The sequence below is a fragment of the Lacticaseibacillus porcinae genome, from assembly GCF_003946305.1.
In the GTDB taxonomy this organism is placed as follows: domain Bacteria; phylum Bacillota; class Bacilli; order Lactobacillales; family Lactobacillaceae; genus Lacticaseibacillus; species Lacticaseibacillus porcinae.
Genome location: NZ_RHNS01000003.1, coordinates 115,344 through 173,014 on the forward strand (window position 1 = coordinate 115,344; position 57,671 = coordinate 173,014).

Sequence of the window (57,671 nt, forward strand, 5' to 3'; positions counted from 1 at the left end):
CATCAAAGCTGCGCCGCCACACGGCCACTTGTTTGGCGCCGAACAACTTACGGGTCAAATCTTTGTTGATGCCGCGCAATGCGCCGTAGTGTCGTTCGTTCAACCGCCAAGATTTGGTGATCGGCAACCAATTGGCGTCGAGTTCGTCTTGAACGATATATGCGGTTTTGATCGCGCGTTGCAACAAACTGGTATGGACATGATCGACTAAGATGCCAGTTTCCGCCAATGCGCGGCCAGCTGCTTGTGCTTGTTGCACCCCAAAGTCAGTCAGCGGTACATCTGACCAGCCAGTGTAAGTATTTGAGAAATTCGCAGCACTTTGACCATGCCGCAATAAAATAAGTTTGACCATATCGTCCTCCTGAACCTTATAATTGTACCATTTTTCAGTAAAATGAAAAAACGTCTGGAAAATGAGATTATTATTAGATATACTATGTGTAATTTCATTTTAGTTAACGCGTGACGATCACGCGTTTACGAAAGGAGGACGACTTATGCGGATTCACGTGCCAGGCGTGATCACGTCCCGCTCACCATTGGGACAAAATCTTGCCACTGCCATTACTGCAGGATTAACTATTGATATTCAAGAAGAAGCGCTTGATTGGCAAATCGATCACAACGAGGCAGCGTTAGCTCACGACGAAAGCAATATGATCGTATCAGTTGCTGACAGCGTCGCCCCAGGTTTATTGCCTCATCGCTTGGTGTTGACCACTGATCTTCCGGTTGGCGTCGGCTTAGGCGGCTCCAATGCTGCGACCATCGCTGGGATCTTGTTAGCCGATCAATTAGCAGATTTGCATTTGAGTCAAGCCGCAATCATCGAAACTGCTTTGGGTTATGAACCTTTTCCTGCTGCTTTACATGCTGCGTTACATGGCGGCATGCAAACTTACGATCCGCGCACTGAGCGCCTTGAGCGCCAGGCAGTCCAAGCGTTGCAATGGGTGATCTACACACCTGATCGATTTGTCGAGGCAAGCGTGCCAAGTCATTACACCGGCCAAAATATCAACGCGGCAGACTATGCGCGCTTTACTAAGGCTTTAGCCAAAGCCGATGATAACTACTTACGCAGTCATTTGCCGTTAGAGCCTTTGCAAACGCAAGTGACCCCAGAATACTTCCCACAAGCGGAAATGGTCAATCGTGCCGTCATGCAATGCGGAGGTTATGGTTGCTTTGTTGCCGGCAACGGCCCTGCTCTTGTATGTTTAGCACCGTTGAAAGCCACGCGCTTTGTCGACCTTTTGCATCACAGCTTAACCGCTGGTCAATTACTGGTCACTGATGTCGATACCACTGGCGCAACCATCAGTTGATCACCGAATGATCCCCTACCTGTTCATTATGGTGGGGGATTTTTTGTGAGCAGGATAGTTATGCACAAGAAACTCCTATTTTCATCATCTGGACACAAGTTTTTGCCACTATTATGCTTGTAAGGTTGTGGTTTTGAAAAAAAGTAGGAGGATCCATGCACAAACGGTTGATCATTTGGGGATATGGCTTGTTGATGAGTCTACTGATCGGTAGCGGCTTAGGTGGCTTTTATTTGTTGCAAGGCGCACTAATCGAATTGATCGGCATCGGCCACGTGGTACGGCCTGTGTTTAATGCCTTGTGGATCTTCTTGATCGGGGTGCTGATTTTTTGGATCCAACGCCGCTTCACGCAACTCCCAAAGCCCTTGGGACAAATTCGTGCCGACCTTAAAGCCACTGGTACCAGTGATTACCGCTTCTTACCATTACAATTTCTATTGCCGGCGTTGATCTTAACTTCTGGCACTAGCCTCGGTCCTGAAGCCACGTTAGTATCCACCACTTGTTTAGGTGGGATCTGGTTGTTAGATAAATTGCGCTATTTGGAAGTGAATTGGAATCACTTATCCACCAGTGCACGGCTACATGCGATGCTGGAAGTTAATCACAAGTTATTAAGTCGTTCAAAAACGCAACGTTTGAACAGTTTATGGACACCACTAACCCTCTGCTTCTTTGCTGCCGGCGTCTTAAGCTTTTATCTCACCTGCAAATTCGGTGGTGAACCGTCAGTGATCGTTTATCTCGGTCGCTCCGCGTGGCAATGGCGTGAATTGCTGTGGCTAGTCCCCATTTTTATTGGTGGGCGTTTGCTTGGTCGCCTTGAATTGTCACTGATGATCGCGCTGAGGAAAATCTTACTGGGACGCATTCACCGTGATTGGTCACTGTTGCTGATCGGTGGCATCGCCATTTATGCCGCCAGCATTTGGCTACCAGCAATTAATTGCTCTGGCATGGCCAACTTTCATTTGTTAGCCGGTAGTTGGCAACATCATTCGACTGGTGCTTTATTATTAGCCTCTGGATTGAAGTTGGGACTCCTGACGATTTGTTTGAATACTGGTTGGATCGGTGGGGATATTTTTCCGGTATTGTTTTGTACGACAGCGCAAGCGATCGCTTTGAGTTTTTGGTTGCCACTTGATCCGATGTTTGTGATCGCTGTGTTTGCCATCGCTGCCGGTGGCACCATTCTTGAATCTCCTTTAGTCGCCGGTGGCGTGATGGGGATCATGTTTTTGCCGCCGAATTTATTGCCGATTTGTGTGGTGGTCATTGCCTTGCTGATGCTTTGCGATCATTTCACGCAACCACATTGGGTCCGCTTCAGCGATGCGGTGCATCACATGCTGACTGCATAAAAAAAATCCTGCCATCGCTGGTAGGATTTTTTTGATTACTTCTTTTCTTCTGGCTTTGGTGGAATAACGGCTTTGCCACCTTTTAAAATGTGCTTGTAGTTGATGACGGTTTTGCCTTTGAGGTCTTCGACCAACATGGCATCGGCATCATCAAAGCTGTCGATGGTCAACATTGCAGAGTTGACATACAACTTTTGCACTGTGCCTTTAAAGCTCAGCGGAACATTAGCGCTTTTGCGCACGGTGACCAAATCACCCACGGCGATTTCTTCTGCCATAACTGTGTATCCCCCTAAAAATGATTTAGTCTATTATAACACACTTAGCCCACTGCTTCGTCAACTGCAATATCGATTGCTGCCGGCTGCATTGCGTCAAGGCTGATCACCATGCGAAACAACAATTCGGACGGATCACGACGATCGCTGAGTGGGCATCAAGCTTAGTCATTTGGCCGGTAAAATCAAACAACAAATTGCCATTGGCGGGACAACGCACCAACAGCCTGGTGTGAGTTCATTCATTGTGGTGCCTGCGAGTGGTTTACCTTAACTGTCACCACTTGTAGGCACCACAAGCCAATCAGATGCTTGTGAAATTCTACGCGCGAACTTGCCCATCACCGAGAATTTGATATTTGATCGTTGTCAACTGCGCCAAACCCATAGGACCACGGGCGTGGAGCTTTTGCGTCGAAATCCCGATTTCCGCTCCGAAGCCAAATTCAAAGCCGTCTGTGAATCGCGTGGACGCGTTCACATAGACACAAGCCGCATCAATTTGCCGTAAGAATTGTTGGCTCGCAGCATAATCTTCGGTGATGATGGCTTCAGAATGCTTGGTATTATGCGCATTGATGTGTTGGATCGCTTCAGTTTCGGAATCGACTACTTTCACTGCCATGATCAAATCGTTATATTCCGTATCCCAATCAGCGTCAGTTGCTGGGATCATATCGGAAACGATCGCACAAGCACGCGCATCCCCGCGCAACTGCACGCCATGGCTTTGCAGCGCTTTGGCGATAGCTGGTAAAAAGGCTTCCGCCACGTCTTGATGAATCAGTAATTTTTCCGCAGCGTTGCAGACACTCGGCCGTTGGACTTTGGCATTGACCGTAATATCGATCGCCATTTGCAAGTCAGCCGCTTTGTCGACGTAGATATGACAGTTGCCGGCACCAGTTTCGATCACCGGCACAGTGGCGTTTTTCACGACTGCTTGAATCAAGCCGGCGCCGCCGCGTGGGATCAGCACATCGATATATTGATTAAGATGCATCATTTGATTGGCAATTTCATGACTTGGGTCTTCCACTAACTGCACGGCAAGCGCTGGCAAGTCCACTGACTTCAATGCTGCCTGCAAAACTTTGACCACTGCCATATTAGAACGCAAGGCTTCTTTGCCGCCGCGTAAGATCACCGCATTGCCTGACTTCAATGTCAAACCTGCAGCATCAGCAGTGACATTGGGACGCGCTTCATAAATAATACCGACCACACCTAATGGGACGCGTTGTTGAATGATCAACAATCCAGCTTCATTGCGCCAAGCTTGATCAGCTTTGGCTGTCGGGTCTTGTAAACTTGCGAGTTGTCGCAAACCAGTCGCCATGTCTTGAATGCGTGCTTCAGTCAACGTTAAGCGATCTAAGAACTTGCTGTTTGCTGCAGCCTGCACGTCTTGGGCATTAGCGGCTAAAATTTCCGGCGTCCGGGTGATCAAAGCATCTGCCATCGCCATCAACCCACGGTTTTTGGCGGCATTATCCAATTGCGCCAAAACGCTTGCGGCATCTTGGGCTTGTTGTCCTAAAGTAATCAAATCAGCTGCTTGCATGAGTTTCCCTCCTATGCGTTCACTGCGGTATTCTTACCAAACCAAGTGCCAACATCTTCGCCAGCTAACACTCGCAAAATCACCCGGGGATCGGCACCACTACATAACACCATCGCTTTGCCAGCTTGCATCATCGTTTGCGCGGCTTTGAGTTTGGTGACCATCCCACCAGTGCCAAAGCGCGTAGAACTACCACCGGCTGCTTGCAAAATATCTTGACTGAGGTGAGTGACAGCTTCAAGTTTGCGGGCATTTTGAAATTTATGCGGATCCGCATCATACAAGCCATCAATATCTGACAACACCAACAATAAGTCAGCACCGATACGACTCGCCACTAACGCTGACAACTGATCATTATCACCAAAGGTCGTGCGATGATCCATTTCATCAACCGCCACCGTGTCGTTTTCATTGATGATCGGCACCACTGAACGTTGTAGCAACGTTTCCAAGGTGTCGAGCACATGCTGACGACTCACCGGATAGTCAAAGGTATCATGCGTCAACAACATCTGTCCGACTTGGGTATCATAGTCGGAAAAACGTTGAATATACAACCGCAACAATTCCCCTTGACCAACTGCCGCGATTGCTTGTTGTTCGGCAATGGCAGCCGGTCGTTCGGCAAGATGGAGTTTATCCAGTCCGACCCCAATGGCACCGCTAGACACCAATACCACTTCATAATCTTGATTATTCAACGCCGCTAGCGTGTAGGCCAAGCGGTCGATGGTTTGCAAGTTGACCTTGCCATTTTTGTGGATCAAACTACTGGTCCCGATTTTCACCACGATCCGGTGACAATGTTGCAGACTGCGAATCATACGTTCCTCCTGAGCCAAAAAGCGTGCCTTCGATCGAGGCACCCAAATTTGGGCGGTACCATCCTCGTTCGAAGCCACGCTTCACACTTTTACAAACAATATTGAATTCAAAATCACTGCGGCTTGGATTCGGGCGCGTTGATGAACTTTCAGTCGTTGTTCACCTTCCTGTGAGTCCCTACTATGACCACTTAAGTGCATCATACCCGCACTACTTACAAAAGTCAAGCGTCATATGCGAGTTTGATCACTTGTTTGGCAATCGTATTAATGCGAGAAAAATCTAACGTCGCTTGGTTGTGACCATGCGTCATAATCACTAAGATAAACCGCGCACCATTGGGCATGGTCACGATCGCTGCATCATTGTTGACATCATCTAAAAAACCAACTTTATCTTGAACCGTCGCCCCAGTACCGGCTGCTGCAGGGATCCCATCGCGATAAACTTGTTGACTCATATCACTGAGCAACCAGTTTTGGAGACTTCTATCACTAAACGCACCAGTACCGGCTTGTAAGCTGGTCAAAACAGACGCTAAGTTATTACTTGTGGTTTCAGCTGCGCGGTCATCGTCAAAGACGTTATTCCAACCTTGACTAGTCAAATACTGATTGATCGTGGCCGCACCATATTCCGAAAGGATGCTTTCTGAGAAATCATTGGCCGAGTTCACCACCATATTGTTGAAGCCAGTGGTAGTGGCATCAGTCCAAGTGTAATTGTGACTGAATAAATAAGCCGCAATAAATAACTTATAGGTGCTGGCAGATGTTTCCAGCGTGTCGCCATTCACTGACGCAGATAAACTGCCTGAATTATACACAGCATTTTGTGCAGCTGTTGATCCAGCTTTCGGCGTCAGATTCTTAAAGGTGACGCTGACGGTTTTGTCGGCGCCGACTTGATTCAAATAGGTTTGAATTTTCGTTTGAATCGCTGTGCGCTTCGCATCTGTGGTGCTCGAATTGCTTGAGCTTGTGGTAGTGCCGGTCGCATTAACGGTGGTATTGGTCGTTTGTCGGTCATGGCCGCTGACGACATGATGCACACCCCACACACCACTGGTCACTGCCAATAAGCCAACGCCCACTGCTAGCGTTCGTCGGATCAAATGTCTCATCAAAATTCCTGCTTTCACACTTCACTTACTCATTTAGTTTACGAAAATGATTGTAAAAACCCAAGCACAAATATTGAATATCTTGTGAACAAATCCAGAATTATACATGAATGACCGCGATCAACCAACAAACTTTCTGCAATTGAACAGTTGACAAGCTGTTGAAAAAGAATTAGGATATCGTTAAATTTAAATGAGTAAACAGCGATGACGAGCAAGAGTAAATCAATGCGAGCATTTCAGAGACGTTCTGGTTGGTGTAAAGAACGATGCCGCATGATTGAAAGTAAGCTTTAAGTGTCTGGTGCGATGAGTGCCAGTTGGATGCCACCATTATCAGGCCAACGGATAAGCCTCGCACTGTCTGCAAAGGCTACAATTGTAGCAAAATCAAGGTGGTACCGCGCACAAGCGCCCTTCGTTTCTCAACGAATGGCGCTTTTTGTTTACTCAAAAACTTTAGGAGGCAATCTCATGACTCACTTTTATCCCGCATTTGGCTCAGGCTTGACGTTACATCAATTACACGATTCATCAGCAACGGGTTTATTTCTCAGTGGTAGCTTAACTGCTGAAACCTTACTCGGCATTCGCGATGCTGGGCTGTTGGCGGCTAGTGAATATGCAGCGCACTTACGCCGCATGCGATTGCAAACCAATTTGCCTTTAATTGCCGACTTACAATCAGGTTTTGGCAATCCCATGAACACCTATTACACGGCACAAGAATTCGAACGCTCTGGGGCCAATATTTTATTGATCTCTGATCAAAAATCCCCGGCACATACCCAAGGGGCACCGGCGATTACCTCGGATGCTGACTTTTTAGGAAAAATCCATGCCGCCTTAGACGCCCGTGATAACCCGGACACCCAGATCTGGGGCTTGATGGAAAGCTTGCCAACCCAAGGCATCGAATCGGCTTGCGACAAGTTAAATTGGTTGGATCGATTGCCAATTTCAGCGATTGCAATTGCCCATTGGACCTTGCCACAATTACAGGCATTAGCCAACACGCCACATCACAAACCACTGATTGCAACTTGGCGCTTTGACACGCCATTGATTGATGGCATCGACGGTTGGCTAGATACCGGTTATTTGGAAGATCATGCCGCGTTAAATATCCGCGAGACGTTGAACACAATGCCGTTGACGGCAACTTCTAAGGAGGCTTTCTAATGACTAAAGCAGACTTGATGCGTCAAACTTTTAAAAACATGGTATTTTCTGATCAAATTATTCGCATGCTGGTTGCACCAGATGCCTTAGGCGCAAAAGTCGCGCAACACGCTGGTGCAGATGCGATTTTTGCTGCAGGTTATGCGACTTCTGCTGCAAACTTAGCAATGCCTGATCGCGGCTTGGCAGACTTTGGCGAAATGTTAGAAAAATGTCGTCAAATCGTCAATGCGACTACCGTTCCGGTATTTGCTGATGCCGACACCGGATATGGCGACCTTGCTAATGTTCGCCGAACGGTGCAATCTTATGAACAAATCGGCGCTGCTGGCTTATTTTTAGAAGATCAAACCTGGCCCAAGCGTTGTGGCCACATGGATAACAAATCTGTTGAACCAACGGAAGTCTTGGAAGCGAAGATTCGCACTGCCAAAGCCGCACGCAACCATGATGATTTCTTGATCATGTCTCGCACTGATGCCCGAGCAGTCTACGATCTTGACGAAGCCATCGCTCGTTCCAAGCGTTATCAAGCGGCTGGCGCTGATATGGTTTTCATCGAAGCACCACGTAATCTTGATGAACTGACTAAGATCCACGAAGCCTTCCCTGATACCCCACTGATGGCCAACATGATTGAAGGCGGCAAAACGCCGCTAACCGACACTGAAAAACTTCGCGATCTTGGTTTCCGCATTGTGGTTTATCCGACGGCGATGACTTATGCTCGCGCCTTCACCGACGAACAATTAGTTGAAACCTTAATTCAAACCGGTTCAACAAAATCTTATGAAGATCGCATGATTACCTTCGACAAATTCAATCGCTTCGTTGGTTTGGATCAAGTAAATGCACGTGAAGCCCAGTATGATGCGAAAAATATGCAAGCAGAACTGGCAACATTAAAAAGCTAAAAAGTTGACGAAAACGTTTGCACTTTTATCAAGGGTATGGTAACATGACATTCCAATTAAAAGTCCGTTGAACCCTTTTGATTGGGATATGGTCAAGGTTCTAATCCAAGCAAGGTAGTCGCGTAAGGTACACGCCTACGCCTTGTGGCAACAAAGCCGTCGTGGGGTCGTGGCGCGATGGTATGATTTCCGTGGGCCTAAGGACGGTGGCGTGCCGAAGAAAATTGTCACCCTTTAACTCCGACAACTTAAGTCACATGTTGTTGAGGCATCGACATTGGTATGTTGCGTTAAGTTGAAAGAAATGACCCAAGGCGGGCTCCAATTCTTTAACAAAGCGTACATCCATTATCCTGATCAACAACATGTGCAAAAACCCGGTCTCCACCCTGCGCCACCGTTTTACCCACAGTGAACTTGTGCTGTGGCAGTCAGAGAGCCCACGGGCTTAACAATGGTTGACTTTCGAGCAAACGAGCGCCAGCCTTCACAGACAACTCAAACACTTGATACAAGGGCATTTTAGGCACATTTTTAGCATTCTTGCTAAAGATGTGCCTTTTATGCGCAGTGGCTAAAAAGGGCTATTTTTTCCTTCTCGTGTTACGCTCAAGAAAAATGGAGGTGAAACAATTTGAAATTTCACGAATTTGCAAAAATGCCTTTTCCGGACACCGTATTGGCAGAGTTCTTACACATTGGCTTACCAACACTAAAGAAACTGCGTGATGACGTCCCTTTGAGTGCCAACACCTTGAAAAATATTGGGCATCGTTTGCAACTTAGCGATCCGGAGATCTTGACGCAACTCACAGCATTGGACGCCATTAAACGTGAGCCCCCAACGACACTTGATGTCACGAAACTCACAGTCCGTCCAAATCACCGCATGATTGATTTCGGCCCAGTCGCAGGCGACTTGTGCTGCAGTTGTCGCCTAGTTAAATCACATCAATTGATCGTGACACCAATCGTTGCCTCATCGCAACTTGAAAAGCGTGTCAACCACGCGTTATATCAGGATCACTGGCAAAAATACTCACCTTGCCCGTTAGCATCATTAACAGCTGACGATTTAGATCACTTGTTACGCTCGATTTTCCACAAACAACAACCACTCACCGTCATGATCGACCGTGAGTACTTTACGCATAATTTCGTTCCCTTTGTGAGTGCATTGCTCCCTTATTTACAAACTGGTTCGGTTGATCAAACTATGTCCGTTTTTTTCGATCGGGATGCCTTGCCAGGGGATTTTACAAGAGAATATCTTTTGAATCAGCGGGTAAATTTACAAAGATTTACGCAAGCTAGACAGTTCCCCTATTTACAAATGCACACGATTCTTCGCGACCAAAGCCTGACGATTCAAGCCGCACAGTTGGTTGCATTGGCAGTTCAGAAACTACCGCTTGAACGACTCAAGACGGACCATATTCGATTACTTTCAATTAATGAGGCACGCAAATCGCTTATCGTTAAACAGTATCTGGCATTTGAAAAACGCAGACATTAAAAAATCCCGACGAGTCGTCGGGATGGGGCAATTCGAACCGGGGGGAACGCTTTGCCAATGAGTGAGCAGAAATAAGGAAAGTGCATCACTCACCACATTCATTATACAAGTTCAGATGCCCTTTTGCACGATTAAAATGAATTCGCTGCCAACGCTGGTAACATCGCCTTCAGATAGTCAATAAATTGCAGATAATCAGCAACTGTCACATTTTCGTTGGGACCATGCGCTGCCGAATTGGCGTTGCTGATTCCAATAGAAATAATTGGGGCATGATTGACGGCATAAAAGTATGGCATTGGGCCAGAACCCGCAGAATTTAACACAACGCTGACACCTTCTGGGTAGTATTTGCGCGCCGCTGCCAGTGCAGCTTGAACCAGTGGATGATCGGGGTCACTACGAAAAGCGGGTTCGCCTAATAATCCTGAAATCTCAATATCTTCAAAGCCGTTGGCATCCAATGTTTGGCGCACCAATTTAATGGTATGTTCAACTGTTTGCCCAGGGACAATTCGAAAATCAAGTTTGGCCTCAGCGACATGCGGGAGGATCATTTTGCCAGTGCCTGCGCCTTCAAAACCACTGGACAAACCATTGATTGTGAAACTTGGCGTTGCCACTAGGGCAGCGGCCGGATCATTGGTGATTGCTGGCCGAGTCAAACCAGCATTTTTCGCATAGGCGGCATAATCAAATTCTGAATCAGCAACGATTTGCTGTTGGGTTGCAGTTAAAGGAATAATGTCATCATAAAAGCCTGGAATCGTGATGTCACCATCACGATTTTTCAATGTGGCCAAGGCTTGGACCAAATGCCATGCAGGGTTTTCGGTGATAGCGCCAAGGCTTGAATGTAAATCATGATCAGCGTTGCGCGCCGTCAACTGAAACGCGACGCCACCTTTGACGCCTAACGAGAACTTCAATTGGCCTTGTTCATCTTTACCGCCTGATTCCCACAAGCAAAAGTCGGCACTGAGCAAGTCGGCATATTTGTTCAGCAACACTTCCAAATGAGGACTGCCTTGTTCTTCGGCGCCTTCAACTAAAAACTTCACATTCACGGGCAACTCACCAGCTTGGCGCAAGTCTTCGATGGCAGCCAGTCGAGCCGCTAACTCCCCTTTGTCATCATTGATACCGCGCGCAAACAATTTACCATCGTGTTCTGTCAAAGTGAACGGATCACTGTTCCAAAGATTCAGCGGTTCAGCTGGTTGCACATCGTAATGGTTGTAGAACAACACCGTCACATCGCTCGGAAGTTGCGCCGGAATTTCGGCATACACTGCAGGATTCGTCACGTCAGTGGTCAAAATCTGAACGTTTTGCGCGCCAATTGACGCAAAGTGATCACGTAAAAATTCTGCGGTTGCTTGAATATCATTGTGTTCATGTAAGGATACTGATTGAAAACTGAGATACTGCTTCAAAAATTCAACTTGTGGTAACATGTCAGACTCCTTTGGTTAGTTCTTGTAATAAGCATTCTTGTAATAGGTATCAGCAAACAAGGTGTAATGGATGCCGCCGACTTTGCGATTGATCAAGCGATCATTCGCACTTTGGAAAACGGGAATGTAGCCGGCAACATTGACAACCCGAGCATTGGCAGCTTGTTCTTGAGTCAAACGTTGCGCCGCTGTTTGGTTGGTGGTGGTATCCACGGTCTTCATTAATGCTGTATATTTCGCATCTTTGAACTTAGAGAAATTTGAAATATTGGTTTCAGTAGCGGTATCCAAGTAGTCAGAGGCATCTTGGATATTGGAGTTCCAGCTCATCAATACGGCATCGAAATCACCATCGAGTGAACGTTGGATCCGAGTTTGCTTAGGCACGCTGGTCACGGTGACAGTAAGCTGTGGCAATACTTTTGCTAATTGGCCTTGGACATATTCACCGACTTGTTTGTCGACTTCGTTATCCGCAGTTAACAAGGTGAAGTCGATTTTAGACTTACCAATTTCTTTCAAGGCTTTTTTGAGGTAAACCTTGGCTTTGGCTGGGTCATAAGTGATGGCTTGGGTGGTTTCAGCAGTGAAGTCTTTGCCAGTCGCAGGATCTGTGACTAACCCTTTAGGGGCAAAGGCTTTGGCAGGTTGAGAACCATCTTGAAGCACTTTTTTGGTGAGTTGTTGGCGATTCAACGCATAAGAGACAGCACGGCGCAGATCAACATTGTTAAGGTCTTTGCGTTTGGTGTTGAATTGCAAATAGTTCATATTTGCGGCTGGCGTCTTTTCCAGGGCTTTGTTGTGCAAATTCTTAACAATCATCGCACCAGAGATCGGTGCATCATCGAGTTTACCTGATGCAAACAAGTTATTAGCTGTTGCTGCATCTTTTACCACGCGGACATGGACATCATCAATTTTGACATGTTTGGCGTCAAAGTAATGCGGATCTTTGACATAATCCCATTCGTCCCCAGTACCGTCGTAGTTCTTCAAACGATAGGCGCCGTTTGATACCGTGGTTTTGGCGGTAGTACCAAATTTGTCGCCGTACTTTTCAACCGCACGCTTAGACGTTGGATAGTATTCTGTCAGTTGAGAATCGTAGTAAGGTACGGGTTGTGATAATTCGATCTTTAACGTGTATTTATCCGGTGCTGAGATACCTAGTTTGGTGCTGTCCATCTTGCCATCCAAAATGGCTTGATAGTTTTTGATATTTTCAAATTTATACGCAAATTCAGTTTTCGTTTTCGGATCAACAATCCGTTGAATCGAATACACAAAATCCTGAGCCGTGACATGATCACCGTTAGAGAAATAGTTATCATGACGTAGCGGAATCGTGTAAGTTAACCCACCGTTAGTTGGCTTAACCACTTTAGTTGCCATCGCGGGAATGATTTTCCCAGATGCGGACCGCGTGTAAATGGCCGTCATGATCTGAGACATCATGTTGCCAGACACATTATCAACTGAGTGTGCCGGATCAAGTGAGCTTGGTTCTGTCGAAACGGCAACGTTTAAGACGCGACTTTTGGAAGCCGCTTGTGGCTTTTGAACATAATGGTGAATGGCGAGCCCGCCGCCGATTACTGCTACGATTCCGATCGCTAATACTGACTTTTTCATATGGTGATACCCCTTTTTCGTGATACGAAAAAACCGCCCATAACAAACAATGTTGTTAAGGACGGTTTCCCGCGGTGCCACCTTAATTCGACCTCAAAGAAAAAACATGCCTAGCAGAATAAACTCCTGCTAGGCGCTTTGCTTTTTCAGTGAAATCACTCTTAGCCAAGCGCCAACACGCTTGCGACAACTGACGTATGCCAACACGTTTCCCCGTACTCAAATTTCGGAGGAACCCTCGGTGGTCCATTTAACTGCCTGCGTTCGACGACACTCCCAGCACCGGTCGCTCTCTGTGCGCGCACAACAATCTTGATCTCCACCTCATCGGTTTGTATGAACGGTTATTCGATTGACTATTATGCTATAACGAAAATTTGCTGACGTCAACCCTCACCGATCGCAAAATAATGGCCATCAGGATCTGGAAAGCCAAAAGCTCGCGTTCCAGCGTCGTCAACGATTGGCGTGGCGCCTTTGATGCGAGCATGCGCGGCCTCAAGATCTGAGACAAAAAACATTAACGACGGTTGATTATCCGCGACTTCTGGAGAGAATTCCTGCACAAAGGCATTGCTGAATAATGCTAGCTCAGTAGTATCGTCAACGGACAATACATTTGCAAAATTATTCTTAGGAAGTTGAATCGTGTTCACTAACGTCGCATTCAACGTTTGTTCCCAAAATTTGGTTAACTTTTCAACATCCGACACATATAACATGATCCGAGTTTTCATTTACGCCCTCCTAAAACATGCTTTTGTGGAATCGCCTGCAACACTGTCGTCAACAAAATCAATACCCCACCGATCACTTCCGGCAGCGATAAATGCGTGCCTAACACCCCAACTGCCACCACCGTTGCAGTCAGCGGTTCAAAAGCGCTGAGCATACCAGTAGCGCTAGGATCGATATACGCTAACGACTTTAAATATAACAAATACGCAATCGCGGTACCACCCACGATGATAAAAATAATGCCAAACCAATTGTTCAACGTTAAGTGCGCCGGTGTCGCCAAAACTACCCGCGGTAAAAAGACTAACGAACCAATGATCATCGCCCAACCGACAACCAACCGTTCGTCAAATTGTTTCAATAACGGCCGTGGTAATAAGGTATAACTGGCTTGACTAACGCCTGCCAACACTCCCCAAATCACAGCAGGAAATGACAAAGCCAGGCTGGTAAGTCGACCTTGTGTCACCAATAAAAAGGTCCCTAATAAGGCTAAGGCAATCGAAAACATGTCCACTCGTCGTGGCAACTGACGATTTGCGGCGGCCAAATAAACGATAATAAATAACGGTCCGAGAAATTGAAGAACTGTCGCAGTTGCGGCATTACCATAACTGATGGCCATAAAATAAGTCGCTTGTGATGGCATCATCCCCAACAAGCCAAATATGACTAGCCGCCAGCCACGACCAGCTTTAAAAATTGACCATAGCGATTGATGCGTGTCAAAAGCAAACCATCCTAACAGCAAAACTCCGGCAGACAATAAGCGCACCCCGACCAACCAAGTGGGCGAAACATGCGCGGAAGCAAATAAATACTGGGCGACGGATCCAGAAATCCCCCAAAGCATTGTCCCAAAGATGGCATAACAAATACCGCGAGGCTTTTGTGATCGCGTCACAGACTCTGAAAGTTGCATAACGATTATCTCTTTCTATCTTTTATCACAATAGTTATTCATTATAAGCGCCGTTTTCCCCAAACTCAATTTAATTGTTGCCTTAAAGTCTACTCCAAGGTTTATCATGATCATGAGGTGATTTTGATGAATATTAAAGAAGTTTCCACCAAACTCGACATTCCTGCAGATACCTTACGTTATTGGGAGCGCGTCGGTGTGATCCCGCCGGTAACTCGCGCGACATCTGGGTATCGTGATTACCAACCTGAAGACTTAAACGCCTGCAACTTTGCCAAGTGTATGCGCGAAGCTGGGGTTTCAATTGAAACCTTGATCGAGTACATCGATTTATTGCAGCAGGGTGACGACACCACTGAAACTCGAAAAGCCTTGTTACAAGAACAGTTAAAAACGATCGCTGCCAAACGTGATGCAGTGCAAGCTACTTATGATAAACTCCAACAAAAAATTGCTCACTATGGCACTCACACTGTGACCCCTTTTGCATACAAGGAGGAGAAGTAATGTTTGATTTTACGACTGTGCCCAACCGTCGAGGTGGCGATTCGATCAAATGGTCTGGTCCTGCTGATCAATTACCGATGTGGATCGCAGACATGGATTTTCAAACTGCTCCCGCAGTTATCGAAGCCTTACAACAAAAAGTCGCCACTGGTATTTTCGGCTACGAAGAACCTCCTCGCGAATATTTCCAAGCCGTCAGCGACTGGTATGAAACGCGTCACCACGTTGCTATTCCTTTGGACTGGCAATTATTTGCAACTGGCGTGATCCCAGCGTTGAGTGCCTCTATTCGTCGTGTGACCAATGCCGGTGACAATGTTGTGGTGCAGACGCCGGTATACAACATGTTCTTCAATTCTATCGAAAATGCTGGCCGCCATGTCTTGCCCGCTGAGCTCGCCTATGATCACGCCACGCAGACTTACCACATCGATTGGGCTGTGTTGGAAACTGCGTTAGCAAAACCTTTGACCACTGCCATGGTGCTATGCAATCCGCACAACCCGATCGGTCAAATTTGGACGTTAGAAGAACTTACACACATCGCAGAACTGTGCAATCAATACGGGGTAACGTTAATTGCTGATGAAATTCATGGGGATTTAACCTTGGATCATCATGAATACACCCCGACGTTTACGTTGCCTGCTGACTTACGCCAACACCTCATCACCTTAGTTTCCCCAAGCAAAGCCTTCAACCTCGCGGCGATCCACGCAGCCACTGTGATAGTCTCAAATTCAACGTTACGCGCAAATATCGCCCGAGGCCTTGGTGTTTATGAAGTCAATGAGCCCAACTTAACAGCAATTCCCGCTAGCATCGCAGCATACACCAAAGGCGCTGAGTGGTTTGATGCCTTGCGCCAACAACTCAATGCGAATCTGGAAACTGTTCAACAATTTGATTTAGGCGATGCTATCGTGACGCCTGCCACTGCCACTTATCTATTATGGATAGACATTTCTGCCTACACCCATGACAGTACCAAACTCGCTACTTTTCTGGAAACTCACATCGGTTTGAAACTCAACGCAGGTTCAGATTATCGCGGGAATGGTCATGATTTTCTCAGATTGAATATCGCTTGTCCCCCAACTTTATTGCAGGAAGGTTTAAATCGCCTGCAACAAGGCCTCAATTTATACCGAAAGGAATTTAATGACTAACTACGATCAACAATATTTCACCGGTGAACGCGCATTATTTCAAGCACATGATGCGCAAATCGCCAACTCGACTTTTGCAGCTGGGGAATCGCCTTTAAAAGAAGCTCGAAACATTACCCTTAACAACAGTATTTTTAAATATAAGTATCCTTTGTGGTACGCCAAACACGTTACTGTGAACGATTCAATTTTAGAAACCATGAGCCGTAGCGGCATTTGGTACACTGACGATATTTCACTGACTGACACCACTGTGCAAGCACCGAAAGAATTTCGCCGGAGCCATCACATTAAACTCGATCATGTGCATTTTGCCGATGCGGAAGAAACCCTTTGGCAATGCGATGATATTCACATCGATCACGTCGACGCCACTGGCGATTACTTTGGGATGAACAGCTCAAACATCTCCATCGATCACCTTAACTTAGTCGGCAACTATGCCTTTGATGGTGGCAAAAACATTGAAGTCCACAATTCTACTTTCGTCACCAAAGACGCCTTTTGGAACTGCGAAAATGTCACCATTTATGATTCCACGATCAATGGCGAATACTTAGCTTGGAACACCAAAAATCTCACCTTGATCAACTGCACCATCGAATCAGATCAAGGATTGTGTTACATTGACGGCTTGAAAATGATCAATTGTAAACTCTTGCGGACCGACCTCGCCTTCGAGTATTGCAAAAACATCGATGCAGATATTCACAGTCACATCGATTCTGTCAAAAACCCGATTTCAGGGCAGATCACTGCTGATTCGATTGGTGAAGTGATTCAAGATGATGATCAAATCGACACCACAAAAGTCGCCGTTCATACTCGTTTGCAGGCCCAAGCATCATAGCTTGTCCTTGACAAGATTAGAAAACCGTTGTAAGTTAATGGCAATTACAAGTTAAGGAAGTTATCTTATGACACATAGTTTGACCACATCACCACGATTTTTCTCCCGGTATTTCGGATAGTCATCCGATACGCCCGGGAAATTTTGTGGCGCGCGGATGACTGAAGCATCCGCGAGTCAGGCTGATATCACTTTTTTGAAAGTGAACCCGACACCGGATGCAAATGCGTCTGGTGTCTTTTTTAACGGTAAAAGAAAGAAGGAAGCTTCAATGCCCAAAACCAAACCAGGTTTACTGAAAGATCTCAAACATACATATGACGGCCTCGGTGCCAACCCAATTCGGGTGTTTGATGCCGAAGCTAGCAAAATTGAAGGCGTCGTCAAGTTATCTCTCGGTGAACCTGACTTCAACGTCCCAGAACATATCAAACAAGCAGCGATTGATTCAATTAACAACGACGAATCCCACTATGCACCAACACCAGGATGGCCTGCCTTTCGACAAGCTGTTGTCCATTTTCTCAAAGATCGCTACGACTTAGATTATGATGCTAACACAGAAGTGACAGTGACCGTCGGCGCGACTGAAGCCTTACATTCTTGTTTGGATATTGCATTGAACCCTGGTGACAAGATCTTGATGCCGAGTCCAACCTTCTCCTTATATGATCAACTCGTTCGCATCAACGGCGCAGAACCCGTGTACATGAACACTGAAAGTACCGGTTTTGTGCTGACGCCTGAACAATTGCAACAAGCCATTGATGAGGTCCACCCAAAGGCGATTTTGTTGAACTTCCCTTCTAATCCGACTGGTGTCACTTACAGCAAAGCACAAGTTGAAGCGTTAGCTGCGGTGATCGCCAAAACCGACTTGATCGTGATTTCTGATGAAATTTACTCTGAACTCACTTACGGTTCAACGCATTATTCTTTTGCTAAAGCCTTGCCAGAACAAACGTTGCTGATCAATGGTGTTTCCAAGTCACACGCGATGACTGGCTGGCGGATCGGCTTTGTCGCTGGTCCTGCTGACTTGATGAAAAAAGTGATTTTGGCTCATGCCTTTAACGTCACTTGCCCATCAAATCCAGCTATGGCCGGTGCGATTGAAGCCTTATCCACTGAAGCTGGTCGTGAAGATTCATTGGCGATGAAAGCCGAATACATCAAGCGGCGTGACTTTGTGGTGAATGCCATGACTAAAATGGGCTTCGGGGTACCAAATCCTAACGGTGCATTCTACGTCTTTGCCAAGATTCCTGCAGGCTACATTCAAGATGGCAATGATTTTTGTTATGACTTGCTTCACAAAAACAAACTGGCACTGATTGCTGGTAACGGCTTCGGCCCTGGTGGTGAACATTATGTTCGCTTGAGCTATGCCGCTTCAATGGCTGACTTACAAGAAGCAATGAAACGCCTGCAAGCTTACATTGACGAAAACAAACCGGCTTAGTACAAAAAATTCCTGACTACGCGTCAGGAATTTTTTTGTATTCAAGTTAGTGTTTTTGCACAGGGATCCACATTTCACCAGTCACATCGCCATCAACGTCACTGAGCACTACGGCAGCATTAGGACCACCAACATAAGCATAATCTCCGATCTCGCCGAGGGCTTTGCCGAATGCTTCTCCTTCTAACATCCCAAACAATTGACCAGCCGTTGCCGCAGAGCCTGTGACCACCAGATATTGAGACTCTGGGAAACTAATTGCACGGGCATTTGCCGGCGCTTCAGCATCAGACGCCACCCCAGCGTAATACCACATTTCGTTTTGGTAGGCTTCATTCACTGCAAACAAATGCGAATCTGGTGCCATATCCGTCAATTGCTTTAAGCGACCGTCAGCGGTCACTGCTTCCCACAAAGCTTGTTTTTGACGGGTAATTTGAGCAAATTTATCGGCGCCTTCACCATATTGCACGGTGCGGCCAAAGCCTAAGATCGTAAAAGCAGTTTTGTGTTCGATTGAATAAGTCATGTTTTAGTTCTCCTTCTTGGTTGATGAGCCTATAATAAAAGCCAAATGTATCAAAAGTTGACACCTTTGGGAGAAATCATGCAAAAAAGTTTGCGGATCCAAACTGAGATGCGCTACATCAATAATCGCGAGCGGTTCAACATTAAAGACTTACAAATGGAATTTGAAATTTCTCGTGCTACCGCCATCCGTGATCTCGATGAAATTCAAACCTTAGGCCTGCCACTGACCAGTCAACCAGGACACAACGGCGGCTATGCTGTCTTACGTAATCAAACGTTGATACAAGTGCAATTCAATCAAACAGAGCTCGCGGCATTGTTTACGGCATTTTTAGCGACGACCAACGCCCAACTCCCATTTCTCAAAAGCCGCCAAGCCATCGTTGAGAAGCTTTTGGCGATTGTCTCACCTGAACAAAAACAACAATTACTCGCGCTGCGGCAGATCTTAGTATTTGAAAATACCAATCCTGACGATCCTGACTTACTCGAACTCACTGATCATGCGCCTGATCAACTTGGCCCACTGATTGCCTTGGCGACGCAAACCAAAGCCTTACAATTCACTTACACCAAAGTCAACGGTGAACAAACCACTCGAAAAGTCTGGCTCAATCACATTTATCAACGGATGGCGACGTGGTACTTCGACGGCATGGATATCGACAAACACGCCACCCGGCTATTTCGCGTCGATCGCATCGCCGAGCTGTCAGCAGGGGATTTCAAGGCCCTGACGGAAGCGACGATCAAAGCTTGGCAATCACAGGCAACACCCCCGAATGTCGATTTACAACTCGATGCAGAAGCGATTTCTCGCTTTCGGCGTTATCATCAACCAGGACGCAGTTTACAATTTTTGGATCCGTTTCAACAATCGGCGCGGTTGATCGATCATTTGAATGATCAAGACCCCAAAGCTTGTGCCATGTATGCAGATTGGCTGTTAAGTTTAGGCACTGGGGTACAAGTTAAGCAGTTACCACAAGCGGTCACTGACCAAATCAAAGTGCGACTACAAGCGTGGCAATAAATTTTTCTTATGATGCCGCCCAAGATTTTGGCATTGCGCTATCATGGATTGAGGAGGAGACCTCATGCAAAAGACCTTATTATTAGTCGAAGATGAACCAGGTTTGGCAGATTCCTTACAAACTGAATTTCAATTAGAAGATTTCAACGTGATTTGGGCCGCAGACGGTGAAGCCGCTTTGCAACAATTCACTGACCATCAAGACCAAATCAATGTAATCATTTTAGATTGGATGTTGCCCAAACTCGATGGCTTTTCCGTCTTACGCCGTATCAGAAAACACAGCCAAGTGCCGATCATTATGCTAACGGCGCGTGATTATATCGGCGATAAAGTCGCCGGGCTGACCGGTGGTGCTGATGATTACATGACCAAGCCATTTGAAATGGAAGAATTGATTGCCCGCGTTGAAGTTGCCTTACGTCACAGTCAACCACTGACGCAAGCAGCATCGAGTTTACAAGTCGCGGACTTACAAGTCGATTTGGATACCAAACGCGTCACCCGCAACGGTCAAATCATCACCTTAACGCAGCGCGAATTTGAATTGTTAGTCGCCTTGCTTCAAAACCAAGACCAACCTTGTTCGCGCGATGATTTGCTCAACACAGTGTGGGGCGTGGATTTTGACGGCCAGCCGAATATTTTAGATGTTTACATTAAAAACCTCCGCACCAAAGTCGATCAAGGGACGCCAAAGCTGATCCATACTGTCCGCGGTGTGGGTTACATGTTATCTGATGCGGTGGCCAGTCGATGAAAAAAAATCAATCCAGCGCTGCCATCATGTGGCGGCAGTTGATGACAATGATCACAGTGCTGACGTTAGCATTGACCGCAGTGATTTTGATCGCTGTGTCCCACCAGATCCTCAAGCAAACACAAAGCGAATCTGATCATGTCATTGCCAGCTTAAAAAATGCCATCATTGACGATGACGACGATTGGGAAAATTGGCGGAAAAATTCGACTTTGGATACGTCGACTAGCTATGTGTATGTCCGCAATGCCCGCGCAGACGCCAAAGTCAAACATTACTATTCCCCGAATGCAGATGATTTGTTGTCGATCGACCCGGTGGCCATTCCGATCAACAAGCATCTCTATTATCGCCCACACTTCGGCCTCCTGTTTCGTCGCACCGGCCATGCACGTGGCATCTATTACACGTTATGGTTGAGCATGGATAGTTCGGTGAAAATCTTACTGCGCGTTGTCGAAGCCACGGTGATGTTGTTGGTGATCACCTTGTTTATCGCGCCGTTTTACATTCGCCGGCTCACGCAACGGTTGACTGATCCGCTGACGACGCTTTCTAACAGCACTAAAAAATTAGCCTCTGGCACTGGCGAAGATTTATTGCCGGTACCCAAAACCCCTACGGAAGTCGGCGAGCTAGCGACTGATTTCAATCACCTGCTGACGGAATTGCATGATCGCCAGGAACAGCAAAAAACCTTCATCCTCAATGCTGCTCATGAATTACGCACCCCGATCGCCACCATTCGCAGTCACTCGCAACTGATCGAACGCCGCGGTAAGGACCATCCTGAAGTGATCCCCAAATCTGTCGCCTACATCACGCAAGAATCTCGGCAAATGGAACAACTAGTTGAAGAGTTGCTGGCGTTGACCCGAGCTGATCGATTGACGGTTGACCTCCATGCGGTTGACTTGACGAAACTAATGCACGACCTGACGCAAAAACTCCAAAACACGATCCCGCAAAGCTTAGCTGTAACTATTGCAGACGACGTTCAAATCAATGCCGATGAATCAGCTTTGGAGCAAATTATCGACAACCTCGTTGCTAACGCTTCTAAATATTCACCAAAAGATTCACCGATTGCCGTCACTTTAGGCGTTGCTGACGATCAAGCACTGATCACCGTCGCTGATGGCGGCAGTGGTATCAGCGCTGCTGACAAGCCGCATGTCTTTGAACGCTTTTATCGCTCAGCTGACGTCCGCGGTACTGTTACTGGCACTGGGTTAGGGTTAGCGATCGCCGCCCAGCTCGCCGAACGGTTCCATGGCCGCTTTGAAATTGCCGATAACGAACCCACTGGCACCATCATGCGTTTGTATTTACCAATATTATCTTGACCGACTAAGCGCCTCAGCAAATGCTGAGGCGCTTTTTTGGTGCAAATAAATATTTTTTTGAACCGATTAATCACGACTTTCTGAAAAAAATTCAGAATTGGGCCCCACCACCATCGCAACGACTGACGGTTTCTGAAAATTACTCAGTTCCTGTTTAGATGACATTAGTGTTACAAAGATTGGCGCCATCATATACTAACGATGTTGATGAAGGAGGTCTGCTCATGCGCCTACGAACCCATCCGATATTTGGATTACAACTGCTGGTCGTGGCGATGATCGGCACTTTCGCTTCTGAACTGCTAGCCAATGATATTAGTGCTTTAGCCGTCACAATTTTCACATTGCCATTGTTGCTCGGCGTCCCTGCTGGCGGCAGCCATCATGCTAACGGTGCTGCGTTGATCACCATGGTCATCGGCGTGATCACCAGTTTATGGTTGGTGGGTCACGTGGTCGCTATGGGCCTCATGCTACTTGCCACCATATTAGCTTTTGTCGCCTTTCGCCGTAGCAATGCGACCACTGCTTTAGTTGTGGCGATCGGTGTGGCACTGGGCACAACATTATTTCCCCATTTGGTGATGAACACTTGGCTGGTGCTACTGATTTACTGCCTGTTCATCATCGGTTGTCATTTGATCGCGAAAACATCCAATTAAGGAGTCGCTTATGTCTATCTTATTACTCACGACCTTGATCCCCAATCTCTCGCAATTATTACCAGCTTTGATCAGTCAATGGGGCGCTTTGATCTACATCGGTTTGTTTTTGGTGATCTTCATCGAAACTGGTGTCGTGATCTTACCGTTTCTGCCAGGGGATTCTTTATTATTCCTCTGCGGGTCACTTGCAGCTCTTGCAAACGGCGGCCTCAACATTTGGATCTTGTGGGGTTTGCTGATCGTCGCGGCTTTCGTCGGCGATTCGCTGAATTTTGAAATTGGTGAACACTTCGGCGGTTGGCTGACGCAAAATCAAAAACTCCAACGCTTCATTAAACCTGAATATCTCGATCGTTCCGCCAAATTTTTTGAAAAACATGGCAAAGCCGCGATTTTCTTAGGTCGGTTCATGCCGATTATTCGCACCTTCATCCCCTTCACTGCTGGGATTTCCAAAATGCATTACCGCAGCTTCGTCTTTTACAACTTATTAGGCGGCATCGCTTGGGTGACCATCGCTTTAGGGGCAGGCTTTTTCTTCGGGAATGTCGCCATTGTCAAAGCGCATTTTGAACTGATCATGATCGCCATTATCATCATTTCCTTGTTCCCTGCTGCCATTATGGCATTACGCAACAAAAAAGGAGGCCGCGTCGATGTCGACTAAAACTTCACGGTTGCTAGGGACCTTCAGCTTAGCCGGCTTTGCCACGTTAATGATCGGCGTGATGACGCATGCCGCTTGGCTGAGTCAACTCGATCGCCAACTGTTTAAGCTCACGGCTGCAAAAACGCCGATCAATACCGCGTTTTACAAACTGATCGCCCAACTCGGCAGTCCCTTGATCGCAATTTTACTAACTTGTGCGTTAGGTCTTTGGGTATTTTTCAAAGTCAATCCCACCACCGGCGTCTTCATTGTGTTCAGTCAATTTCTCGGCTCTGCCATTGCAGAAGGCTTCAAGTTGATCGTCCAACGCGCAAGGCCGACGCAACAGTTAGTCGCAGACACTGGTTATTCATTTCCCAGTGGGCACACCTTTTGTACCGCGATATTAGTCGCCTCTGTATTGTTAGTCCTGCTACCTCACCTGCATGATCCTGAACAACAGCTAGTCGCTGTGATCATCGGTTTGTTGTGGATCGCATTGGTTGCGATCTCCCGCGTTTACTTGCGCGACCACTTCGGCACTGACGTCATCGCCTCTGCCACATTAGCAGGTGGTTTCTGGGGTTGGTTGATCCCACTGCGCCGCAAACTTGAAAATATGCTGGAACCTTTAATTCCCCAATCCTTGAAAGGAAGTCATTAACATGCAAAAACTTACCATTGTTGTGCCGGCTTTTAATGAAGAAGAAGTGTTGACGAGCTCAATCGAGCGGCTGCTTGCCATTGAAAATCGCGTGATCGCAAAGCACGTCTTAGATCAAGCTTCTGATATTTTGATCGTCGATGACGGCTCCAAAGACAAAACTTGGGCTGAAATCGAACAACTTCATCAAAAACACACTCGCGTTTGCGGCTTGAAGTTCTCCCGCAACTTCGGTCATCAAAATGCCCTGATCGCCGGCCTCACTGAAGCAGTGCGGACTGCTGACATGATGATCACCATTGATGCCGACTTACAAGATGATCCTGACAAAATCGAAGACATGGTCGCCCAATACCTCGCTGGTGCTGACATTGTGTATGGCGTCCGCAACAATCGCGAAACTGACACTTGGTTTAAGCGGACGACGGCACAAGGCTACTACAAGTTCTTAGGGATGCTGGGCGTGAACTTGATCCCCAACCACGCAGACTTTCGCTTAATGTCAAAGCGTGCCGTGAACACCTTCTTAGAATATAAAGAACGCAATGTCTTTATTCGTGGCTTAGTGCCAAAGCTCGGTTATCCAAGTGCTGAAGTTTACTACAAGCGTACGCCACGGATGGCTGGTGAATCCAAATATCCGCTGAAGAAAATGTTGGCTTTTGCTTGGGATGGCATTACCAGTTTAACGATTGCCCCAGTGCGGTTGATCTTGATTTTAGGGGCGCTATCGATGGTGGTTGCCGCTGGGATGTCAGTATACACGCTGGCGGTGCACTTGTTGGGCCTGACTGTTCGCGGTTGGTCGAGTTTGATGATCTCCTTGTGGTTCATGGGTGGTTTGCAAATGGTATCGCTAGGTGTGATTGGCGAATATATCGGGAAAATGACCAATGAAGTCAAGCACCGTCCGCGCTACACCGTGCAATCTCGCATCGGTGAATACAACGCCAACACCTACTCCTTCAAAACCAAAATGGACCAAGCCTCATAATTTAAGTAGAAAGAAGTCCTGACCATGACGCGATTACGCCGACCACAATTTTTACCAGGATTTTTGGCAGTGTGTTTAACTGTCGGCGTGATTGCCAATCTCTGGACGCAAAATGCATCACTCACTGGGATCATCGTCCTAGTCGGCAGTGCTATCTTGCTGACGATTTGCAAATTACTCGCGCCGAAGCTTGATGCCTTAAGCCCTAAAATCGTGACGCGGGGGTTGTTAGCAGCAGGCGGTTTGATGACGATCGCCCAACTAGCGATTCTCAAATGGTTGCCAGTGACGGTATATCACGATCCTTACCGCGTATTATCGCAAGCCGATCAAATGGCTGCTGGCCACAACGTTTGGGCGATCACTTATTTTTGGCGCTACCCGAACAATGTGCCGTTAGCTTACTTGTTGTCGCTGTGGTTGAAATTCACGAATTTGTTTGGCTTGACGACCAACACCAGCATTCACTTGTTGTCACTGATTGTTTTAGACAGTTTCATCGTGTTGATGCTGGGGATGGTTCGGCGTTTATCTAAACGCAACAGTGTCGTGATCGGCGCGGCCAGCTTCCTTTTACTGACGCCTTTTGCTTACACGTATTACCTGCAAGTCTTTTATTCTGACTTGCCGGCGATGTTGATTTTGTTGGCGCTGTTTAGTTTGCTGTATGCTTGGCCGCATGGTAACTCGGTATCGCGGTGGTTTATGGGTTTTGGTTTCGTGGCCATCGCGATGCTTGGGCAACTTCTGAAGCCGAACCTTATCGTCTTATTGCCTGCCATGGCGATCGTCTTAGCACTGCTAGTTTTTCACAAAAAAGGCCACTGGCGGAAATTACTCCCGATCGCGTTGATCATCGTTGGCTTTGGCCTCAGCGTACCGGCGAAGTCCATGATTTATCAAGCAAGTAATTTCCATGCTGATCAACAATTTCAACTCCCTGCTGCTAACTGGATGGTCATGGGGTTGAATCAGCATTCAAATGGGATGTATTCTGGCAAAGATGTCGGCACCGCCATTAAAATCGGTAACCAGAAACGCGTTCAAGCTGCTGATGTGAAAACTATTAGCACCCGCGTCAAAACGCTCGGTCCCGTCGGCTTGTTGAAGCTTTGGGTCGTGAAGCTGGGGATCTTACAACGCGTTGGCGGCATTAAAAACTGGTATAACGGTGGCTTCCGCGCCGCCCCTGCATGGGTGCAAAATCACGCGAACTTCTGGTCTTATCTCACACAGATCAGCTATTTGATCGCCAGTGTCACCTTGTTGCTGACGTTGATCGCACGGTTGTGGACTTGGCGCATCGATTATTCCAATCCCACTGACTTATTAGTGTTGCTTGCGATCACCACCACGCTTGGATTGTTCGCTTTTCACACCTTGTTATGGGAAGTGGAAGAACGATACGGACAAATCGTTTTGCCGATGTTGTGGTTGAGCCTTGCAGGCATCAAATCATCGCGCCGTGAGCGCAAAGCGCACAAGGCACTGCTGCCTGCTTTACTGACGGGACTTGCGATTGTCGGATTCGCCGGCTCAAGTTTCATGGCACAACAGTATCCCCAACATCAAGTCGTCGCCGCACAACGCTCCCAACTTTCAGTACAATATCACGCCAAGCCACATTTGACGCAACCTGGTACCACGATGACTGAAGCGATCACCTTACGCGGTCACGCCAACTACTTGTCCGTTCAAGTTCATGCTGGCTCGACTGTTGAAGCCACTCTCACTGACAGCCAAGGTCACGTCTATTCAATGTATGATGCCGGATCAGTTTATCGCCTACATCATCAACTCAAGCCTGGCACTTACACCATCACCATCAAAAACACCACCCACTCGGCGCAAAATGTCGATGTGGTCAAAACGAATAATTATCAACTTGCTGAACATCCGTTGATCATCAACGGCGTCAAACATCCGCATGCTAGCTTCGTTTTCACGTGCATGGAAAAATAAAAGAGGTCATATCATGGAAAAACCAATCACTTCAATTTACAGCAAATATGGCGAAGCGTTGCGCTATTTGATCGTCGGTGGCATGACCACTGGAATCAACGTCGTCTTGTTCTTTGTTTTGACGCATGTCGGCATGGCGTGGTTTGGCGCAAATTTAATTGCTTGGGCTGCGAGTGTTGCCTTTGCTTTTGTCGCCAATAAACTGGCTGTCTTTCACTCTAAAACCACTGACACATGGGGCGTGATCAAAGAAGCAGTGGGCTTTACCGCTTTGCGCGGCGCAAGCCTTGGTGCTGATACGGTGATCTTGTTCATCGGCCTCACCTTGTTGCACGGCAACACCTTAGTTGTGAAGTTGATCGATCAAGTGATCGTCATCGCCTTGAACTATTTGTTTTCTAAAAAGCTGTTCACCGCTGGAGGTGAGGCCGCTTAACACCACCGCACTGACCCGCCCACTTCACTTACAATTTTATATCACACAAAACGCACTGTAATGCGGTTTTGGTGCGGCGCATCCCCATTTATCGACTCGCGCTCGACTTGCCTCAGTTCGGCCCCCCGAACTGAGGCTTTTTTCTGAGAAAATCTCAGCAAATGCTCTTGAAACCTGAATAGTGCCGCTTTCGAAAATTCCCTACACTTTAAATAGAAAGGAAGGGATCACGTGAAGCGACTTGCGATTTTATTACTGATGTTGATCGGCTTGGTGGCAACCACTAGCCGCCCAGTGCACGCGGCATCAACTGCCAGCCTGCCGGTCACTTTATATCTGCACGGCGCGCATGGCAATCAGCGCTCGATGAGCCACCTTGTTAAAGCTGCACAATGGGACGCTGACGCTAGCGTGATCACTGCTAAAGTTGATCGACAAGGCCGAGTCAAATTCTCCGGTCACTGGCACGCGCACGCGAAACAACGTTTGGTGAAAGTCGTGTTTGCCGACAACAAAACGCGCAATTACGATACCCTTGCCACATGGCTACATACAGTATTGCTAGGCTTACAACAACAGTACAACGTGCAACAATTTAACGTCGTCGCCCACAGCCTCGGCAACGCTGGCCTGCTATTCTACGAATTAAAATATGGGCAAGACCAGCAACTCCCGCAACTGAAAAAATATGTCGCCATTGCCGGCAACTTTGACGGCATTCCAGGCAAACACCGCGGCCAACACACCAACTGGTTGACGCCTTCTGGCAAACCTGCCTGGCTAGCACCAGATTATCAATTTGCCTTGCAACATCGCGACGCTTTCCCTCGCGGCGTGAAAGTCCTGAATTTGTTTGGCGATCACCACGATCATCAAGATGGCAAAGTCCTTAACGCCTCGTCGCAATCGTTAGGTTATTTACTCCGCGGCCGCCTCGCGAGTTATCAAACGCATACTTTCTACGGTAGTCATGCAACACATTCTGGTTTGCGTAAAAGTTGGCGCGTCGCTGACATGGTGGATCACTACTTGTTCAACAGTTAAAAATAGGCGGCTCAGAATTTTCTGAGTCGCCTTATTTCGCCACGCAAAAAGGACACCTTTCACAGATGTCCTTTTTCCACGAAACTAGTCGCGAGGCGTTAGCCCAGCACATAAGAATTCCACCGCATCATTGGTCACTTTTTCGCAATCCACTGGCTGATCATCCATGATGACATTCGGGATCAAATACCCGATCATCACGCTGGTGCAATAGCGCATGATCCGCATTGACTCCCAACGGACGAGTTCGCCGTTATCTTGGTAGACTTTGAAAATATCATCAAAGCTTTCACGCAAGAGATCCGCTAACATGTTGGTCATTTTCACCAAGAGTTCAGGATTTTTCCCGATTTCTTGAATGAAGATCTTCATTTCCGCACGGTTTTCCATCACAAAGCGAATGCGATCTTGGATCCCGTAAGTCAACAGGTCTTTGAAATGCGGGAAACGTTGCGCCGCCAAGTCTGAGACGAAGGCCCCTGCTGCTTGCGGCATCACGCGATTGAGAAAAGGCCCCAAAATCGCTTGCAACAACCCTTCTTTGGTGCGGAAGCGTTTGAAGATGGTCCCTTCTGACACGCCGGCGTGATGGGCGATGTCCGCTGTGGACGTGGCGTCATACCCTTTTTGTGCGAATAATTCTAAGCTGGCTGCTAACACCGCTTGTTGTTTTGGTGATAAGTTCTCGTCTTGTTTGGTCGCTTGACCGAAAATTGTCTGTAGTGCGTCTGTCATACCCATTCATCCTTACACTGTCTTTAATTAGAATATAGCACTTTCATGAGCGCCGTGGCTCAGGATGATAAAAACTTAACCATTATGCATGCACAGCGACTTTTTCGTCGAGGTGCTTGTTGGCAGTGGCTAACATTAAGCGGATCCGGTTAAGTTGGTTGACCACAGAAGTCCCGGGATCATAGTCGATCGGCGCAATGTTGGCGCCTGGGAATTGCCGGCGGAGTTCTTTGACCATGCCTTTGCCGACAATGTGGTTTGGCAAGCAACCAAATGGCTGCATGCAAATGATATTTGGGACACCAGACTTCAACAATTCGATCATTTCACCAGTTAAGAACCAACCTTCACCAGTTTGATTGCCAAGGCTCAAGATCTTAGAGGCATCGTCTGCGACTTCTTTGATTGCTTCGATCCCTTCAAAACGCTTCGACGCCGTCAACGCCTTTTGCATCGGTTGTTCACACCATTTGATCAAGCCCATGGCAAATTCGGCAAAATACTTCGCTGAGGCTTTGGCGCCAAGGTGATCGTATTTATAAAGTTGGTTGTACAACGAGTAATTCATGAAGCCGACGATGTCAGGGACAACAGCTTGAGCGCCTTCTTTTTCAAGCAAACGCACCACATTGTTGTTGGCAATTGGGGAGTACTTGACTAAGATTTCACCAACGACCCCGACTTTTGGTTTGACGATGGATTCGTCTAATGGCACCGTGTCGAAATCTTTAACAATTTGGGCGACATTTTTCTTGAATTCGCGGAAACTGCCTTTTTCCACTGATGGGCGGACGAGTTCCAACCATTGGTCATGCATTTTGTCGATCATGCCTGGTTCGGTTTCATAAGGCCGGGTGCGATAAACGACCCGTTCGAACAAGTCGCCATATAAGAAGGCGATCGCCACACGCTTGAGCAGCGGCAAGGTGAAGGTGAAGCCTGGGGTTTCTTCAACACCTTGGTTGCCAAGCGATAGTGAAACCACTGGTACTTGGGCAAAGCCGGCATCTTTGAGGGCTTTGCGGATCAATGGAATGTAGTTCGTTGCCCGACAGCCACCACCAGTTTGCGTCATCATCACCGCAGTTTTGTTCAAGTCGTATTTGCCAGATTGCAAGGCTTCAAGCATTTGGCCGATGGAAATGATCGCGGGGTAACAAGCATCGTTGTTGACGAACTTCTGGCCGACATCGATGGACTTGCGGTCATCCATTGGTAAGTTGACCACGTTGTATCCAGAAGCGCGCAAGGCAACGTCGACTAAGCCATGTTGATGGATCGGTGACATCATTGGCAGCAGTAAGGTATAACCTTCCTTCTTCATGTCTTTAGTAAAGCCCACTGGTTTTGGATCTTCAGTGAGTTTTTCAGGCATGATCTTGCGCTTCGTGCGTTCAGCAACAGCGGCTTTCAATGAGCGTAAACGAATACGGATGGCGCCCATGTTAGTGCCTTCGTCGATTTTAAGCGAAGTGTACAGGCGGTTGTATTGGTTCATGATCTCTTCGATTTGATCAGTATCGATCGCATCGATCCCGCAACCAAAAGAATTCAATTGCACAAATTCAAGTTGTGGGGTTTTAGCGGCGATGCGAGCCGCAGCGTACAACCGTGAGTGGTAAGTCCACTGGTTGACGACGCGCAGCCCTTTGACATCCCCGAGATGGGCGATTGAATCTTCCGTTAACACATGAAAACCTTCTGCAGTCATTAACTGAGAAATGCCGTGGTTAACTTCAGGGTCCAAGTGATATGGACGGCCGGCTAACACAATGCCGTGTTCGCCAGTGTGCATCAACATTTTCATCGTGTCTTCGCCGCGGTTGCGGATCTTGAGTTTGAAGGCTTCCAGTTCATCATAGCCGGCGTCTAAGGCGTCGACGATTTCAGATTTGGAGACTCCGAGATCTTTAAAGCATTCGTACAGCGATTCGGCACAAGCTTTTTTGTCGGCGAGGTTCAAATAAGGGGAGCGATAATCCACTAACCCTTGGGTAATTTCATCGACGTTGTTTTTAATGACAGCGGGATAAGATTGGACGATCGGGCAGTTAAAGTGGTTGGCTTGCGCCTTATCTTCTTCGACTTCGTAAACCACTGCTGGGTAGAAAATGCGTTTGTAGCCTTTGTCGATCAATGCTTGGATATGGCCATGAACTTGCTTGGCAGGGTAACAAACCGTATCAGAAGGAATAGTTTCCATCCCTTTTTCATATTGGTCTTTGTTGCCTTTAGGGGATAATTCTGCGCGGAAGCCAAGCTTGGTGAAGAAAGTCTGCCACAATGGGTAGTTTTCATACATGTTGAGAACGCGGGGAATGCCGATGACACCGCGAGTGGCCAGCTTTTTGCGCAATGGCTTGTAGCTAAACAGCAACTTGTATTTTTCTTCGACTAAGTTGATCTTGCCGTTTTCTTTTTTGAGGTGTTGGCGCAACCCGCGGGCTTCGCCTTTTTCACAACGGTTACCAGTGACAAAACGCCGACCGTCGTTGAACACGGTGATAGTCAAAGCACAGTTGTTTTCGCAGCCGCCGCAGTGCATGTATTCTTTGGTGAACGACAGTTTGTCGAATTGATCCACTGACAACAGTGTGGTTTCGTCGCCTTCGTTGTAGGCATCTTCGGCAATCAAGGCGGCACCATAAGCGCCCATTAACCCGGCAATGTTAGGGCGGATGACTTCAACGCCAGCGATTTTTTCAAAGGCACGCAACACGGCTTCGTTATAAAAAGTCCCGCCTTGGCAGACAATGTGTTTGCCCATATCTTCAGGCTTGCGCATTTTGATGACTTTGAATAAGGCATTTTTAATGATGGAAACCGACAGTCCGGCGGCGATATCACCGATGCTGGCGCCTTCTTTTTGCACTTGTTTGACTTTGGAGTTCATAAACACGGTGCACCGCGACCCTAAATCAGAAGGATGCTTAGCTAACAAGGCCGCTTGAGCGAAATCTTTGATATCGTAGTTCAAGCCAGTGGCGAAAGTTTCCAAGAATGACCCGCAACCACTGGAACAAGCTTCATTCAATTTAATAGTGGATAAAGCATCGTTTTTAATGGTCATGGCTTTCATGTCTTGGCCACCAATATCTAAAATGAAATCGACATCTGGTTGGAAGTAATGGGCAGCGCGATAGTGAGCGACAGTTTCCACTTCACCGATATCTACCATTAAGGCGTTTTTGATCAAATGTTCGCCGTAGCCAGTGACCGCAGTTTTGCCGATGGTGACGCCTTTTGGCATATGGGCGTGCATGTCGCGCAAGATCTGCTTGGTTTTCTCCAGCGGATCGCCGTCATTAGAATCGTAATAAGTATATAAAAGCTTATTGTCATCAGACATCAAGGCGACTTTGGTGGTGGTAGAACCAGCATCGATGCCTAAGAAGGCAACGCCTTGATAACTCGCTAAGTCGCGAGATTCAACGCGCGCTTCAGCATGACGTTTGCGGAATTCTTGAAGTTCATCGTCGTCTTTAAACAATGGGTCCAGTGAATGGGCTGGGTGCATCCCAGAGTCGTCGCCATGTTCCAGTTTGTCTTCTAAGGCAACCAAGGTGGTGACAGGTTGGTCAGTGGCATACAAACAAGCGCCTTTTGCGACGAATAATTGGGGATCTTCTGGGAAGATCACTTGTTCAGGTTCCAGATGCAAGGTGTCGATAAAATGCGCCCGCAGTTGATCCATAAAGTATAATGGGCCGCCTAAGAAAGCGACATTACCGCGGATCTTGTGGCCTGCAGCGAGACCTGAGATGGTTTGATTAACCACCGCTTGGAAAATCGACGCCGCGATATCTTCTTTATGCGCCCCATCATTGATCAACGGTTGCACATCAGTTTTGGCAAAGACGCCACAACGCGATGCGATCGGGTACATGGTTTTCGCATTTTTTGCTAATTCATTCAACCCATCAGCGTCAGTTTTTAACAACGTGGCCATTTGATCGATGAACGCCCCAGTCCCGCCGGCACAAGAGCCGTTCATCCGTTGTTCCAACGAGTCACCAAAAAAGGTGATTTTCGCATCTTCGCCGCCAAGTTCGATGGCAACGTCAGTTTGTGGGATCAGTTCTTCAACCGTTTTAGTGCAGGCAATCACTTCTTGCACAAATTTGAGTTGGAGTAAATTAGCGAGGCCCATGCCGCCAGAACCAGTGATGGTGCAAGCTAATTTCGTGTTAGGACCGAGTTCTGCGATCGCCTCGTCTAACACACGCTTGCTTGCAGCCTTCACATCGGAAAAATGCCGTTCGTAACGGGCGAACTTCGTGTTGTGATCTTGGTCCATCACCACTAACTTCACCGTTGTTGAACCAACATCGATGCCACCGTATAGGATTTCTTCTTGCATGCTTTCACCTCAAAATTTGGATAGTAACTACTCACTTAACTGGTAGTGTACACCCAATTTGATAATTTCGCATAGGAATATGGTCATATTGTCACAAGTTTGCGAGTTTTTGACGCTATGCAGGTAAGATTTAAACAAGGCGAAACTTTTATCGTAAATAAAAACAGCTTCGCTTGTGCGAAACTGTTGCTTACTGCATGTCTTCAAATTTTTCGATCAATTGTCCAGAGTCACTTTCCAATACCACAATATTGCCAGACAAGTTGTCGGCCCCGCCGTGATTGCCACCATCGATAAACAATCGCGCAAATTCTCCGGGATATTGCACAGAATAAACTGGATGTTGACCAAAGTTCATCATTTTGGCGGGATGGACATCCCCATCATAACGGCCTTCGATGTAACCTGTTGGCGTGTGGCCAGAGATGATTGTTGCTGGCAGTGGGTTATGGGCAAAGACCCCATCTTGTTTGCCATACCAATAATCTTCGCGGGCCCAAAGCTTCTGGTCTTCTGGCGTCAACGACACGGGATTAGACAATGAGAGATCATAGCCGGCATGCACAAACCGCAATTTACCAATGGCATATTCAAGCGGCAAGGTATCCACCCAGGTCAACAAACCGGCATAGCTCGCTAACAACCGCTGACGATTTAACGCATCGTCTTCGGCATGACCGAACTTTTGGTCGATGGCATAGCGCATCGTGTCGCTGCCGCCGTTGAATAACCAGGTTTTGGCTTCAGGGTCATTCAAATAATCCAACATGATCTGTTCGTGATTGCCGCGCAGCACCACGGTCCGATCTGGTTCAGCTAAACTTTCAGCGCGTACCGCGTGCAACACATCAAAGCCTTGGGCATGACCATCGATGTAATCGCCGATAAATACGGTGATGGCATCTGGATACGCTTGTTGCAATTGATGTAGACGGTCGAACACCGCCATTTGCCCGTGAATGTCCCCTAATGCGATCACCCGTGTCATCTCGCACCTCCATTAAGCTGATTATAAGAAAAAAACGGTACCAACAGATTGCATGGAGGTTACAATTTGTGGACAATGTCGCGGCGCTAAAATTTGGCAACTCGTTCATCATCAGGTATGATGACGTCAACAATAACTTGAACAGGAGGATCAGCATGACTGAACCGACATTAGTTTATCCGGTGATCATCACCGAGTCCAATGACGATGGTCACTACTTCACAGTAACCTGTCCCAACATTTCTGGCATGGTCACACAAGGCGACACCCTTGTTGAAGCGAAAAAAGCAGCCCTCGACGCCATTGCCACGATGATAGATGGTACTGATTACCCACAACCTCAAGATCCCACGAACTGGCGACTCGAAGCAAATGAGTGCGTTGTCTATATCACAGTCGACATGGCGCAGTGGTATCGAGAAAAGCAAGATTGGTTGACTGGTCAACCAATCCACTGATCGTTAACCTCACGCGCCTAGCAAAAAATGGTGCCTTTGCGTTCATCGCAAAGACACCATTTTATTTGCGTCCGCGGACGCCAAGCGCAGTAAACTGCGGCGTTTTAAACCCAGCTTCACGTTCATGCGCCACCGCCATCCCCGCAGCTTGATTCAAATAATTATTCGGTTCATTGAAATGTGGGGAAAACAACATATCCACCACCGCTAAATCGTCGATGGTGTTGTTATTTTGAATCGCGATCGACAAGGCATTGGCACTTTGGGCAACTTCATGCGTCGACAACAACTGCGCCCCTAGCAACCGCCGCGACAAACGATCATACACCAAAGTGATGGTCAACTTGCTAGTGTCTGGCATAAACGCCGGCCGCCATGTCCCGACCCAAGTGATCGTATGTGGCCGCAACCCAACCACGCGACTAGCTGCGGCTTGAGTCAAGCCGGTGCTCGCGACACATAAATTAAACAACATCATCGCACTAGTCGCTTGCGTACCATAATCGATGCGTTCTTCACCGCAAGCATTCAATCCCGCCATGGCCCCTTGACGCAAAGCACTGGAAGCTAGAGGAATATAAGCAGGTTGGCCGGTGGGATTAAACAAGCTGGTGCGGCAATCCCCTGCGGCAAACACATCAGGATCGCTGGTTTGACCGAATTCATTGACCACCAAGGCACCATGGCGATCACAAGTTAATTGCTCGGCGACAAGCGTTGTCGATGGAGTAAAGCCAGTGGTGGCAACTGCCAAGTCAAAAGTGAACTCCCCAGCACGCGTCCGCAAACCAACATGATCAGGCACATCGACAAAAGACCGCACTGGCGTATTCAAATGCACGACGACGCCGTTTTCAGATAAGCGCTTGGTCACTGTCGCGGCATTGTCTGCGTCCAAATAGTTTCGCAACAATTGACTGCCAGATTCAAAAATAGTGACTTTATGCCCAGTGTGCGCATAGGCTTCAGCAAGTTCAACGCCGACATAACCGCCGCCGATCAAGGCAATGTCCACTGCATCTGAGGCAGTATTTTTCACCGCTTGGGCTTCTTTGGCGTCTTTGCACAACAAGACGCGCTTGGCGTCAGCACCAGTCAACGGCGGCAGTGCATGCCGGGCACCAGTGGCCATGATCAACTTGTCATAATGCACAGTGCGCTCTTGTTGGGTTTGGATGTCGCGGGCAACCACCGTATGGCCGGCGACATCTACTTTTAACACATTGTGATGTAAATAAACTTTTGCCCCAAGCTCCCGCAACGCTTGTGGGGTTTGGTAATGGAGTTGGGTCAACGCATCAACGGTGCCACCTAAATAAAGCGCCACGCCGCAAGCTAAAAAGCTGATATCATCATGGCGTTCAAAAATCGTCACCGTATGTTCTGGATGACTTTGCATGATTGCTTGGGCCGCTGCCGTCCCTGCATGGGTACAACCGATGATCACAATTTCCATATGCATTACCCCTTTAACCACAATACCACTAGTTTGGACCAGACAACCTCAAGCGTCAAGAGCTACGGCTAAACCGTTTACATTCTGCAATTTTAAAAAAACGGCCGCAGCCGCTTATGGTAACGTTTTGAAATCTTCAGCGATCGGCAAAGTATGTGGTCGCCCGAAATAAAACCCTTGCACTAGATCTGGAGAAAAGGCTTGGATCAACCGCACATCTTCAGGATCTTCAAATCCTTCCAAGGCAAAACGTTTATGCAATCGATCGGCGCGCTTGCGCCACACTGCCACTTCTGCCGCAATTTCTGCGATCGACATTTGATCGCGGACGTTTTGTAAAGCAAATTTATATTCACTGACGAAAGGATCCAACGCCTCAACTAACGGCAATTGATTCTCACCAGTGCCAACATCATCAAGGCACACCCGCAACCCAGCTTCTTGAAAACGTTGTGCCGCCGCCACCAGATCTGATAATGCAATCGTCGCGCTACCATGCCCGCGGCGTTCAGTCAATTCGATCACCAATGCATAATCGAGTTGCGCTTGCACTGCCACTAATAAATCGATGTATTTGGTATCGATGAATTGTGCTTGATCTAAGTTAAATGACACCAATTGAAAATCTTGCGGTAAGGTTTTTAACGTTGCCCCGATCAAATTCGCCATGGTGTTTGGTGAGAATTGACTAAAGTCTGCCGGCAATTCCCACTCACCATCAGTGGTTTGTTTTTCCCGTAAAAATAATTCATAACCAGCCAGTTTACCTGTGGCTGCGACATATTTCGGTTGTCCCCAAAGTCTTAACATACATTTTCTCCCAAGTTCAGTACGCTCATCGTATCATATAAAAATATTTGTTGAAACTAGTCCGGACACGTTGTATACAATTTAACGTTTTCATTGACAATTTTTTTCATAAAAAAATCGGCACTAGGCCGATTAACGATTTATCCAATATGTCGCCATGAACGATCGGTTAAGATCCGCGCTGCGGCTAATCCTAATGGTAATGCCACCACCATCAACAACGCTTTGACCATCCAGCTGGCCCCAACGCCTAAGCTGTCGAGGCCTAAGTTAAACATCGCGCGATACATATAGAGCCCAGGCACCATGATCACGATCGATGGGACCGTCAAGGAAATCCGCGGATAACCGAGGCGCCGGTTTAATGGACTCGCTAGCAACCCTGCGAGCAATGCCCCTAAGAAAGCAGCAACTGCTGCAGGCATCCCAAAACCTGCTAGCTCCAATCGCAACGTGTTGGCAAGGGCTCCGATGATGCCTGCGATCGCAGACATCTTCACTGGGGAGTTGAACATGATCGAAAAGCCGAACACCCCACACCAAGACGCCAACAACCGCAATAAACACAACGCGATCGGACCTAACCCCAATTCAATGAAGTTTTGCGGTTGCAAGTGGACGATCATCGCCACCACCCAACCAGTCAACGTTGCCACAGTGATCACCATGATCGCGAAAGTCCCGCGTTCAAGGCCTGAGCGCATGTCTTGTTTGGCAATGTCTAAGCCGCTGGTAATGAAGGGAAATCCAGGAATCACGAACAACATGGCACCGATGTACCCGGCTTCATGGGCTTGCGATACCCCAAAAGCTAATTTTAATAATCGAAAAACGATCAAGTACACCACGCATGCCGCCGCTACTGACACTGCAGTCGACGCGATGACCGTCATTTTGTGTCCGCCCATGATCCGTCGCAACCAGTTGCCGACACCAGCACCGAAGAAACAACAAAACATTTCAATCGGCCCGCCACCTAGTAAGAAAACAAAGGCCGCACAAGCAAGCGCAGACGCTAAGCCGACTTGCAGTGCCGAAAAGTTTCCGGGCTTGCCAGCAATGGCATCTAAGCGATCATGAATTTCTTTATCCGTCATGGTCAAGCAGTTGCCAGCAAAGTTATCGACAAAGTCTTCCATCGCCGTCAACTTGTCGGTGTTGACCCCACTAGCTGGCAGCGACAAGGTCTGAGAATAATGATGGCCATGTTCAAAACAGGTATAACTTAAGCTCGTCAACCCAACATCTGCGGCACAAGTTAACCCTAAGTTGCGAGCAATGGTGTCCATCGCCGCACGCACCCGCCAGGCCCCAGTCCCACAGCTGAGCATTAACAAGCCGACGCGGCCAACTAAAGCGGCGCGTTCACTTAAGCTAGCTTCAGTGATCGGGCGATCTTCTTGAGCGAAGGTGTGCCAGCGAATATTCATATGATGGTGATGCGATGGGACGATACGGGTCTGGTTTTCTGGACTAGAACTCATGGTTAAACTGCTCCTTCATCCCCGATGACCTCGGGTAAACTAACTTATAGCCTACCACTTGCTGGTGTTTTCTGAAAGTTGTCGGACCAAATTCTGCAATTTGTTGCGTGATCGATCATGGCGAGATGAAAGGGGCACTCCAGCTGACCAAGGGTTGCGTGGAGAGGGTCCTCAGGAAAGCTAGCCGAGATGTGTCGCTGCGCTCCCCACTCGCCGGATCTTTCCTTGCGGAATCCTGTAAGCAAAACCCGCTAACAGGATTCTCACCACGCAACCCCGGTCAGCTTCCATGCCCCTTTCATCTCGCTTCGGCCAGTCACACATATTGCAATTGATTGGCCGTCACACGAATTGCACCTCAACGTGCGTGGAAACGACACATTCGTTCGTCGACGGCCACAATCCTATTGATACACAGTGTTGCGACGTAGACACGGCGGTGAGTGGTGATCGGGACGGAAGCTGGCCGCCGGTGCATAGTGGAAACGCAGTTGGCGGGTTTCGCCTACTGCGTTCCGCAGGTCGAGATCCACTTTGCTCATGAGCGTAGCGAATGAACAAAGTTAGCTCGGCCGAGGACCTCCATTATGCACCGGGGGCCAGCTGGAGTCCCGATCACAACTCACCGCCCCCACATCTTAGTGCGTCCGCACATATTCGTAATTGATCGCACCACTTGGCATCATTGGAAATTGTTTGATGCCATCATCAAGCAAGTAGGCGGACCCCCCTTGGAAAAAGCCTGCAGAAGGGACTTGTTCCGTCATCAAGTAACGCTCAGCTTGTTGCACCAAAGCTAACCGTTGCGCCGGATGGGCACCAGCTTTTTCAATTTGTTTGGCCATCGCATCAAACTTCTCATCGGTGTAGCCGGTGATGTTCAAGCGACTGCCAGTTTGATAAAACGCCAATAAATTCATGGGATCAGCATCCCCTGGCGTCCACGTGGAGAATACCAATTCGAACTTCCCAGCAGTTTCTAACGCGACGCGCTTTTCCAACGAAACTTTTTTGATCGTGATGCTCAATCCTGGCAAGTTATGTTCCAATTGACCCGCTAAGTATGTCGCTGCAAGGTTTGCGGTATCGTTGTCAGCGATGGTCAAGGTCAAATTCAAATGGTTGGCGCCCATTTGCTTTTTGGCGCGATTCCATGCAGCAGTGGCTTTGCTTAAATTGTAAGGCAGCAGTTCACCAGTTGCTGCGCGGTAATCTTGACCGTTCGTCATCGCCGTGAGTCCTGCAGGTACCAACCCATCTAGTGGTTGCGCACCATCACGTAATCGCGATTGCGTGAAACTGTGTTTATCAAAAGCTTGGGCGATGGCTTTTCGCAAATCGGTGTTCGTCGTCGGTCCGGTGGTGGTATTAAAGAAAATGAAGGCTTCAGTACTGATCCGCTTAGTGTTGAGTTGCCGCGACCCTTTAAAACTTGGAACTTGTTGCGGCGAGAGTGCCGCATAATCAAACTTCCCTGCTTCAAACTGCTTAGCGCCTTTGGTGGTGTTAGCTTCTGAGGTGAAGTCGATACTTTTGACTTGGACCCGTTTGGCGTGATAATAAGTTGGGTTTTTCACATAACGCCAAGTGGTGTCATTGGCCCCTGACCAATCAGTGATCCGATATGGCCCGTTAGCAAGTACCCGCGTGGCATTGGCGCCATAATCTTTGCCCCATTTTTCAGCAAATTCTTGATTGATCGGCAACATTGGGGTATCTGATAAGATCTCAGTTAAATAAGGATTGGCTTGTTGCAAGTCCACTTCCAAGCGATTTTTGGATAAGGCGCGCACCCCTAAACTTGAAACTGGCTTTTTGCCAGTGCGGACAGCGGCCCCATTTTTCAAAAAGTCGATCCGTGAGGCATTGCGGGCATTGGTCTGGGGATTGGCGAGCTTCTCCCAAGCGTACACGAAATCTTGGGCGGTGACGCGAGCACCATTACTCCAATGATATGGCCGCAAATAAAAAATATAGGTTTTCATATCAGCAGACACATCAGGTTTGCCGTCAGAAATCGCGTCAACGATTTGCCCTTTGGCGTCGCGCGCGTACAACCCGACCACAGTGGCGCCAATGGTGGTACTGGCGGTCAGCGACGAATAAGTGGTTGAATCTAGCGTCTCCACTCGACCACTTGTCGCCACCCGCAACGTGTTAGCCGTGGTATCGACTTTCGTATTTTGTTGATGTAAAAACACCCCAGTGCTAGCCAAGGCCACGATCCCCACGCCGACCACCAATTCGAGTAGATGATGCTGCTCCATTTTTCCCGCGCTCCTCTTAAAATATGTCTATGAATAGGTTAATCCATGGACTATGATATTCATAGAAGTATTTTTCTAAAGATGGAGGTTGTCTATGTTTGATTGGGGCAATTGGGTGATCGAGACGATCATTGCCGCCTTCTTCATTTCCGGATTTGTGGTGTTCTACAATTCGCGCCTGATCACGTTATGGGATCTCGCACGATCACAAAAGTTAAACGAGCATGTCGCTTCGACAGTTTTCATCTATTTAATGGTGGCCTTTTGTTTGTTTGCCACTTGGGCCAATCCTAACAATTCAACCGCGTATCTCAACTGGGCGCTGTACATTTTATTCATTCCCTTAATGGATGACGACATCGTCCCCCTTGAATTTCTCGCCAGGTCCGCTGGGATCATCGGCTTTTGGTATTACACCAACACGGTGCACGCCGGCACCTTTTATGTGTCGTTGGTGGCAGTCTTGGTGATCCTCGGGTTGATGTTCAAATTCCATGCCCAGATCCACAGCCACTTGTTGTTAAATATCGAAGTCACCGCTTGGATTGCGATTGCCTTTTGGATCACGCAAACGCAATTGACGCTGACCGCTAACTTAATGGGCTCGGTGATGTTTGTGTTGATGAACTGGTTCACCAGCTTGTATTGGTCGTCAGAACGATTAGCGAACTTGGAGCGCAACCGCTTGGAAAAACAAGTCAATTCTGACACGTTGACGAAAGTGGGATCGTTTTTCGCCTTTAAGTCAGATTCCGCATCAGCGTTAGCACAAGCGCAGCGCAACAACACGCCACTGACCTTGGTGATGTTTGATATCGACCGCTTCAAAAAAGTGAACGATACTTATGGCCACGCTGCTGGCAACGCCGTGTTGATCGGAGTCGCCGAGCTGGTCCAAAACGCTGTTGACACCACGCTTTATCGCACTGGCGGCGAAGAATTCAACTTGGTGTTCAACGCCCCAAAAGCGCAGATCTTACCGTTGATGCAACAGATCCACCGCCAAGTGAAAAATGCCGACTTCGTCTATGAAGGCCAACATATCTCAGTCACCTTATCGATGGGCATCACCGTGTTAAACAAAGGCGATTTAAGCTTTGAAGATGTTTATGAACGCGCCGACGCGAATTTGTATCTCTCCAAACGCTCAGGACGTGACTGCATCACTGTCGACGGCCAACAACTGGCGTTAGCGTAACGCGAAACCCCTTCAGTATTTGTTGAAGGGGTTTTTGCTTGCTCAGAATTTTAAATGATAATTGTCGAGTTGTTTCGGGTCCCAAATCGGTTGATTGCGTTATCGTTGTGTCGTCAACCAATTGGGATCATAAAACGGAATGCCCTCCCGTTCAAACTGTGCTTTTTGTTGGTTGACCCGCAGAAACGTCACTTGCCATAAGTCTTCGGCTTTGCGGTGTTCCGCATCTTCTTTGTCGGTGTTGAATTTGAGATCGCGGGCGTCACCGTAGCTATAATGTTCGACATGATTGACATTCATGATGAAGATGGCGATAGGCAAGCGAGCGTTGCGTTCATCAGTATAATGTTTGTGAATCGCATCTGCTTAATCTGTGAGGGTTTTGGTCCGTTCAGCTTGATGCTGACTGCCTTGATCAAAACGACTGATAAAGGCTTGCAAGAGTTGATAATAAGTTAATGTGTGATTGGCAAAAGCCTTAATACTTTGTTCCAATTGCCTCATTTGTGCTGGCCAATCCGCACAACGTGGATGGCCACGAGTCTTCAACCAATGGCGAAAGAAATTGATTTCAGCGCCAATTTCTCGCTGTTGTAGCCGTACCGCAAGTTTATGATCAGCGCTGGAAGTAATCAGGTTGACTGATACCAGATGACCTCTCGAACTTAATGGTTTCTCATACGCCAAACTCCCCGTTTTTTGCGCGAACACCGGACCGTACTCAGCAAATACAGTTTGTGGCGGCCAACCAAGTTGTTCATGTTTGCCTCCGCGAGCAACGCGATTGGCCCCTAAGATCACAACATCGCGCCACCAGATATGGCCATCAGGCATCAGCATCATCATGCGGATCGCACCTGCAGTGACAGCACGAATTTGAAATTGTTTGCGACTGTGCATCAACATCTTGTCACCCCCTCTATTTTCATTGTGAGGGCAACTGACTGAATTGAAAAATTTTAAGCCTTTAAAACGGGCAAAAAACTTTTCCGGCACTCAACATCACCGATACAAAACATTTACAAAAAGTTTCTGGTCTTAAGGGTTGACTATCGGTCTTGTCGGCAGTATCATGTCAGTGAATTCTATGAGGAGTGGGTGGCTGAGCGCAGGTCACTCGTATCACTTCGCGACGGGTGGAAGTGCCCGCTAAACTCTCGGAGACTATCCCGTAGCATCTGGGCTTAACTGTCGAGCGCTGCTAGATCTCCAGTTCCAAAGTGCCGGTACTGAAGGGTCCCAGTCGTGGACTCAAACCAGTTACAGCCGGGAGTAGTGCCCTCACGGTGACGTGAGACGCAAGGCGACGTCTGTTTGCGAAAGGCAGTGCAAAGCCGATTAGCAACGAACGCGGTTGAGGTCTAATAAGCCAAGGCCCGCAGCAACGTCCTTGATATTGTTGAGAACCGCATGAACGTAATTAAATGGCATACAGCCTGAAGTCCACGAAATAGGCATCTGTTTCGTGGACTTTGTATGCGTTGCGTTAAATTTAGGGATGGTCCTAACATCGTACTTTAACAACGGCACAAAAATACCACCGCACGCGGCGGTGGTAAAAGTATATCGATTAAGCTTCTGGATCTTCAGGTTTGTCTTCTGTTTCAGCTTCTGGCGCTGCTTCTTCAGCTGGTGCCTCAGGTTCAGCAGGAGCTTCAGCGTCTTTGGCTTGAGCAAAAGCGGACTTGCCGTCTAAGACGATATCGTCGAATTCATCAGAATCGGCAACTTCTGGTGCGTCAGTTAATTCGTCTTTCAACGCTTGGGTCTTGGCATCGTAATCTGCCAAATCACCGTCGTCATGTTGGGTGCGGGCTTTGAGGTTATCCACTAGGTCTGCCGCAGATTCGCGCCAGTCAGCAGTCGCATCTTTAGCATAGTCATAATAATCTGCCGCGCGATCTGCTAAGTCGTCTTTTTTCTGGTTGAACTTGTGCTTTAATTCATCGGAAGTTTGTGGGGTGAGCAAGTATGTTGTGGCCAACGCGCTGGCTGCCCCTAAGATAAAGCCAAATAAAAAGTGTGATTTCTTTGCCATAGTACACAATGCCTCCTATTTTTCGCTATCTGATTTCTTCAATAAATTCAATGCTGCTTTACCAACTTTGGCGGCAACAGTGACTTTGCCTGCATTGGCAGCCCCTGCCGTCACTTTCGACGCGAGATTGCGCGTGCTTGCGTTGAGATCTGACACTGACTCGCCGAGTTCGCCGATCGCGTCAAACACCGGATCGATGGCGGCAACTTTGCCGTTGACATCTTCAAGCAAGGTGTTGGACTTGGTCAACAAGGCTTCGACTTCATGGGTCAACGCCCCGAGTTCGCCATTCACCACGTTCAGCGTCGTATTCACTTCTGACACGGTGCCGCGCACCTCTTTGGTCACCCCAGCAATTTTGATGCCGATCACCAAAACTGCTAATGCGATGATCAAAAATGCGATTGCCGCAATAATGCCAGCAATTCCTCCTAACGTCATACACAACCTCCTTCTCAGCCGCTTCTAAACCGCATACACGACCTTCTCCCATAAGAATATCATCATTGGCTTAACCGTTCAAATCATTGTGGAATTTTGGTACTATAGGGTCAGAATCTTTTTTCAGAAAGGACCAACATGTTAATTCTGGCCAAAACCAAAAATCTCGAGCAACAAACTAATATTCTCTTGCGTTATTTGAACAATATCGACTGGGACGGCGTTTTCAACCGCTTAGTCACAGTGGTCGGTGAATTGATCCTTTTCACGATTTTGTTTTTGATCATTCGCTCAGTCGGCAAACGGTTGATCCACCGCGGCTTCACCACTTACAAATCCCGCTCGCAGCTCGCTGGCACCCGCGTGGACACCATGCGGACGTTGATGAGTAACATTTATTCTTACACCGTGATCTTCTTTTACTTTTACGCTGTGTTATCTGTGTTAGGCGTGCCAGTCGGGACCTTGATCGCTGGTGCTGGTGTCGTCGGCATCGCATTAGGTTTAGGCGCCCAAGGCTTCGTATCTGATGTGGTGACTGGGATCTTTATTATTTTGGAAGGTCAATTTGATGTTGGCGACGCGGTGAAGCTTGGCACCATTACTGGCACCATCACTTCAGTCGGCTTGCGCACCACCATTGTGAAATCCGCCGACGGCACCGTGAACTTCATCCCCAACCGCAACATCACCATCGTCTCCAACATGTCACGTTCGGAAATGCAAGTATTGATCAGCTTGCCGATGTCGCCAGATGAGGACTTGTCCGTTGTGCGCTCGGTGTTGAAGAATGTGAATGCGACCCTCAAGCCTGAAACCCCGGCGATCGTCGACGGCCCAGAATTACTCGGCATGTCTGCGGCAGGTGATGGCACTTTCGTTTATCAAGTGATGATGCATGTGTCAAACGGTGAACAATTGCCGGTTCAACGCAAATTCTTAGCCGCGTATTTGAAAGCTTTGGCAGCGGCTGGGATCGATATTCCGACACCGAAATTAAATCTTGGGAACTAAACATCAATAATAAAAATAAAGAAGCCCTTGAGAATTTTCTCTTGGACTTCCTTTTTGTGTCGATTTCATTATGGATGATGTCACAAGCTATCAGCGCGTGACTTCTTCTCGAGGATTCAAATCATAGTACCGATCCAAATTATGACCGATGTAATTGATACCTTTCATCACTTCACGACGGGTCACAATGCCAGTGAAAGTGCCATCGTCTTGCACCACTGGCAGAAAAGCATTGTCCACCAGCAAGTGCAACACGTTTTCGACGTCATAAGGGTTGTCAATCGTCGGGATGCCGGTTTCCATCACATCGCCGACGCAATATTCATCTAAAGCTTCTGTGTTGATGTGTTCCAGGCCCAGCATTTTGTCAGTGATCATCGACAAGCTCAACAAGCCTTTGAACTTGTCGTCGTTGTCAACGACTGGGACTTTGGCGTAGCGGACCTTGGTCAACACCAAAAAGGCGTGGCGCAAGGAATTGTCGCAGTTGACGCTGGCCACCATTTCCCCTGGGATCATGAAATGGTCGCGGTTTTCGATCATCATGTGGTCGATTGCTTGATTAAGCATTTGAACACTCCTTTTTTCGTTCCAGCTTCTATTTTACCGCATTCTCATATGGTAACGCATCCATTTGCTTAAAACTTTACGTCTGCTTAATTCATGTTATATTAAGGTTAGGATTATCTAGCTATTACTTTTTCACAAATTCTTGGAGGAACAACAATGACTTACGACTTGACAGTTCGCCTGGCCGCAGAGTTCATCGGCACCGCCATCATGGTGGCACTGGGTAACGGGTCAGTAGCAAACGTTGATTTAAAAGGGACCAAAGGCAACGGTTCCGATTGGATGTTGATCGCAGTGGGATATGGCGCTGGGGTCATGATCCCAGCCATGATCATCGGCGGCATTTCCGGTAACCACATCAACCCTGCTTTCACCATTGGGTTAGCGGTGTCTGGGATGTTTCCATGGCAAGAAGTCTTGCCTTACTTGCTGGCGCAATTTGCTGGGGCGATTTTTGGGCAAGCGATGGTGGTCGCAGCTTACAAACCGCATTACGATCTCACCACCAATCCCCAACATATCTTAGGCACCTTCTCCACGATCAGCGCCACTAAGAGCAAGACCAATGGTTTTGTGAACGAATTTATCGGCTCATTTATTTTATTTTTTGCCGCCCTTGGCATCACCAAAGCACCATTTTTCCAAAACAACTTAGGCACGGCGCACATGGCCTTAGGTTTCTTAGTTGCCACCTTAGTTGCTAGCTTCGGGGGGCCATCTGGTCCAGCGTTGAACCCAGCGCGTGACTTAGGGCCACGCCTGTTGCATCAACTCCTCCCATTGAAACACAAAGGCTCAAGTGATTGGGGTTATTCATGGGTCCCAGTGCTGGCACCGATCCTTGCTGGCATCTTAGCCATCGCCTTATATAAAAACGTCTTCATGTAACAACCGCTAACCGCCGAGGAAAATCGATTCCTCGGCGGTTATTTTAATGGCTGATTTACTAAACGATCTTTTATAATCTTGACCGAAATCGGCCTTTTGGTCTGGGATAATAAAAAATACTGATGATTTTTTGTTCAACGTCGACCACTGAAAGGAATTTACATGCACATCCTCTTGATCAATGCCCATCCCGATTACGATAATGAAGTGCGGGCCACCAACCAATTGTATTACTACACCTTGCGTCATTTGCAAAAGCAAGCCCCTAACGCCTTCATCGAATCGCTGAAGCTTTATGCCCCAGAGGCAATGATCCCGGCATTGACTCAAGAGACTTTGCGGGAACCTAAGCGTATCGCCGAATACCAAGATCGCTTGATCGACCAATGGCGACGCGCAGATCTGGTGATGATCTTCTCGCCATTATTTAACTTGAACATTGTCAGCCGAATGAAAGATTATATCGATAGCATTATGGTCGCGGATAAAACTTATCGCTTCGACGAATCCGGCAGCGTCGGGTTGCTCGATGGCTCACAGCCGGTGTTATATGTCCAAACTAGCGGCGGGAACTACGATTTTGACCCTGACGACACCAAAGTCGACTTTGCCCCGCAATACATGCGCACGGTTTTGCATGTGATGGGCATTAACAAAATGACCCTTTTGCGCGTTCAAGGGTTGCGGCTGCAAGGCGCCGATCGCAATCAGATCCTGACCACTGCCAGACAACACCTCGCCCGATACGTCGACCAATTCATTCAAGCTGCACGTTAATGTGGCATCGTGCAAATTTTAGAACAGAATTTTATGACAATTGGTCGGCTCAAGCCGGTAAAAGCTGGTAAACTACCAGTAGGATGGAGGTGTGGCCATGTTTAAACGATTATTTTTATTAGCGGCGGTCATCGCTGGGGTCGCCGGTGGTGGGCATGTGGTCCACGCAGACAGCGTGACCTTTCAAGTGTCCCCAGAGTTTCCTAGCAATCAGATCAACAAAAAGTTGAACTACTATAATTTACTGGTTGCCCCAGGCGCCACCCAAAAAATCAGTTTCTTGATCATCAACTCAGATTCAGGTTCCCACAAATACCACGTCTCAGTCAATCGTGCCGGAACCAGTTCTGATGGCGACACCAGCTACAATCTCCATGGGGTGAAGCCGACGCAATCGTTAAAAGTCAACATTGAGTCGCTGTTTCCAAAACCGCGCAACTATACGGTTGATCCGCACAGCACACGGCGAATTAAGTTAACTTTGAAGGCCCCATCAGAAGCTTGGGCCGGCGTCTTAAGTGGCGGCATTCGCGTGCAACAAGTCGACAGCAACGCCAATGCCAACACCAACGTCGGCGTCACCGCCCAACCTGCCTATACATATGGGATCCAGTTGCAAGCAACACCGACGATACCGAATTACACGCCAGCCTTACAATTTAACGGGCCGAAGGTTTCGACCAACACCTCTGGCAGCACGGTCGCCGCGTTACTTGAAAATCCTAATCCGGTGTTACAATCCAATTTGTTTGTTTCTGCTAAAGTCCTTCGCAAAGGCAAAACCGTCCTTAGCCAAGACATGGCAGGCATCAAACTCTCCCCTAACGCGCAAATGGCCTATCCATTGACCCCAACGCCAAAAGCATTGAAAGCTGGAACCTATCAGTTAGTGGTCGATGCGCACAACGGCGATCAAAAATGGCACTTTGAAGATAAATTCACCATCGTGCAACCAGTGATGAAGACAAAAGCTAACACCACCACCGATAAAGCAGTCATGCATCACTTCCCTGCTTGGTTGGTCGTTATCTTGATCATCATTGCCTTTGCTCTTGGCTGGTTGATCTGGTACCTCCGTCGCAAACAACCGAAAGCTTAAAGCAATTAAACAAGTCTGCATCGCAATCAAATGATCGCGATGCAGGCTTGTTTTTATATAGGGCAAATCAAAAAAGCACCACATCGACTTGTTGGTCGACGTGGTGCTTTCGATTCCCTATTGGGCAACCACCAGATCCCACGAAATCGTGGAGTGGTAACTGGTGTTTAAGGTTCCTGACAACTTTGGCAAGTGCATCTTGATGCCAGAGGTCAACCAACGAATATCGTAGGTCCCTGGGGCACTAGTGCCAGTACCAGAGTTCACTAGGTCTTTAGCCGAAGCGTTCTGTGTGAGATCTGGGATCTCGCCATCCGCTGGTGCCGACCCAGTCATGTAAACTGTATTCGCAGCCATGCCCATGTGTAGGTCAGTAGTCGGTGAATTCGTATCCGCTGAATCAGTGGTGCGATAAACTGTTGGAGCCGCCATTGAGACGTAGCTTTCGGGGATGGTGTCTTCCGGATCATTTTGACTGGTCAACGCAGACATTGCCATCTTCAGCTGCCAACCACTTTCGTAGTCACCTTTTTGAAGGACAGAAGCCTTCAAGTAATGAGCTCCTGTGGTATCCACAGATGAATCATCAGTGATCGTGCCATCAGTTTGCGCATCAGAGTTCAACTTGGTGGTATCAAAGTCTGCCCAATTAGGCGACGTATCACCAGTGGAAACCAAGCTTAATGATTGATCAGATGCTGAACGACTGGCTTTCCCGAAGTTCATGACTTGCGGCGCTGCCGTCAAGGTGACAGAAGATTCTTGGGTGAATGGCACAATCAGTTGTGTGCCACCGTATCCATATTGGACGCCTACGACTTTACTTGAATCCTGTGTATAACTCAATCCACCGTTCCCGGATGTGTTAGGGAGTCCAGTATCTGGATCAAACTGCGGATCAACGTTGGTTTCAGGCGGAGTCGTCTTGTTTGTTACCGGATCAGTCGCGGGAACCGTATACCCTAATGAACTGTTGTAAACAAGATAACCGGTCGCCGTGAAATCCTGATAACCATCAACATGAGTCCCATCGGTTTGCGTGATTTGCACATCCACATCTTGGTTGATTGGGAATTGACTACCATCTTCCATGGTTATTGGTGCCTGCAAGACTGCAACACCCTGATCATTGGTTTTGATATATTGAGTTGCCGCCACACTACCATTCACCCAATATGTCAGCGTGAACTGAGCATTTGGAAGCAGTGGTAGCGTTGTTTCCCCAGTCGTCGAAGCATTGGCTCGCGCAATCAAGGTATCACGCCGCAGCAACATTCTTAAGTTACCTGTACCTACTGATCCATCCGTTGAAGCATCATCAACCATGCCATCGTCAGCTTGTGGAGTCGAAAGAGTAAACCCGCCGTTCTTACGATCCCAACTCAAGGAAACTTTTCTTCTAACTGGAACAGAGTACTTAGCATCCATTGGATCAAGTGTCAACCAGAAGGTATCAGCCGGCGTGCTTGGATCTGGGACCCCGCTATAGCCCATCGCCTTCGCTAATCCAGACCAGGTATTCCCGGATACGTTTGACTCACTGATTGTTGCATTGCCAGTGGAAGCATCCACATTCAATGTATACTTCTTGGTTGAGTCATTCACTGAAGTCAATGTCGCTTGCATTGGTTTGTTGACGACACTTAAGGTTGGCGTTGTGCCATCCTTGACTACTTTGCGAACTTGAATGGTGCGATCTGGCATTGGTGCCAATTGATCCGTGTAAGTCAGCGAACCATCCGCCTGCATTGTTAAAGGAAGTGTAGTTGCTTTTGGGCCAGGCAAAACAACGTTCACTTTGCCATCTTTGTAGCCGATAACCGCGTCGTCACCCCTTGCATATTGCGCTGGTGCGACTGTTTCATGCAAGAGGTAGAAGTGTTGGTCAGCGCTAGTGGTTGATTGTTCAAATGTAGCCAATCCATCACTGCCAGTCGTTTGTGTAAACATTGGAGCACTGTTTAAAGGTGTCCCAGACGTGTTAGATTCAGTCAAAGTAAACTGAGCACCTGATAATGCTGTGTTGCTAGTGTTGACCTTCTTAATTGTAATCGGGTTATTCGCAACGGCATCAGCAAAGTTCAAAGCGCCGTTTGTTCCTTTTGAAATTGGAGTAGTGGTATCGTCGACAGCAGTGACCTGACCCTGAGCAGTCCAAGTAAACCCGTACTTATTTGGATCTAAAGCATACTGTGTTGGGGTGCTTGGCGCTTTCACTTCTTTAATATAATAGTGGTTGTTGGTCGCAGGCTTCGGCAATGTGACGGTGGTGTTCCCATCGCTATTAGTTGCAGTTGATTCGTTTACCGCATTAGCTTCATCGCCATCAGCCCATACTTTGAATGTCGCGCCAGCCAGTGATGTTGCAGCGTTGTCTTTGCTTTGCTTGTGGATTGTGATTGTCGTAGGGGCTTGAACCGTGATGTTCACGGTTTGACCATCCGGACTAATGGAAACATTCTTCCCGGTAGTCGCCGCACTGATCTTATCAGTTGATGCCTGCCCATCGGCAATTGAAAACGAAAAGCCATTTGTGCTGGTAAGCGCAGAACCATCCGCGCCGACCATCGCTGTATCACCTTGCTTAACGGACTGTAACAGCTGCGCGTCATTTGGAAAGATGAATGTGCCATCAGTTGGCGCTAAGCTACCTGTCCCATCTTTGCCGGTGGTAGCTGTCATGCCGGTCATACCATCTTTGCTGGCAAAATTAACTGACACATTATTCACAGGCTTTCCGGCAGTATCTTCAACATATACATGTTTTACCTTATACAGCTGAATTTTTGCAGTATTGCCTGTGTTGTCCTTCTGAACAGGATTATCACGGTATTTACTGCTGTACTTAGCGCCTGTTGCTGCATTCTGGACCTTTACAACAGTGCCATTACCGCTAATGACTAACGTACTCCCTAAGTTATAGTAACCACTAGCTGGTGTCGCAGTAGCTTGCTTCTGTTGATCAGTATCTGCGAGCAATTGATACTTGATTGCTGGCGAAGTTGGAATCGTGTTCGTAGCAATCGCATTGCGCAAGACATATGCAATGCTGTTGCTTGGAAAAAGATCTTTCCAGTTAGAAACTAGCCCATCCGTACTCCAAAGGCTTTGAATGATCCCATACCCATCTTTATCAGAAGTTTGGGTACTGCCTGTCATTGTTTCTGCAGTCTTTGGGAACGAAGTCGTGGTTCCTGGGGTGTAGATGATACCACCTAAACCCTTAAATTGGGTAGTGTCAGTCCCCGTTCCGGTATAGACCGTCTTAGGATTCAACACTGGCAACTTAGCACCACTGATAGTGGTCCCAGCTGTGTTCGTTGAATCATTGAATCGTGCTGAGTCAACATATTGGATCTTCATGCCGGAATCGCCGCCACCAGGAGTTTGCGTCACTGGATCGGCAATGACGAGCTGACCATTTTCAACTTTTGCTAACTTGTCTGAGCTAGTGGTGCCAGTCACGGTATCTTGGGTCATGCCGACAGCCGTAAACCCTGTACCCTTCTTCCATTTTGCATAGTACCCATTGCTATTACCGATCAAATATTTATCGGAAGTAGGTGCTTGGGTTTCGGTGATATGGAAAAGACGGTCTTGCGTACGACTATCCTGCTCAACTGTTTTAGTCAACAAACCATTAGCATCAGTTGACTCTGGCGCGGTATTAAGTGGATCAGAGGTATTATTCAGTTCTTCAATCTTGAATTGTGCGCCGCTCAATACCTTCGTAGGATCGGATTGATCGACTTTTTTGATGATGACATTTTTATCAGCATCCACGAATTTGTGAACCCGCAACGTTAAGACTTGATTGGTTTTGAAATTTGTATCGTCTGAATTTGTGATTGTAGCTGCATCGTGACCATCATAGGTCGTGCTTGTTTTATCTAGCTTCAAGTAGTCAGTTGATGGATCCAAGGAAAGTCCGGAAAAATCCAAGCCTTCGAGAGAATAGCCCGAAGGAAGATCCTCCAACCCAACAAACGATTCATCACCATTTGCCCAGTAGAAAGGTCCGTTCTCAGTCGACTTAAAATCACTTGGGAATAAATCGCCAGGAGCGCCAGTGACGTCATCAGTTTTACCAGTCATCGAAGTGTCTTGAAGACTATTCTTCATGGTTAACGTCACGCCATTAACTGGTTTGTTGAACTGGTCGACAACTCGAACTTTCTTAACATGGTAAAACTTGTTGATAATTTGAGTGCCAGCTTTTATAATACCGCTCCCAGTGTCAATGTCCTGAGTGTTAACACTCCAAGTGTTCGGAATTGACTTTCCTGCGGCCTTGTCTGTATCGTGCAAAGTGATCTTACCATCGGCGCTAACTGAGAAAGTTGGAATCCCATCAGGCATATACCAATCTTTACTTGCCCAAGTAGTGTCAATTCGCTTGTAGCGCGTTGGATCAGTAGTAGACAGCGGGTTATATTGATGCAATGTGTAAGTCACACCAGGTGACAATTGTTGTTGCGTACCAGGTACAATGGAGCCATCAGCAGCGATTTCATGGAAGTTTTCAAATGCACTGAGCCGGCTTGAGTTAGAAGAGGCTGCAGTCACTTTAAAATCTGAAAATGGAAGTTTCGCAACAACCCCTTTACGTAGCGTTAACATGTCATTACCACTAACATCGGCACCGCCATCCGCGGTGGAGTAATTCGTATAAGCAACGAATGAGTATACATCTTTCTTAGTTTCTGGATCTTGTTCCTCCATATAAAAGAATGGAAAATCTGATAAGTATGGAGGCATTGCAGCACCAGTATCGAATGGTGCTGCATATTCAGGGGCCATTGATAACTGCGTAGCATCCACGGTAGGATCCGGATTAATTGTGATATTAAGGCCACTCCCATCGGTTGTCCCAAGAGAGCTATCCGTTGACGACAAATAGGTCGGCGTTAATGTCGCCACGCCACCAGGCAAGAGCGCCGTCGAACTTTCAGCACTCATGGCAACCATCCCAGTCTGTGTCGTTGTGACGCCGTTACTCCAGACAAAATGAATTTCACCACTAGGATATTCCCAAATTTGGAAGTCGTTGGCGCTTTTATCAGTCTTGACGTATGAGTAAATCTTAACAGTACCACTCGTACCACCGGGGACATACTGTTGGCCATTCGCATCAGTTGCCGAACCGCTTTGTACGTCGTACCCACGGCTTTTTAATAACGTAGCAGTGGCTCCAGAATCAAAAACCAGATACTTAGACATGTGCGATCCGATACCAACTTCTTGCTGCGTTGAGGTAGCGGGTTTCTTCGATAAGTCATCGCGTAATTGCAAGTTGACTTGGTCGTTAATGTTAAATGTCGTCTTGTTGTCCAAGGAGGTTATTTGCAAGCCACCAGGAACTGGAGTGGTCACAGGTTTAGGGACAACTTTGACAACAGCTGAATTCGAGGGATTACGGAAATATAAATCCGTTTGGGATATATTTGCGGTTGCGTTAGTAATTCCTGCTTTTACTGTAAACGTCAGCTTTGCTGGCCAATACGGGGAAGCATTCCACGGGTCAATCTTGATATGGCCGGCAGTACGTGAATTGTCGGCTTTGTCGGTAACAGTGCCACCATAAGTCGAAACTTTACCGACAAAGTTTAATACACTAGTATCGTAAGTCAAATAAAAATTATCGTCATTCGTCCCGGTGACGGAAAGAGTCACCGTATCGCCAGCATGATACTCCGTCTTATCTACAGTTACAGAGTTCGTCACCGCCTGTGTCCCGATCAGTGGCGCCAGCCCCATTTGCGCAAAAATCGTCACAATTGTCGCGAAGATGTAGGCGAATCGAGCCACCATACTCATATGTGATTTATGTTCTTTCATCGTAATCATCCTCCCAATTGCCCGACATATATTCATCTTTAATTCTACAAAAAAACGTCACAATTACCGTGCAACCTTTATAAAAATAATTTATTTTTCTGGTGTCAAAACTTGCATTTTCGAGTAATTGTCTACAATTTAGCATCAACTAAAGTAAAAATATGTCTGGCGGTAAAGCTCACACATTTTTCTCGATCAACGCTTGCAGCGACTTGGGCACTTCAGAAAGTTTGGCCGTCGCGGTCAATCGCGCTTGCACCGCCAAACGCCCAGTCCCATCGTCATCACAAGTCACAAGCGTCAACTCAGGGTTTTCCGTCGCGTTGAGGATCGACACCGCGGTGGCTTTGATGTAGTGGCGTTCGTAAATTTGATACACATACACTTTCGACATGTCAGAAATATACACTTGCATGCCAACTTGCGACTTCACCAATGGGCCGAATAAGACTTTCTCGTCGTTTGCCATGTGATGGCCTGCCAGCGCATAGTTACCTTTACCCATTGTTTGCCCTGGATTAAGTGTGCCTGCTGCAAAGGCAAGTTGTGGGTTCCCCACGCCTAAGACGATCGGTAAATTCAAATCCAGTTCTGGGATCACCATTTTACCGACGGCTGCGACTTGATGTTTATTCACCGCTGCTTGACTCAAGCTTGCCAATGACAACGGCTTGACTTGATCGAAATTATAGGTCGGCTTTTGCTTGTGGATCGCAGATTTGACCGTGGTTTTCGTCACCGTCACCGTATTATGCCGCACGACCCATGCGGACATCGCATCTTGGGCAAGATACAACCCTAATACCACCAACACCGCGACTAAAACGGTTGAGATCAATGCTTGTTGCCAACGTTTACTCATCTGCTTTCACCTGCTTTAATGTCCATGGCTTAATGGTTTTACGTTGATCTTTGCCCACCATCATGGAAACCGGGCGATTCCGACTTTCTAAGCGGTAAGTGCTGACGATGGTGACGGATTCTTTTGCCTTCAACAAAATATCGGCATTTTCTTGATAGTTCTGCATCAAAAAGCTCAGTTGTCCGCTAGCCACATCAGTCTTAGCTAAGACACTGGTGGTCCCAGCGTTCGTTTGCTGGGCAAACACCACATTTGAGTCTAAGACATATTGTGGCCACGCTGATTCACCACCGGTGTTTTTCAAGCGATACTTCACCACGAGCGTTGGTCGCTTCAAGAAGTCGACGGCATATTCAAACTGAAAGTCAGACAGCCGCAACGTTGAGCTACTAGTTTTTTGGGCGACTTTGGGCACACCGACGACCACTTTTTGCGGGGTGACTTGCTTTTGGGCATACCAGCCGTAACCAAGCTTCGCTAAAGCAATCAGGCTGAGCATTAAGACGATCCCTGCTAAAATTAAATTAATTCGTTTCCAAACACGCATGCTGGTTTCCCCTTTATCCGGCAAGGTTGATTCTACTATTCGGGTGATAATTGAAAAAATGAGCGCTGAATACCACGATCGGCTCCAACGCTCACTTCTTGTTATTTGGCTAAGTTACGCCCGTTCTTCAACACTTGCCACCCCATCATCAGACCCATCGCGATACTGATCATGACTAGCACGATCGGCATTGTTTCAGTCCCTGTTTGTGGTAAGCTTGTGCGTCCGCTGGTCGCTGGAAGCGACGTCCGCTTGGTCGAAGACGACGTTGCGGTCACCTTCGTCTTTTCAGGTGTCGTATCAACGACAACGGTTTTTTGACCTGTTGAAGGCTTGGCATCATTCGCCACCTCGCCGCTTGTATCCGACAGTGGTAAACGCGGATTATTGGGATTTAAAGTTTGATGGGTAAAGCTGACGACTGCTGACCCAGTTTCATTAGAATCTGCAGCTACAACTGTACTCCCAACGCTCGCAATGCCGAACAAGATGGCGAAAATCAACAAGAATCGCTTCGAGAAGTTATTCTTTTTCACGGTGGTTTGCCTCCTTTCGCCTTTTAACTAAGAGCACGATCACGATGATCAACAGTAACAAGATAATCGCCAAGATGAGGTATACCCACCATGGGATATTCAATTGAGATAAGTTGTAGCGTGCGGCATCAACTGTCGAAATATGGAAATTCCGACTGAAATTCCAGACTTTAGTCCCTGAGAACTGCGGATCTGTAGTCGTGTATTTCACATGCATGGTGTAATCACCAGGAGCGACCGCACCATCCCAAGGGGTCTTCACTGTCCATGTGGAGTTAGGAGCTGCCGAAGCGGCATTCACTGTCAAAGCCTTCAAGGTCCGATTTTGTCCTTGCTTCGTCACACGCGTACTGAGTTTCCCGTTCCGCAACATCGATG

Annotated in this window: 52 protein-coding genes and 1 other annotated feature (2 of these 53 cut by a window edge); of the genes, 25 read left to right on the top strand and 27 right to left on the bottom strand. The window is 47.6% G+C overall.

Annotated elements, in window-relative coordinates; genetic code table 11:
- Positions 1-355 carry the 5' portion of a 2,3-bisphosphoglycerate-dependent phosphoglycerate mutase gene (locus EKM92_RS04285; protein WP_125708222.1) on the bottom strand. The gene continues 335 nt to the left of window position 1, outside the view, so the window shows 355 of its 690 coding nt (coding positions 1-355); it begins with the start codon at positions 353-355; its stop codon lies beyond the left edge, outside the window.
- Positions 356-500: 145 nt separating this feature from the next.
- Between EKM92_RS04285 and EKM92_RS04290 the strand changes: the two genes are divergently transcribed.
- Positions 501-1,331, top strand: coding sequence for a GHMP family kinase ATP-binding protein (locus tag EKM92_RS04290; protein ID WP_125708224.1), 831 nt, complete (start codon positions 501-503; stop codon positions 1,329-1,331).
- A gap of 155 nt (positions 1,332-1,486) precedes the next feature.
- Positions 1,487-2,698 (top strand): chloride channel protein, encoded by a 1,212-nt coding sequence (locus EKM92_RS04295; protein ID WP_125708226.1) that lies wholly within the window; start codon positions 1,487-1,489, stop codon positions 2,696-2,698.
- Positions 2,699-2,733: 35 nt separating this feature from the next.
- On the opposite strand, the gene EKM92_RS04300 is transcribed toward EKM92_RS04295, so the two are convergent.
- The 4 genes from EKM92_RS04300 to EKM92_RS04315 form a co-directional block, all read right to left on the bottom strand.
- Positions 2,734-2,976 (bottom strand): hypothetical protein, encoded by a 243-nt coding sequence (locus tag EKM92_RS04300; protein ID WP_056963816.1) that lies wholly within the window; start codon positions 2,974-2,976, stop codon positions 2,734-2,736.
- A 322-nt stretch (positions 2,977-3,298) separates the two neighbouring features.
- On the bottom strand, positions 3,299-4,540 hold the full coding sequence (locus EKM92_RS04305; RefSeq protein WP_125708228.1) for a glutamate-5-semialdehyde dehydrogenase: 1,242 nt from the start codon (positions 4,538-4,540) through the stop codon (positions 3,299-3,301).
- 11 nt (positions 4,541-4,551) lie between these two features.
- The gene (gene proB, locus EKM92_RS04310) at positions 4,552-5,367 is read right to left on the bottom strand and encodes a glutamate 5-kinase (protein WP_125708230.1); all 816 of its coding nucleotides are present in this window, start codon (positions 5,365-5,367) and stop codon (positions 4,552-4,554) included.
- Between the two features lie 224 nt (positions 5,368-5,591).
- A complete protein-coding gene (locus EKM92_RS04315) occupies positions 5,592-6,491 on the bottom strand; it encodes a serine hydrolase (protein ID WP_125708232.1) in 900 nt (299 codons plus the stop codon).
- Between the two features lie 198 nt (positions 6,492-6,689).
- Positions 6,690-6,913 (top strand) — a binding site (T-box leader).
- A gap of 52 nt (positions 6,914-6,965) precedes the next feature.
- Here EKM92_RS04315 and EKM92_RS04320 point away from each other — a divergent pair.
- The 3 genes from EKM92_RS04320 to EKM92_RS04330 all read left to right on the top strand — a co-directional run bounded on the left by EKM92_RS04320 (position 6,966) and on the right by EKM92_RS04330 (position 10,103).
- Entirely contained in the window at positions 6,966-7,673 is a 708-nt protein-coding gene (locus EKM92_RS04320) for an isocitrate lyase/phosphoenolpyruvate mutase family protein (protein ID WP_164509894.1), read from the top strand.
- Positions 7,673-8,587 carry an isocitrate lyase/PEP mutase family protein gene (locus EKM92_RS04325; RefSeq protein ID WP_125708236.1) on the top strand — a complete coding sequence of 305 codons (915 nt, stop codon included), beginning with the start codon at positions 7,673-7,675 and terminating at the stop codon, positions 8,585-8,587. Before EKM92_RS04320 ends, EKM92_RS04325 begins: the two co-directional genes overlap by 1 nt.
- 634 nt (positions 8,588-9,221) lie before the next feature.
- Positions 9,222-10,103 carry a hypothetical protein gene (locus EKM92_RS04330; RefSeq protein WP_125708238.1) on the top strand — a complete coding sequence of 294 codons (882 nt, stop codon included), beginning with the start codon at positions 9,222-9,224 and terminating at the stop codon, positions 10,101-10,103.
- A gap of 131 nt (positions 10,104-10,234) precedes the next feature.
- Here EKM92_RS04330 and EKM92_RS04335 read toward each other — a convergent pair whose 3' ends face one another.
- From EKM92_RS04335 to EKM92_RS04350, 4 genes are all read right to left on the bottom strand, one after another.
- Positions 10,235-11,560: a M20/M25/M40 family metallo-hydrolase gene (locus tag EKM92_RS04335; protein WP_125708240.1), complete on the bottom strand. Its 1,326-nt coding sequence runs from the start codon at positions 11,558-11,560 to the stop codon at positions 10,235-10,237.
- Between the two features lie 15 nt (positions 11,561-11,575).
- On the bottom strand, positions 11,576-13,195 hold the full coding sequence (locus tag EKM92_RS04340) for a peptide ABC transporter substrate-binding protein (RefSeq protein WP_125708242.1): 1,620 nt from the start codon (positions 13,193-13,195) through the stop codon (positions 11,576-11,578).
- 386 nt (positions 13,196-13,581) lie between these two features.
- Complete coding sequence (locus EKM92_RS04345) at positions 13,582-13,932, bottom strand: VOC family protein (protein WP_125708244.1); 351 nt, start codon at positions 13,930-13,932, stop codon at positions 13,582-13,584.
- On the bottom strand, positions 13,929-14,855 hold the full coding sequence (locus EKM92_RS04350; protein WP_125708246.1) for an EamA family transporter: 927 nt from the start codon (positions 14,853-14,855) through the stop codon (positions 13,929-13,931). The genes EKM92_RS04345 and EKM92_RS04350 overlap by 4 nt, the downstream gene beginning before the upstream one ends.
- Positions 14,856-14,981: 126 nt before the next feature.
- Between EKM92_RS04350 and EKM92_RS04355 the strand changes: the two genes are divergently transcribed.
- The 4 genes from EKM92_RS04355 to EKM92_RS04370 all read left to right on the top strand — a co-directional run bounded on the left by EKM92_RS04355 (position 14,982) and on the right by EKM92_RS04370 (position 18,843).
- On the top strand, positions 14,982-15,362 hold the full coding sequence (locus EKM92_RS04355; RefSeq protein ID WP_125708248.1) for a MerR family transcriptional regulator: 381 nt from the start codon (positions 14,982-14,984) through the stop codon (positions 15,360-15,362).
- Positions 15,362-16,531: a MalY/PatB family protein gene (locus EKM92_RS04360; RefSeq protein ID WP_125708250.1), complete on the top strand. Its 1,170-nt coding sequence runs from the start codon at positions 15,362-15,364 to the stop codon at positions 16,529-16,531. The genes EKM92_RS04355 and EKM92_RS04360 overlap by 1 nt, the downstream gene beginning before the upstream one ends.
- Entirely contained in the window at positions 16,524-17,381 is an 858-nt protein-coding gene (locus EKM92_RS04365) for a DUF3737 family protein (RefSeq protein ID WP_125708252.1), read from the top strand. Before EKM92_RS04360 ends, EKM92_RS04365 begins: the two co-directional genes overlap by 8 nt.
- Before the next feature lie 271 nt (positions 17,382-17,652).
- Entirely contained in the window at positions 17,653-18,843 is a 1,191-nt protein-coding gene (locus tag EKM92_RS04370; RefSeq protein WP_125708254.1) for an aminotransferase class I/II-fold pyridoxal phosphate-dependent enzyme, read from the top strand.
- Positions 18,844-18,889: 46 nt separating this feature from the next.
- Here the strand turns inward: EKM92_RS04370 and EKM92_RS04375 are convergent, their stop codons facing one another.
- Positions 18,890-19,372, bottom strand: a complete 483-nt coding sequence (locus tag EKM92_RS04375) for a GyrI-like domain-containing protein (RefSeq protein WP_125708256.1) — start codon at positions 19,370-19,372, stop codon at positions 18,890-18,892.
- A gap of 78 nt (positions 19,373-19,450) precedes the next feature.
- Here EKM92_RS04375 and EKM92_RS04380 point away from each other — a divergent pair, with 78 nt between their 5' ends.
- From EKM92_RS04380 to EKM92_RS04425, 10 genes are all read left to right on the top strand, one after another.
- Positions 19,451-20,407 carry a helix-turn-helix transcriptional regulator gene (locus EKM92_RS04380; RefSeq protein ID WP_164509895.1) on the top strand — a complete coding sequence of 319 codons (957 nt, stop codon included), beginning with the start codon at positions 19,451-19,453 and terminating at the stop codon, positions 20,405-20,407.
- A 64-nt stretch (positions 20,408-20,471) separates the two neighbouring features.
- Positions 20,472-21,167, top strand: a complete 696-nt coding sequence (locus EKM92_RS04385; RefSeq protein ID WP_125708260.1) for a response regulator transcription factor — start codon at positions 20,472-20,474, stop codon at positions 21,165-21,167.
- A complete protein-coding gene (locus EKM92_RS04390; RefSeq protein ID WP_125708262.1) occupies positions 21,164-22,513 on the top strand; it encodes a HAMP domain-containing sensor histidine kinase in 1,350 nt (449 codons plus the stop codon). Before EKM92_RS04385 ends, EKM92_RS04390 begins: the two co-directional genes overlap by 4 nt.
- 224 nt (positions 22,514-22,737) lie before the next feature.
- Positions 22,738-23,175 carry a hypothetical protein gene (locus EKM92_RS04395; protein ID WP_125708264.1) on the top strand — a complete coding sequence of 146 codons (438 nt, stop codon included), beginning with the start codon at positions 22,738-22,740 and terminating at the stop codon, positions 23,173-23,175.
- 10 nt (positions 23,176-23,185) lie between these two features.
- Complete coding sequence (locus EKM92_RS04400) at positions 23,186-23,845, top strand: VTT domain-containing protein (RefSeq protein WP_125708267.1); 660 nt, start codon at positions 23,186-23,188, stop codon at positions 23,843-23,845.
- Positions 23,835-24,491 carry a phosphatase PAP2 family protein gene (locus EKM92_RS04405; protein WP_125708269.1) on the top strand — a complete coding sequence of 219 codons (657 nt, stop codon included), beginning with the start codon at positions 23,835-23,837 and terminating at the stop codon, positions 24,489-24,491. The genes EKM92_RS04400 and EKM92_RS04405 overlap by 11 nt, the downstream gene beginning before the upstream one ends.
- Position 24,492: 1 nt before the next feature.
- Positions 24,493-25,485, top strand: a complete 993-nt coding sequence (locus tag EKM92_RS04410; protein WP_164509896.1) for a glycosyltransferase family 2 protein — start codon at positions 24,493-24,495, stop codon at positions 25,483-25,485.
- Between the two features lie 24 nt (positions 25,486-25,509).
- Positions 25,510-27,447: a hypothetical protein gene (locus EKM92_RS04415; protein WP_125708273.1), complete on the top strand. Its 1,938-nt coding sequence runs from the start codon at positions 25,510-25,512 to the stop codon at positions 27,445-27,447.
- Between the two features lie 13 nt (positions 27,448-27,460).
- Positions 27,461-27,883, top strand: coding sequence for a GtrA family protein (locus tag EKM92_RS04420; protein ID WP_125708275.1), 423 nt, complete (start codon positions 27,461-27,463; stop codon positions 27,881-27,883).
- A 231-nt stretch (positions 27,884-28,114) separates the two neighbouring features.
- A complete protein-coding gene (locus tag EKM92_RS04425) occupies positions 28,115-28,927 on the top strand; it encodes an alpha/beta hydrolase (RefSeq protein WP_125708277.1) in 813 nt (270 codons plus the stop codon).
- 84 nt (positions 28,928-29,011) lie between these two features.
- Here EKM92_RS04425 and EKM92_RS04430 read toward each other — a convergent pair whose 3' ends face one another.
- From EKM92_RS04430 to EKM92_RS04440, 3 genes are all read right to left on the bottom strand, one after another.
- Positions 29,012-29,662, bottom strand: a complete 651-nt coding sequence (locus tag EKM92_RS04430) for a TetR/AcrR family transcriptional regulator (protein WP_164509897.1) — start codon at positions 29,660-29,662, stop codon at positions 29,012-29,014.
- 82 nt (positions 29,663-29,744) lie between these two features.
- Positions 29,745-34,022 (bottom strand): 2-hydroxyacyl-CoA dehydratase, encoded by a 4,278-nt coding sequence (locus EKM92_RS04435; protein WP_125708282.1) that lies wholly within the window; start codon positions 34,020-34,022, stop codon positions 29,745-29,747.
- Positions 34,023-34,212: 190 nt separating this feature from the next.
- Positions 34,213-35,010: a metallophosphoesterase gene (locus tag EKM92_RS04440; protein ID WP_125708284.1), complete on the bottom strand. Its 798-nt coding sequence runs from the start codon at positions 35,008-35,010 to the stop codon at positions 34,213-34,215.
- A 155-nt stretch (positions 35,011-35,165) separates the two neighbouring features.
- Between EKM92_RS04440 and EKM92_RS04445 the strand changes: the two genes are divergently transcribed.
- The gene (locus EKM92_RS04445; protein WP_125708286.1) at positions 35,166-35,468 is read left to right on the top strand and encodes a type II toxin-antitoxin system HicB family antitoxin; all 303 of its coding nucleotides are present in this window, start codon (positions 35,166-35,168) and stop codon (positions 35,466-35,468) included.
- Between the two features lie 61 nt (positions 35,469-35,529).
- Here the strand turns inward: EKM92_RS04445 and EKM92_RS04450 are convergent, their stop codons facing one another.
- The 4 genes from EKM92_RS04450 to EKM92_RS04465 all read right to left on the bottom strand — a co-directional run bounded on the left by EKM92_RS04450 (position 35,530) and on the right by EKM92_RS04465 (position 41,485).
- Positions 35,530-36,924 carry an FAD-dependent oxidoreductase gene (locus tag EKM92_RS04450; RefSeq protein ID WP_125708288.1) on the bottom strand — a complete coding sequence of 465 codons (1,395 nt, stop codon included), beginning with the start codon at positions 36,922-36,924 and terminating at the stop codon, positions 35,530-35,532.
- 114 nt (positions 36,925-37,038) lie between these two features.
- On the bottom strand, positions 37,039-37,734 hold the full coding sequence (locus tag EKM92_RS04455) for an EAL domain-containing protein (RefSeq protein ID WP_125708290.1): 696 nt from the start codon (positions 37,732-37,734) through the stop codon (positions 37,039-37,041).
- Positions 37,735-37,874: 140 nt separating this feature from the next.
- The gene (locus tag EKM92_RS04460; protein WP_125708292.1) at positions 37,875-39,218 is read right to left on the bottom strand and encodes a threonine/serine exporter family protein; all 1,344 of its coding nucleotides are present in this window, start codon (positions 39,216-39,218) and stop codon (positions 37,875-37,877) included.
- Positions 39,219-39,856: 638 nt separating this feature from the next.
- On the bottom strand, positions 39,857-41,485 hold the full coding sequence (locus EKM92_RS04465) for a peptide ABC transporter substrate-binding protein (protein ID WP_125708294.1): 1,629 nt from the start codon (positions 41,483-41,485) through the stop codon (positions 39,857-39,859).
- A gap of 94 nt (positions 41,486-41,579) precedes the next feature.
- Here EKM92_RS04465 and EKM92_RS04470 point away from each other — a divergent pair, with 94 nt between their 5' ends.
- On the top strand, positions 41,580-42,683 hold the full coding sequence (locus EKM92_RS04470; protein WP_125708296.1) for a GGDEF domain-containing protein: 1,104 nt from the start codon (positions 41,580-41,582) through the stop codon (positions 42,681-42,683).
- A gap of 99 nt (positions 42,684-42,782) precedes the next feature.
- Here the strand turns inward: EKM92_RS04470 and EKM92_RS04475 are convergent, their stop codons facing one another.
- The 4 genes from EKM92_RS04475 to EKM92_RS04490 all read right to left on the bottom strand — a co-directional run bounded on the left by EKM92_RS04475 (position 42,783) and on the right by EKM92_RS04490 (position 45,162).
- Positions 42,783-43,004 (bottom strand): hypothetical protein, encoded by a 222-nt coding sequence (locus EKM92_RS04475; RefSeq protein ID WP_125708298.1) that lies wholly within the window; start codon positions 43,002-43,004, stop codon positions 42,783-42,785.
- A 45-nt stretch (positions 43,005-43,049) separates the two neighbouring features.
- Entirely contained in the window at positions 43,050-43,589 is a 540-nt protein-coding gene (locus EKM92_RS04480) for a hypothetical protein (protein ID WP_125708300.1), read from the bottom strand.
- A 664-nt stretch (positions 43,590-44,253) separates the two neighbouring features.
- Positions 44,254-44,721, bottom strand: coding sequence for a YtxH domain-containing protein (locus EKM92_RS04485; protein ID WP_125708302.1), 468 nt, complete (start codon positions 44,719-44,721; stop codon positions 44,254-44,256).
- 15 nt (positions 44,722-44,736) lie between these two features.
- On the bottom strand, positions 44,737-45,162 hold the full coding sequence (locus EKM92_RS04490; protein WP_125708304.1) for a DUF948 domain-containing protein: 426 nt from the start codon (positions 45,160-45,162) through the stop codon (positions 44,737-44,739).
- A gap of 138 nt (positions 45,163-45,300) precedes the next feature.
- Between EKM92_RS04490 and EKM92_RS04495 the strand changes: the two genes are divergently transcribed.
- Entirely contained in the window at positions 45,301-46,176 is an 876-nt protein-coding gene (locus EKM92_RS04495) for a mechanosensitive ion channel family protein (protein WP_125708306.1), read from the top strand.
- A gap of 90 nt (positions 46,177-46,266) precedes the next feature.
- Here the strand turns inward: EKM92_RS04495 and cbpB are convergent, their stop codons facing one another.
- Entirely contained in the window at positions 46,267-46,746 is a 480-nt protein-coding gene (cbpB, locus tag EKM92_RS04500; protein ID WP_125708308.1) for a cyclic-di-AMP-binding protein CbpB, read from the bottom strand.
- 156 nt (positions 46,747-46,902) lie between these two features.
- Between cbpB and EKM92_RS04505 the strand changes: the two genes are divergently transcribed.
- The 3 genes from EKM92_RS04505 to EKM92_RS04515 all read left to right on the top strand — a co-directional run bounded on the left by EKM92_RS04505 (position 46,903) and on the right by EKM92_RS04515 (position 49,510).
- The gene (locus tag EKM92_RS04505) at positions 46,903-47,634 is read left to right on the top strand and encodes an MIP/aquaporin family protein (protein ID WP_125708310.1); all 732 of its coding nucleotides are present in this window, start codon (positions 46,903-46,905) and stop codon (positions 47,632-47,634) included.
- A 162-nt stretch (positions 47,635-47,796) separates the two neighbouring features.
- Positions 47,797-48,411 carry an NAD(P)H-dependent oxidoreductase gene (locus tag EKM92_RS04510; protein ID WP_125708312.1) on the top strand — a complete coding sequence of 205 codons (615 nt, stop codon included), beginning with the start codon at positions 47,797-47,799 and terminating at the stop codon, positions 48,409-48,411.
- A gap of 97 nt (positions 48,412-48,508) precedes the next feature.
- Complete coding sequence (locus tag EKM92_RS04515; protein ID WP_125708314.1) at positions 48,509-49,510, top strand: DUF916 domain-containing protein; 1,002 nt, start codon at positions 48,509-48,511, stop codon at positions 49,508-49,510.
- Positions 49,511-49,627: 117 nt separating this feature from the next.
- Here EKM92_RS04515 and EKM92_RS04520 read toward each other — a convergent pair whose 3' ends face one another.
- The 5 genes from EKM92_RS04520 to EKM92_RS04540 all read right to left on the bottom strand — a co-directional run.
- Positions 49,628-55,348: a SpaA isopeptide-forming pilin-related protein gene (locus tag EKM92_RS04520; RefSeq protein ID WP_125708316.1), complete on the bottom strand. Its 5,721-nt coding sequence runs from the start codon at positions 55,346-55,348 to the stop codon at positions 49,628-49,630.
- Between the two features lie 178 nt (positions 55,349-55,526).
- The gene (locus tag EKM92_RS04525) at positions 55,527-56,210 is read right to left on the bottom strand and encodes a class A sortase (RefSeq protein WP_125708318.1); all 684 of its coding nucleotides are present in this window, start codon (positions 56,208-56,210) and stop codon (positions 55,527-55,529) included.
- A complete protein-coding gene (locus tag EKM92_RS04530; RefSeq protein WP_125708320.1) occupies positions 56,203-56,757 on the bottom strand; it encodes a hypothetical protein in 555 nt (184 codons plus the stop codon). Before EKM92_RS04530 ends, EKM92_RS04525 begins: the two co-directional genes overlap by 8 nt.
- 101 nt (positions 56,758-56,858) lie before the next feature.
- Positions 56,859-57,293 carry a hypothetical protein gene (locus tag EKM92_RS04535; protein ID WP_125708323.1) on the bottom strand — a complete coding sequence of 145 codons (435 nt, stop codon included), beginning with the start codon at positions 57,291-57,293 and terminating at the stop codon, positions 56,859-56,861.
- A protein-coding gene (locus tag EKM92_RS04540; RefSeq protein WP_125708325.1) for a WxLIP family cell surface protein crosses the window boundary here: on the bottom strand, positions 57,280-57,671 show its 3' portion. Its footprint extends 652 nt past the window's final position; 392 of the gene's 1,044 nt are visible here — the last part of the coding sequence; its start codon lies beyond the right edge, outside the window; it ends in the stop codon at positions 57,280-57,282. Before EKM92_RS04540 ends, EKM92_RS04535 begins: the two co-directional genes overlap by 14 nt.

What these genes read in the sequence shown, in the direction of transcription:
- EKM92_RS04485 (WP_125708302.1), bottom strand. Translation starts at nt 44,721, where the DNA reads ATGGCAAAGAAATCACACTTTTTATTTGGCTTTATCTTAGGGGCAGCC.
- EKM92_RS04290 (WP_125708224.1), top strand. Translation starts at nt 501, where the DNA reads ATGCGGATTCACGTGCCAGGCGTGATCACGTCCCGCTCACCATTGGGA.
- EKM92_RS04460 (WP_125708292.1), bottom strand. Translation starts at nt 39,218, where the DNA reads ATGAGTTCTAGTCCAGAAAACCAGACCCGTATCGTCCCATCGCATCAC.
- EKM92_RS04480 (WP_125708300.1), bottom strand. Translation starts at nt 43,589, where the DNA reads ATGTTGATGCACAGTCGCAAACAATTTCAAATTCGTGCTGTCACTGCA.
- EKM92_RS04360 (WP_125708250.1), top strand. Translation starts at nt 15,362, where the DNA reads ATGTTTGATTTTACGACTGTGCCCAACCGTCGAGGTGGCGATTCGATC.
- EKM92_RS04390 (WP_125708262.1), top strand. Translation starts at nt 21,164, where the DNA reads ATGAAAAAAAATCAATCCAGCGCTGCCATCATGTGGCGGCAGTTGATG.
- EKM92_RS04400 (WP_125708267.1), top strand. Translation starts at nt 23,186, where the DNA reads ATGTCTATCTTATTACTCACGACCTTGATCCCCAATCTCTCGCAATTA.
- EKM92_RS04350 (WP_125708246.1), bottom strand. Translation starts at nt 14,855, where the DNA reads ATGCAACTTTCAGAGTCTGTGACGCGATCACAAAAGCCTCGCGGTATT.
- EKM92_RS04430 (WP_164509897.1), bottom strand. Translation starts at nt 29,662, where the DNA reads ATGACAGACGCACTACAGACAATTTTCGGTCAAGCGACCAAACAAGAC.
- EKM92_RS04415 (WP_125708273.1), top strand. Translation starts at nt 25,510, where the DNA reads ATGACGCGATTACGCCGACCACAATTTTTACCAGGATTTTTGGCAGTG.
- EKM92_RS04515 (WP_125708314.1), top strand. Translation starts at nt 48,509, where the DNA reads ATGTTTAAACGATTATTTTTATTAGCGGCGGTCATCGCTGGGGTCGCC.
- EKM92_RS04320 (WP_164509894.1), top strand. Translation starts at nt 6,966, where the DNA reads ATGACTCACTTTTATCCCGCATTTGGCTCAGGCTTGACGTTACATCAA.
- EKM92_RS04345 (WP_125708244.1), bottom strand. Translation starts at nt 13,932, where the DNA reads ATGAAAACTCGGATCATGTTATATGTGTCGGATGTTGAAAAGTTAACC.
- EKM92_RS04295 (WP_125708226.1), top strand. Translation starts at nt 1,487, where the DNA reads ATGCACAAACGGTTGATCATTTGGGGATATGGCTTGTTGATGAGTCTA.
- EKM92_RS04490 (WP_125708304.1), bottom strand. Translation starts at nt 45,162, where the DNA reads ATGACGTTAGGAGGAATTGCTGGCATTATTGCGGCAATCGCATTTTTG.
- EKM92_RS04385 (WP_125708260.1), top strand. Translation starts at nt 20,472, where the DNA reads ATGCAAAAGACCTTATTATTAGTCGAAGATGAACCAGGTTTGGCAGAT.
- EKM92_RS04510 (WP_125708312.1), top strand. Translation starts at nt 47,797, where the DNA reads ATGCACATCCTCTTGATCAATGCCCATCCCGATTACGATAATGAAGTG.
- EKM92_RS04420 (WP_125708275.1), top strand. Translation starts at nt 27,461, where the DNA reads ATGGAAAAACCAATCACTTCAATTTACAGCAAATATGGCGAAGCGTTG.
- EKM92_RS04445 (WP_125708286.1), top strand. Translation starts at nt 35,166, where the DNA reads ATGACTGAACCGACATTAGTTTATCCGGTGATCATCACCGAGTCCAAT.
- EKM92_RS04380 (WP_164509895.1), top strand. Translation starts at nt 19,451, where the DNA reads ATGCAAAAAAGTTTGCGGATCCAAACTGAGATGCGCTACATCAATAAT.
- EKM92_RS04405 (WP_125708269.1), top strand. Translation starts at nt 23,835, where the DNA reads ATGTCGACTAAAACTTCACGGTTGCTAGGGACCTTCAGCTTAGCCGGC.
- EKM92_RS04520 (WP_125708316.1), bottom strand. Translation starts at nt 55,348, where the DNA reads ATGAAAGAACATAAATCACATATGAGTATGGTGGCTCGATTCGCCTAC.
- EKM92_RS04410 (WP_164509896.1), top strand. Translation starts at nt 24,493, where the DNA reads ATGCAAAAACTTACCATTGTTGTGCCGGCTTTTAATGAAGAAGAAGTG.
- EKM92_RS04465 (WP_125708294.1), bottom strand. Translation starts at nt 41,485, where the DNA reads ATGGAGCAGCATCATCTACTCGAATTGGTGGTCGGCGTGGGGATCGTG.
- EKM92_RS04530 (WP_125708320.1), bottom strand. Translation starts at nt 56,757, where the DNA reads ATGCGTGTTTGGAAACGAATTAATTTAATTTTAGCAGGGATCGTCTTA.
- EKM92_RS04340 (WP_125708242.1), bottom strand. Translation starts at nt 13,195, where the DNA reads ATGAAAAAGTCAGTATTAGCGATCGGAATCGTAGCAGTAATCGGCGGC.
- EKM92_RS04300 (WP_056963816.1), bottom strand. Translation starts at nt 2,976, where the DNA reads ATGGCAGAAGAAATCGCCGTGGGTGATTTGGTCACCGTGCGCAAAAGC.
- EKM92_RS04495 (WP_125708306.1), top strand. Translation starts at nt 45,301, where the DNA reads ATGTTAATTCTGGCCAAAACCAAAAATCTCGAGCAACAAACTAATATT.
- EKM92_RS04395 (WP_125708264.1), top strand. Translation starts at nt 22,738, where the DNA reads ATGCGCCTACGAACCCATCCGATATTTGGATTACAACTGCTGGTCGTG.
- EKM92_RS04375 (WP_125708256.1), bottom strand. Translation starts at nt 19,372, where the DNA reads ATGACTTATTCAATCGAACACAAAACTGCTTTTACGATCTTAGGCTTT.
- EKM92_RS04325 (WP_125708236.1), top strand. Translation starts at nt 7,673, where the DNA reads ATGACTAAAGCAGACTTGATGCGTCAAACTTTTAAAAACATGGTATTT.
- EKM92_RS04440 (WP_125708284.1), bottom strand. Translation starts at nt 35,010, where the DNA reads ATGACACGGGTGATCGCATTAGGGGACATTCACGGGCAAATGGCGGTG.
- EKM92_RS04370 (WP_125708254.1), top strand. Translation starts at nt 17,653, where the DNA reads ATGCCCAAAACCAAACCAGGTTTACTGAAAGATCTCAAACATACATAT.
- cbpB (WP_125708308.1), bottom strand. Translation starts at nt 46,746, where the DNA reads ATGCTTAATCAAGCAATCGACCACATGATGATCGAAAACCGCGACCAT.
- EKM92_RS04335 (WP_125708240.1), bottom strand. Translation starts at nt 11,560, where the DNA reads ATGTTACCACAAGTTGAATTTTTGAAGCAGTATCTCAGTTTTCAATCA.
- EKM92_RS04470 (WP_125708296.1), top strand. Translation starts at nt 41,580, where the DNA reads ATGTTTGATTGGGGCAATTGGGTGATCGAGACGATCATTGCCGCCTTC.
- EKM92_RS04455 (WP_125708290.1), bottom strand. Translation starts at nt 37,734, where the DNA reads ATGTTAAGACTTTGGGGACAACCGAAATATGTCGCAGCCACAGGTAAA.
- EKM92_RS04315 (WP_125708232.1), bottom strand. Translation starts at nt 6,491, where the DNA reads ATGAGACATTTGATCCGACGAACGCTAGCAGTGGGCGTTGGCTTATTG.
- EKM92_RS04505 (WP_125708310.1), top strand. Translation starts at nt 46,903, where the DNA reads ATGACTTACGACTTGACAGTTCGCCTGGCCGCAGAGTTCATCGGCACC.
- EKM92_RS04525 (WP_125708318.1), bottom strand. Translation starts at nt 56,210, where the DNA reads ATGAGTAAACGTTGGCAACAAGCATTGATCTCAACCGTTTTAGTCGCG.
- EKM92_RS04305 (WP_125708228.1), bottom strand. Translation starts at nt 4,540, where the DNA reads ATGCAAGCAGCTGATTTGATTACTTTAGGACAACAAGCCCAAGATGCC.
- proB (WP_125708230.1), bottom strand. Translation starts at nt 5,367, where the DNA reads ATGATTCGCAGTCTGCAACATTGTCACCGGATCGTGGTGAAAATCGGG.
- EKM92_RS04365 (WP_125708252.1), top strand. Translation starts at nt 16,524, where the DNA reads ATGACTAACTACGATCAACAATATTTCACCGGTGAACGCGCATTATTT.
- EKM92_RS04435 (WP_125708282.1), bottom strand. Translation starts at nt 34,022, where the DNA reads ATGCAAGAAGAAATCCTATACGGTGGCATCGATGTTGGTTCAACAACG.
- EKM92_RS04355 (WP_125708248.1), top strand. Translation starts at nt 14,982, where the DNA reads ATGAATATTAAAGAAGTTTCCACCAAACTCGACATTCCTGCAGATACC.
- EKM92_RS04450 (WP_125708288.1), bottom strand. Translation starts at nt 36,924, where the DNA reads ATGGAAATTGTGATCATCGGTTGTACCCATGCAGGGACGGCAGCGGCC.